Origin of the sequence: Corynebacterium sp. HMSC076G08, assembly GCF_001811515.1 — a bacterium.
Lineage (GTDB): Bacteria > Actinomycetota > Actinomycetes > Mycobacteriales > Mycobacteriaceae > Corynebacterium > Corynebacterium hiratae.
Window position 1 is genome coordinate 56,346 of sequence record NZ_KV805011.1, and the last position, 47,882, is coordinate 104,227.

The 47,882-nt window shown below is 62.2% G+C and carries 47 protein-coding genes and 1 tRNA gene (1 of these 48 only partly in view); 25 read left to right on the forward strand and 23 right to left on the reverse strand.

All coding sequences use genetic code 11. The annotated features are described in order from the left end of the window. Together glp and HMPREF2806_RS02090 are read right to left on the reverse strand one after the other, a co-directional pair. Nucleotides 1–346, reverse strand: partial view of a molybdotransferase-like divisome protein Glp gene (gene glp / locus HMPREF2806_RS02085; protein WP_070510397.1) — the beginning only. The gene continues 947 nt to the left of window position 1, outside the view; only the first 346 of its 1,293 coding nucleotides appear in the window; its start codon is at nt 344–346; the stop codon falls past the left edge of the window. 88 nt (nt 347–434) lie between these two features. Then, nucleotides 435–1,364: a UTP--glucose-1-phosphate uridylyltransferase gene (locus HMPREF2806_RS02090; protein WP_049154210.1), complete on the reverse strand. Its 930-nt coding sequence runs from the start codon at nt 1,362–1,364 to the stop codon at nt 435–437. A gap of 70 nt (nt 1,365–1,434) precedes the next feature. Between HMPREF2806_RS02090 and HMPREF2806_RS02095 the strand changes: the two genes are divergently transcribed. From HMPREF2806_RS02095 to mscL, 3 genes are all read left to right on the forward strand, one after another. Further along, nucleotides 1,435–2,001 (forward strand): 5-formyltetrahydrofolate cyclo-ligase, encoded by a 567-nt coding sequence (locus tag HMPREF2806_RS02095; RefSeq protein WP_049154209.1) that lies wholly within the window; start codon nt 1,435–1,437, stop codon nt 1,999–2,001. A gap of 68 nt (nt 2,002–2,069) precedes the next feature. Next, nucleotides 2,070–2,714, forward strand: coding sequence for an SAF domain-containing protein (locus HMPREF2806_RS02100; RefSeq protein ID WP_070510403.1), 645 nt, complete (start codon nt 2,070–2,072; stop codon nt 2,712–2,714). Between the two features lie 376 nt (nt 2,715–3,090). Next, nucleotides 3,091–3,519, forward strand: a complete 429-nt coding sequence (gene mscL, locus HMPREF2806_RS02105) for a large conductance mechanosensitive channel protein MscL (RefSeq protein WP_046646959.1) — start codon at nt 3,091–3,093, stop codon at nt 3,517–3,519. A gap of 91 nt (nt 3,520–3,610) precedes the next feature. Here the strand turns inward: mscL and HMPREF2806_RS02110 are convergent, their stop codons facing one another. The 7 genes from HMPREF2806_RS02110 to HMPREF2806_RS02140 all read right to left on the reverse strand — a co-directional run bounded on the left by HMPREF2806_RS02110 (nt 3,611) and on the right by HMPREF2806_RS02140 (nt 9,270). Continuing rightward, nucleotides 3,611–3,877: a hypothetical protein gene (locus tag HMPREF2806_RS02110; protein ID WP_046646960.1), complete on the reverse strand. Its 267-nt coding sequence runs from the start codon at nt 3,875–3,877 to the stop codon at nt 3,611–3,613. Further along, the gene (locus tag HMPREF2806_RS02115; RefSeq protein WP_046646961.1) at nt 3,877–4,470 is read right to left on the reverse strand and encodes a MogA/MoaB family molybdenum cofactor biosynthesis protein; all 594 of its coding nucleotides are present in this window, start codon (nt 4,468–4,470) and stop codon (nt 3,877–3,879) included. The genes HMPREF2806_RS02110 and HMPREF2806_RS02115 overlap by 1 nt, the downstream gene beginning before the upstream one ends. Nucleotides 4,471–4,580: 110 nt before the next feature. After that, on the reverse strand, nt 4,581–6,128 hold the full coding sequence (locus HMPREF2806_RS02120; protein ID WP_232745229.1) for a S1C family serine protease: 1,548 nt from the start codon (nt 6,126–6,128) through the stop codon (nt 4,581–4,583). Between the two features lie 111 nt (nt 6,129–6,239). Then, nucleotides 6,240–7,850: a HAMP domain-containing sensor histidine kinase gene (locus HMPREF2806_RS02125; RefSeq protein ID WP_070515927.1), complete on the reverse strand. Its 1,611-nt coding sequence runs from the start codon at nt 7,848–7,850 to the stop codon at nt 6,240–6,242. Further along, nucleotides 7,847–8,545 carry a response regulator transcription factor gene (locus HMPREF2806_RS02130; protein ID WP_049154197.1) on the reverse strand — a complete coding sequence of 233 codons (699 nt, stop codon included), beginning with the start codon at nt 8,543–8,545 and terminating at the stop codon, nt 7,847–7,849. The genes HMPREF2806_RS02125 and HMPREF2806_RS02130 overlap by 4 nt, the downstream gene beginning before the upstream one ends. A gap of 266 nt (nt 8,546–8,811) precedes the next feature. Further along, on the reverse strand, nt 8,812–8,985 hold the full coding sequence (rpmF, locus tag HMPREF2806_RS02135) for a 50S ribosomal protein L32 (RefSeq protein WP_010187615.1): 174 nt from the start codon (nt 8,983–8,985) through the stop codon (nt 8,812–8,814). A gap of 15 nt (nt 8,986–9,000) precedes the next feature. Next, nucleotides 9,001–9,270 carry a type B 50S ribosomal protein L31 gene (locus HMPREF2806_RS02140; RefSeq protein ID WP_005530151.1) on the reverse strand — a complete coding sequence of 90 codons (270 nt, stop codon included), beginning with the start codon at nt 9,268–9,270 and terminating at the stop codon, nt 9,001–9,003. A 499-nt stretch (nt 9,271–9,769) separates the two neighbouring features. On the opposite strand from HMPREF2806_RS02140, the gene rpmB reads away from it, so the two are divergent. The 6 genes from rpmB to HMPREF2806_RS02170 all read left to right on the forward strand — a co-directional run bounded on the left by rpmB (nt 9,770) and on the right by HMPREF2806_RS02170 (nt 12,570). After that, nucleotides 9,770–10,006, forward strand: a complete 237-nt coding sequence (rpmB, locus tag HMPREF2806_RS02145; RefSeq protein ID WP_010187623.1) for a 50S ribosomal protein L28 — start codon at nt 9,770–9,772, stop codon at nt 10,004–10,006. 2 nt (nt 10,007–10,008) lie between these two features. Next, nucleotides 10,009–10,173 (forward strand): 50S ribosomal protein L33, encoded by a 165-nt coding sequence (gene rpmG / locus HMPREF2806_RS02150; RefSeq protein ID WP_010187624.1) that lies wholly within the window; start codon nt 10,009–10,011, stop codon nt 10,171–10,173. Nucleotides 10,174–10,176: 3 nt separating this feature from the next. Next, nucleotides 10,177–10,482: a 30S ribosomal protein S14 gene (rpsN, locus tag HMPREF2806_RS02155; RefSeq protein WP_010187625.1), complete on the forward strand. Its 306-nt coding sequence runs from the start codon at nt 10,177–10,179 to the stop codon at nt 10,480–10,482. Between the two features lie 15 nt (nt 10,483–10,497). Further along, entirely contained in the window at nt 10,498–10,752 is a 255-nt protein-coding gene (gene rpsR / locus HMPREF2806_RS02160) for a 30S ribosomal protein S18 (RefSeq protein WP_010187626.1), read from the forward strand. A gap of 218 nt (nt 10,753–10,970) precedes the next feature. Next, nucleotides 10,971–11,753 (forward strand): hypothetical protein, encoded by a 783-nt coding sequence (locus HMPREF2806_RS02165; RefSeq protein ID WP_070515928.1) that lies wholly within the window; start codon nt 10,971–10,973, stop codon nt 11,751–11,753. A gap of 100 nt (nt 11,754–11,853) precedes the next feature. Beyond that, nucleotides 11,854–12,570 (forward strand): TetR/AcrR family transcriptional regulator, encoded by a 717-nt coding sequence (locus HMPREF2806_RS02170; RefSeq protein WP_049154192.1) that lies wholly within the window; start codon nt 11,854–11,856, stop codon nt 12,568–12,570. Here HMPREF2806_RS02170 and HMPREF2806_RS02175 read toward each other — a convergent pair. Both HMPREF2806_RS02175 and HMPREF2806_RS02180 read right to left on the reverse strand, forming a co-directional pair. Beyond that, a complete protein-coding gene (locus tag HMPREF2806_RS02175; protein WP_070515934.1) occupies nt 12,567–13,247 on the reverse strand; it encodes a hypothetical protein in 681 nt (226 codons plus the stop codon). The two genes, HMPREF2806_RS02170 and HMPREF2806_RS02175, sit on opposite strands and share 4 nt — an antisense overlap. 137 nt (nt 13,248–13,384) lie before the next feature. Next, nucleotides 13,385–14,632, reverse strand: coding sequence for a serine/threonine protein kinase (locus tag HMPREF2806_RS02180; RefSeq protein WP_046646971.1), 1,248 nt, complete (start codon nt 14,630–14,632; stop codon nt 13,385–13,387). A 144-nt stretch (nt 14,633–14,776) separates the two neighbouring features. Between HMPREF2806_RS02180 and HMPREF2806_RS02185 the strand changes: the two genes are divergently transcribed. Further along, nucleotides 14,777–15,424: a hypothetical protein gene (locus tag HMPREF2806_RS02185; protein ID WP_049154189.1), complete on the forward strand. Its 648-nt coding sequence runs from the start codon at nt 14,777–14,779 to the stop codon at nt 15,422–15,424. A 6-nt stretch (nt 15,425–15,430) separates the two neighbouring features. Here the strand turns inward: HMPREF2806_RS02185 and HMPREF2806_RS02190 are convergent, their stop codons facing one another. Continuing rightward, the gene (locus tag HMPREF2806_RS02190) at nt 15,431–16,294 is read right to left on the reverse strand and encodes a hypothetical protein (RefSeq protein ID WP_232745230.1); all 864 of its coding nucleotides are present in this window, start codon (nt 16,292–16,294) and stop codon (nt 15,431–15,433) included. 17 nt (nt 16,295–16,311) lie between these two features. Then, nucleotides 16,312–17,193, reverse strand: a complete 882-nt coding sequence (locus HMPREF2806_RS02195) for a hypothetical protein (RefSeq protein WP_070515937.1) — start codon at nt 17,191–17,193, stop codon at nt 16,312–16,314. 225 nt (nt 17,194–17,418) lie between these two features. Here HMPREF2806_RS02195 and HMPREF2806_RS02200 point away from each other — a divergent pair, with 225 nt between their 5' ends. Next, the gene (locus HMPREF2806_RS02200; RefSeq protein ID WP_070515939.1) at nt 17,419–18,237 is read left to right on the forward strand and encodes a hypothetical protein; all 819 of its coding nucleotides are present in this window, start codon (nt 17,419–17,421) and stop codon (nt 18,235–18,237) included. 222 nt (nt 18,238–18,459) lie between these two features. Here the strand turns inward: HMPREF2806_RS02200 and purH are convergent, their stop codons facing one another. From purH to HMPREF2806_RS02215, 3 genes are read right to left on the reverse strand one after another with little or no spacing between them, the layout of a single operon-like run. Then, entirely contained in the window at nt 18,460–19,992 is a 1,533-nt protein-coding gene (purH, locus tag HMPREF2806_RS02205) for a bifunctional phosphoribosylaminoimidazolecarboxamide formyltransferase/IMP cyclohydrolase (RefSeq protein WP_046646975.1), read from the reverse strand. Between the two features lie 41 nt (nt 19,993–20,033). After that, complete coding sequence (gene purN, locus HMPREF2806_RS02210; protein WP_070515941.1) at nt 20,034–20,639, reverse strand: phosphoribosylglycinamide formyltransferase; 606 nt, start codon at nt 20,637–20,639, stop codon at nt 20,034–20,036. 40 nt (nt 20,640–20,679) lie between these two features. Beyond that, nucleotides 20,680–22,365, reverse strand: coding sequence for a cell division protein PerM (locus HMPREF2806_RS02215; RefSeq protein WP_232745231.1), 1,686 nt, complete (start codon nt 22,363–22,365; stop codon nt 20,680–20,682). A gap of 368 nt (nt 22,366–22,733) precedes the next feature. Here HMPREF2806_RS02215 and HMPREF2806_RS02220 point away from each other — a divergent pair, with 368 nt between their 5' ends. The 5 genes from HMPREF2806_RS02220 (at nt 22,734) to HMPREF2806_RS02240 (ending at nt 28,777) form a co-directional block, all read left to right on the forward strand. After that, nucleotides 22,734–23,486, forward strand: coding sequence for a M23 family metallopeptidase (locus tag HMPREF2806_RS02220; RefSeq protein WP_070515944.1), 753 nt, complete (start codon nt 22,734–22,736; stop codon nt 23,484–23,486). Nucleotides 23,487–23,674: 188 nt separating this feature from the next. After that, nucleotides 23,675–24,217, forward strand: coding sequence for a PadR family transcriptional regulator (locus HMPREF2806_RS02225; protein ID WP_070510433.1), 543 nt, complete (start codon nt 23,675–23,677; stop codon nt 24,215–24,217). Further along, nucleotides 24,214–24,930 (forward strand): ABC transporter ATP-binding protein, encoded by a 717-nt coding sequence (locus tag HMPREF2806_RS02230; protein ID WP_070515946.1) that lies wholly within the window; start codon nt 24,214–24,216, stop codon nt 24,928–24,930. The genes HMPREF2806_RS02225 and HMPREF2806_RS02230 overlap by 4 nt, the downstream gene beginning before the upstream one ends. A 1-nt stretch (nt 24,931) precedes the next feature. Continuing rightward, a complete protein-coding gene (locus tag HMPREF2806_RS02235; protein WP_070515948.1) occupies nt 24,932–27,622 on the forward strand; it encodes an FtsX-like permease family protein in 2,691 nt (896 codons plus the stop codon). Between the two features lie 399 nt (nt 27,623–28,021). Continuing rightward, entirely contained in the window at nt 28,022–28,777 is a 756-nt protein-coding gene (locus tag HMPREF2806_RS02240; RefSeq protein ID WP_046646982.1) for a M23 family metallopeptidase, read from the forward strand. 4 nt (nt 28,778–28,781) lie between these two features. Here HMPREF2806_RS02240 and pcrA read toward each other — a convergent pair whose 3' ends face one another. Next, nucleotides 28,782–31,289 (reverse strand): DNA helicase PcrA, encoded by a 2,508-nt coding sequence (gene pcrA / locus HMPREF2806_RS02245; RefSeq protein WP_070515950.1) that lies wholly within the window; start codon nt 31,287–31,289, stop codon nt 28,782–28,784. A 112-nt stretch (nt 31,290–31,401) separates the two neighbouring features. On the opposite strand from pcrA, the gene HMPREF2806_RS02250 reads away from it, so the two are divergent. The 3 genes from HMPREF2806_RS02250 to pgi all read left to right on the forward strand — a co-directional run bounded on the left by HMPREF2806_RS02250 (nt 31,402) and on the right by pgi (nt 34,470). Next, nucleotides 31,402–31,764 (forward strand): chorismate mutase, encoded by a 363-nt coding sequence (locus HMPREF2806_RS02250; protein ID WP_070510536.1) that lies wholly within the window; start codon nt 31,402–31,404, stop codon nt 31,762–31,764. A 67-nt stretch (nt 31,765–31,831) separates the two neighbouring features. Then, nucleotides 31,832–32,734 (forward strand): trypsin-like serine protease, encoded by a 903-nt coding sequence (locus HMPREF2806_RS02255; protein WP_070515952.1) that lies wholly within the window; start codon nt 31,832–31,834, stop codon nt 32,732–32,734. Between the two features lie 101 nt (nt 32,735–32,835). Further along, entirely contained in the window at nt 32,836–34,470 is a 1,635-nt protein-coding gene (gene pgi / locus HMPREF2806_RS02260) for a glucose-6-phosphate isomerase (RefSeq protein ID WP_049155170.1), read from the forward strand. 159 nt (nt 34,471–34,629) lie between these two features. Here the strand turns inward: pgi and HMPREF2806_RS02265 are convergent, their stop codons facing one another. The 5 genes from HMPREF2806_RS02265 to HMPREF2806_RS02285 all read right to left on the reverse strand — a co-directional run bounded on the left by HMPREF2806_RS02265 (nt 34,630) and on the right by HMPREF2806_RS02285 (nt 43,322). Next, nucleotides 34,630–35,697, reverse strand: coding sequence for an HNH endonuclease signature motif containing protein (locus HMPREF2806_RS02265; protein WP_232745232.1), 1,068 nt, complete (start codon nt 35,695–35,697; stop codon nt 34,630–34,632). A 52-nt stretch (nt 35,698–35,749) separates the two neighbouring features. Continuing rightward, a complete protein-coding gene (locus tag HMPREF2806_RS02270; protein ID WP_070515955.1) occupies nt 35,750–36,163 on the reverse strand; it encodes a YccF domain-containing protein in 414 nt (137 codons plus the stop codon). 10 nt (nt 36,164–36,173) lie between these two features. Next, on the reverse strand, nt 36,174–36,995 hold the full coding sequence (locus tag HMPREF2806_RS02275; protein WP_070515956.1) for a DNA-formamidopyrimidine glycosylase family protein: 822 nt from the start codon (nt 36,993–36,995) through the stop codon (nt 36,174–36,176). Between the two features lie 27 nt (nt 36,996–37,022). Then, on the reverse strand, nt 37,023–38,291 hold the full coding sequence (locus tag HMPREF2806_RS02280; protein ID WP_070515958.1) for an alpha-hydroxy acid oxidase: 1,269 nt from the start codon (nt 38,289–38,291) through the stop codon (nt 37,023–37,025). A gap of 87 nt (nt 38,292–38,378) precedes the next feature. Further along, nucleotides 38,379–43,322 carry an Lhr family ATP-dependent helicase gene (locus HMPREF2806_RS02285; protein ID WP_070515959.1) on the reverse strand — a complete coding sequence of 1,648 codons (4,944 nt, stop codon included), beginning with the start codon at nt 43,320–43,322 and terminating at the stop codon, nt 38,379–38,381. 34 nt (nt 43,323–43,356) lie between these two features. Between HMPREF2806_RS02285 and HMPREF2806_RS02290 the strand changes: the two genes are divergently transcribed. After that, entirely contained in the window at nt 43,357–44,115 is a 759-nt protein-coding gene (locus HMPREF2806_RS02290) for a 3'(2'),5'-bisphosphate nucleotidase CysQ (protein WP_198531305.1), read from the forward strand. Between the two features lie 41 nt (nt 44,116–44,156). Here the strand turns inward: HMPREF2806_RS02290 and HMPREF2806_RS02295 are convergent, their stop codons facing one another. Continuing rightward, on the reverse strand, nt 44,157–44,825 hold the full coding sequence (locus HMPREF2806_RS02295) for a TetR/AcrR family transcriptional regulator (RefSeq protein ID WP_049155183.1): 669 nt from the start codon (nt 44,823–44,825) through the stop codon (nt 44,157–44,159). A gap of 104 nt (nt 44,826–44,929) precedes the next feature. Here HMPREF2806_RS02295 and HMPREF2806_RS02300 point away from each other — a divergent pair, with 104 nt between their 5' ends. The 5 genes from HMPREF2806_RS02300 (at nt 44,930) to HMPREF2806_RS02320 (ending at nt 47,664) form a co-directional block, all read left to right on the forward strand. Beyond that, a complete protein-coding gene (locus HMPREF2806_RS02300; RefSeq protein ID WP_049155185.1) occupies nt 44,930–45,805 on the forward strand; it encodes an NAD-dependent epimerase/dehydratase family protein in 876 nt (291 codons plus the stop codon). A gap of 67 nt (nt 45,806–45,872) precedes the next feature. Then, nucleotides 45,873–46,697 (forward strand): thymidylate synthase, encoded by an 825-nt coding sequence (locus HMPREF2806_RS02305; RefSeq protein WP_049155187.1) that lies wholly within the window; start codon nt 45,873–45,875, stop codon nt 46,695–46,697. Further along, nucleotides 46,697–47,242 carry a dihydrofolate reductase gene (locus HMPREF2806_RS02310; protein WP_049155189.1) on the forward strand — a complete coding sequence of 182 codons (546 nt, stop codon included), beginning with the start codon at nt 46,697–46,699 and terminating at the stop codon, nt 47,240–47,242. The genes HMPREF2806_RS02305 and HMPREF2806_RS02310 overlap by 1 nt, the downstream gene beginning before the upstream one ends. Further along, on the forward strand, nt 47,242–47,520 hold the full coding sequence (locus tag HMPREF2806_RS02315) for a glutaredoxin domain-containing protein (RefSeq protein ID WP_049155191.1): 279 nt from the start codon (nt 47,242–47,244) through the stop codon (nt 47,518–47,520). Before HMPREF2806_RS02310 ends, HMPREF2806_RS02315 begins: the two co-directional genes overlap by 1 nt. A gap of 71 nt (nt 47,521–47,591) precedes the next feature. Continuing rightward, nucleotides 47,592–47,664 (forward strand) — tRNA-Arg (locus HMPREF2806_RS02320). The last annotated feature ends 218 nt before the right edge of the window (nt 47,665–47,882 follow it).

Consider the following 47,882-nt stretch of genomic DNA (forward strand, 5'->3'; position numbering starts at 1 on the left):
ACACGCGCACCGCTTGCTTGGGCTGCAAACGCAAAGGCTGGCGCGACCCTGCAGGAACCTCCCCCACTACAGGCAGGGAACGCTCAATCTCCGTCTCCGTGGCGGGTGCATCCGCATCCTCAACGTCGTGGCGGGAGCGTGCCTTGAGGGCCTTTTCTCCCCCAACGTCCACGGCGCGCACGGCATAGCCATCAATGGCTGCTTGCGGAAACCCCGGGAGCGGCTGGTTTGCCTGCACCTCCTCCGCGCACTTGAGACCTAGGGCATTCGCGATGGCGATGCGTACCGGCTCGGGAGTCATCGCTGCATCAAGAATGAACGCCATCTGGTCATCGACCGAACGCATGTACCGCCTGCCTTTACTCTGGGGTATGTGGGGCCTAAAGGGATGGAAGTTACTGGAGTAGAGCTTAGCGCGCTAGGCGTGCGAAGGCTTAGCCCTTCAGCCCCTTTTCTTCTTCGTAGTCCTCCACAATCTTCTTGATCGCCTTGTAGAGTGCAGGACCGTACTTCTCATCACGCAGACCAAAGTCAACGTTGGCCGGGATGTACCCACCCGGGTTGCCCAGGTCGTGGCGCTTGCCCTGGTGAACTACGACGTGAACGGGGTGGCCTTCCTTGATAAGGAGCTCGATGGCATCGGTCAGCTGCAGCTCCCCGCCCTTTCCTGGCTTGATGCGGCGAAGGGCATCAAAAATCTTCCTGTCGAGCAAGTAGCGCCCAGTGGCCACGAGGTTCGAAGGCGCATCTTCCGGATCCGGCTTCTCCACCATGCCCACGACCTTCTTCACGCCCGGCGCGTTGGTGTCCTCGACGTCGAAGACGCCGTAGTTATAGGTCTCCTCGCGCGATACCTCGAAGGCGCACAGCACGCTGCCGCCCAGGGCGGCGCGAACCCGGGCCATCTCGCCCATGACGGTGGCCGGCAGGACAATGTCATCCGGCAGCATGACGGCGAAGAATTCTTCGTCATCCTCCAACACGGATTCCGCCAAGCCCACCGCGTGGCCCAGGCCCAGCGGTTTTTCCTGCTCCACGGAAATCGGGTGGATCAACTGAGCAGCACGCTTGACCTTGGCCACTTGCTCGTCTTTGCCGCGGGCGTCGAGGGTCTCGACGAGATCGGGGAACTCATCAAAGTGCCGCATCACTTCCTGCTTGTTCGGCGCGGTAATCACCGCAAGGCGCTGGGCGCCCACGGACGCGGCCTCTTCCGCAATGAGTTCAATACCCGGCGTATCAACGACGGGGAGCAGCTCCTTCGGTACGGTCTTGGTGGCGGGCAAGAAGCGGGTGCCCATGCCAGCAGCGGGAACAACGACCGTAGCGATCCCGGTGTGGGAATCCTCGTGTGCAATAGCCATAAGTTCCACTTTACAATGCGCCCTTCCCGCTCCCGTGCTGCGCTACGCCGTCCCGCTATGATTGACAACCATGACGACCTCCCCCAAGGACGCCTTAAGATCCTCACTCCTGAACGCTCGGCGCGAGCGCAGCGCCGAGCAGCGCGCTGATGACAACGCCGCGTGGTGCGCCGGTGTGGGTGAATTACTCACTCCTGCGATGCGTGTTGCCGCCTACCATCCCCTGGGCACAGAGCCGGGTGGCCCCGACTTCGTGGAGACCGTGTCCGCACTCTGCAAGGAGGTCTACCTTCCCATTTCAGGCAAAAACGGTGAGCTCTTGTGGACGCTGTATGGCGGGCCGGAGGCCATGCGCCCAGGGGCATTAGGGATTGCAGAGCCCGTCGGGCAGCGCCATAGCAGCGAAATCCTGGCGCACCTCGACCTCATCTTGGCGCCCGCAATGGCGGTGAGCGAGTCAGGCATGCGCCTCGGAAAAGGCGCCGGCTACTACGACCGCGCACTCACCCCGCTTCCCACTGGGAACCCGCCTGTCGTGGCTCTCGTCCACTCCAGCGAGGTCCGGGACGTCCCCTTCGAGGAACACGACCGTCCCGTCGATGGCATCCTCACCGAGCGCGGGATGCGCTGGCTTTAATCGGCCCCTTCTCAGATTCCATGCCGCCGCCTGGGAACCGCGCGGGTCGGAGCGCAGTCTAAAAAGGTATGGACTTTCTTCACGTTCTGCGCACCCCCGGGCATCGCCGCAGCGTTCTTCTGCGCCGCGTAACGGCCGCAGTCTTGCTCGTGGCCGCGGCGGCCAGCGCGCTCGCTTCTACCCGTGAGCAGCCGCGCGTGGTGGTCATGGCCCGGGACGTCGCCGCCGGGGAGACGCTGGCACTTGGCGATGTCTCCGTGGCCCGCGTCCCCTCCTCCGCTCTCCCCGCCACGGCGTTGGGGAGCAACCCGGAAGATGCGGTGGGGCGAGTTCTGGTGGCGGCGGCCAGCGCCGGCGAAATACTTACCACCACCCGGCTGCTCAGTTCGGACCTCATCGCAGACTTCGGGATGGAAGACGGCCACCTTATCCCACTCACGCTCGCCGAGCCAGACGTTGCCCGCAACCTCCATCACGGCGATACGGTCAATATTGTCGGTGCCCTCGACGGTGGTGACGACGCTTCCCTCCCCGCCCGCGGTTCAACGATTGCCCGTGGCGCACGCGTCGTGTCGGTGGGTGCCGGCGGAGAGGATGCCCGCACGCACACACTCCTCGTTGCGCTACCAGCCGAAGCAGCCGAAGCTGTGGCAGCCGCGTCACTGGCACAACCGCTCACGGTTGTCATTGTGGGCGACCGCGCCCACAGTTAAGCTATGTTGTGAAGATCATCGCGTTTGCACTGGTAGGCCTCCATAAGATGTTGCCACGACACGCAAACTCTGCCTACTATAGGCACATCCACTCAGGCGCTTTTTGCTCTTGCAGTCTCGCGACTGCCGCGCGACCCCGCGGCACCACCTGCAGGATGGCGTACAGAAGTGGCTTTCGCTATTCCAGTATTTCCACATGCTTCGTCTTACGTTGGCGTCCCTGCGCATCTAGGGCCTCTCTTAGAGAGCATTATGGCTCTATGCCTGCTTTTCTCCGACTTTTCTGAACAGCGCGCCTGCGCAGAGTGCGGACTACGCAAAGCAGACGCTTAAGACACAGGAAGCACCTACCCCCGTAGATAGGACAACCACCACCATGCTCAAGGGCTTTAAAGATTTCATCCTGCGCGGCAACGTCATCGAGTTGGCCGTAGCGGTCATCATCGGTGCCGCCTTCACCGCGATCGTCACCTCCATCACCGATCACATCATCCAGCCGCTGATTAACTCCCTCGGCTCCCCAGACTTTGGTGGCCTGGGCTTCGCAATTACCGATAACCCGGAGACCTTCCTGGACTTCGGTGCAGTCATCACCGCCCTTATCAACTTCCTCATCGTTGCCGCTGTCATCTACTTCGTCATCGTTGCTCCGATCAACGCCGTCACCGAGCGCACTAAGCGCCGCCAGGGCGTTGACCCGGAGGAGCCGGCTCCGACCACCGAGCAGCTGCTCGGCGAGATCCGCGACCTGCTCGCTGCTGAAAACGGTGGCACCACCACCAACAAGCCTGGCTCCAGCATCTAAGCCAACAGCCCCACGCCTAAAAATCCCGCAGAACCGGCATTTCGCCGAAGCTCTGCGGGATTCTCTTATGCCTCCGCCCGCTGCTCACGCACTACTGCGTGGTGCCAAAATGCGGCGGCATGTTCTCGCGGTAGAAGGCCTCTCCCGTGGCCTCGTCCTCGCTGTCACCACCGGGGCCGCCTGCGTCCGCATCTAAGCTCACGGTGCGCAGCTCATCGGCCCCTGCGGCGGAAGAAGAGCCAGCGGACCCTGACATTGGCCCGTGAGGAACATCGAAGCTGCGATCGTAATTCTCGGCCGTCGACGGACGCTTCACGCGACGGCGCGCCCGCGGGGTACGCGGTGTGGAATCAGCCATTAGACGCTGGACTTCTGCAGCTGATCGACGAGGTGGTGCACCAAGGGGGTCAGCGTAGCCATTCCATCACGTACCGCCGCGCGGGAAGATGCGACGTTGACGATCACCGTTGAACCAGACACTCCCGAAATGCCGCGGGATGTGCACGCATCCACCGCACCGCATGCTTGGCCGGAGGAGCGCAGGGCCTGGGCCACGCCAGGGACCATTTGGTCCAGCACCGCGCGAGTCGCCTCTGGGGTCTTATCGCGCGGGCCAACGCCCGTGCCGCCAATCGTGAGGACCAAGTCAACGCCCCCGACCACGCCGGTTTCAATCGCCTGCCGGATCTTGGACTTCTTGGAACGAACGATTACTGCGCCGTCGACGGTGAAATCAGCTTCAGCCAACAGTTCGCCCGCCAAGCGCGACGTGTCCTGCGCTGCATCATCTGGGTGGTCGGTGACGATCACGACGAGCGCGCGGCGCGGTGCTTGCACACTTTGTTCTTGTTCGCTCGCGATGAGGAAGGCGTCATCTGGTTCGGTGACATCATCGAGTTCGCGTGAGGCATCGCGCCCCAGCAACTCAGTTGCGTCGGTGTTTTCTGCCACGGAGGTTCTCCTTAAAGGTAGGGGCGGAATCTTCCGGTAGTGGTTTCTTCACAAGGTCTCAGGGTGCGGTGTTCGTGCGGCGCTTACGCACCGCCCAAGTATTTGTTAACTTACTCGCTCGCCAGAGTTACCTCTACCTTTCTCACATCTTCGCTGTCTCGGCTCCGTACCTCCAGGGTCACGGTCGCGCCGAACTCCTGGGAACGGGTTGCCGCGATGAGGGCATCAGAGCTTTCAATAAGCCGATCGTTGACGCGGGTGACCACGTCACCAGACTTGAGCCCTGCCTTATCGGCTGGGCTATCGCGTTCTACATCGACGATCTCCGCACCAAGGGTGTCGCTTTGCGCGCGGACCTTAACGCCCAAGGTTGGGTGCTTGACCTTGCCATTGTTGATGAGCTCATCGGCCATCCGCTTGGCAAAGTTGGAGGGAATAGCGAATCCCAGGCCGATGGAACCGCCCTCGGAATTCGAGCCACCCGATAGCGAGGCAATCATCGAGTTCATTCCAATGATGTTGCCTTCCATGTCCACCAAGGGGCCACCGGAGTTGCCTGGGTTGACGGCGGCGTCGGTCTGGATGGCGTCGATCAGCGAGGACTCCCCGCCCTCCTGCGAAGCACGGACGGGACGGTTCTTCGCCGAGACAATTCCGGAAGTCACCGTAGCGTTGAGCCCCAACGGGGAACCTACGGCAACGACCTCTTGCCCCACCGCGGCTGCGTCCGAATCACCGAACTGTAGGAAGGGAAGATCGTTAACGTCATCGATCTTGATGACAGCAACGTCCGTGGTCGCATCCGAGGCCACAAACGTGGCGCTGTGGCGCGAACCATCATTCATGGTCACTTCCAAGCGCCCACCTTGATCCGCGCCGGCGACGACGTGGTGATTGGTCAGCACGTAGCCGTCCGGGGAAATAATCGAGCCCGAGCCTTCGGCACCGCCGGAGCGAGTAATGGAGTAAATGGATACCACTGCTGGAAGTACCTTCGATGCCACGTCCTCGACGGAGCCGTCGGCAGGCTCTTTACCGGTGCTGTTGGCCACGGGCTGGCGCTCCAAGACCTCATTGACCGTCGAGGTGGAGGATTTGTCTTTGCCCACCGTTCCGACCACCGCGCCGGTAACACCGCCGGCAGCGATGAAGGCTACGAGCATCATGGACAGCGCAGTGCCCAGGCCGACCTTGCGCTTGGCCTTAGGCTCATCGCTCGGTTCCACGACCCGTACGCCTGCCCCCTCTTGGCCCCCGAAGAACTGGTTCTGATTACCAGCATGCGCCGCAGTGTAGCGCTGACCGGCATAAGGCTGTGTTCCCTCCTGCGAGTGCTGCCCTGTCGAAGGCTGCTGTGCTGCCGAACGCTGCTGGCCTTGTTGACCGAATCCATAATTCGAACCGCCATACGGCGCCTGCGCCCCGTAAGGTGCCTGGGAAGGCTGGTTACCAAAAGAAGTAGGCCGGGCTCCCTGCCCCGCCTGGCTTCCGTAGGGCGACTGTCCGCCTTGCCTCGATGTATCCGACCGCGGCTGATTCCAGCCATTCGATTCACTTCCCGCAGAAGGTACCTCGCCTCGCTGCTGTGACTGTCCCCGTCCGTCAGAGTTCTGCGGGCTATCCATGGGGTTATCCATGTTCGACTTCCTCATATTCATGTCAGGTAGTGTGCACCATCGCGCTGGCGCATATCTGATACTAATCTGCCAGTGTGCTACGAGAAGCTGGACGTTTCCTGTGCGCCTTGAGCTGGGGTGATCCCTGACACACTAGCCCTGATTGAACCACCGCTCCGCAAAGATATGGCCGCGGTCGTTGCGCTCCTTCGGTTGGTCCGCCGCGGGGTCGTGTAGCTGCCCCGCTGACTGCTGCTCAGTGGAGAGCTCGGAATGGTAATCGTAGGGCACGTCTTCCAGCCCGTCCACCAAAGCATCGCCTTCGGTGGGGTGCCCTGGCAGGATAACCTCCATGCGCGTTCCGCCGTCCGCGGAATCCTTGATGGTGATCTCTCCGTTGTGCCTCTCCACCACGGATTTCACGATTGCTAGGCCCAATCCGGATCCCGGCATGGCACGGGCTTCAGCAGAACGGTAGAAGCGCTCAAATACCTTGTCCCGTTCCTCCGGAGCGATGCCGGGGCCAGAATCGTCAACGCGCAGGCGCACCTTGTCAGGGGCGATTTGCCGCATGGACACGCGCACGGTCCCCGTCGGCGGGGACCACTTCGCAGCATTGTCCATAAGGTTGAGGGTGGCACGGCCCAGCGCAAAAGGATCGCCGTCGATCATCCACGGGATAAACCGCACGCGGAAGTCCACGTCAGGACGGCGGCGCTTGGCGCGGTTGAGCGAATTCTCCAACACTTCGTGCAGCTCAACGGGCTCCGGCTCCTTCTCAGTGGCGTCCTCGCGCGCTAGGTCAACCAAGTCACCGATCAGGGTGGCCAATTCCGACATCTGCGCCATTACGTCATCTTCGAGGTCGCGCCGGTCTTCCTCACTGATGCCAAACCCGCCACCGGACTTATTGAGCATCATGAGAAGCTCAATGTTCGTCCGCATGGACGTCAGCGGGGTCTTAAGCTCGTGGCCGGCATCAGCCACAAACTGTGATTGCTGCACGCGCGCGTGCTGCAGGGCGGAAAGCATTCGGTTAAAGGACACAGTAAGTTGTGCCATTTCATCGTTGCTCTCCACGGCAATCGGCCGCAGGTCATTGGTCTGCGTCACGTAATCAGCAGCCCGCTTGAGGCGAGCGATCGGCTCCATGCCGGTCTTGGACACCACCATTCCCGCGAAGACGGAAAGCAGCACGCCAAAGGCCACGATAATCAGCAGCGCGGAGCCCACCGCGGACACAATCTCCTCCGTGGGACCAAGGTCCTTGGCCAGGACTACCGTGGCGCCACCTTCCTGGGACTTGGCCAGCACGCGCTCACCACCCAGGGTACGGATGGAGCTTTCCATGGTGTCCCCGTCCGGTTTAAAGTCCCCACCCACCGGCAAGGCGTCACCATAGGAAAAGGTAGCTGCTGGCGGAGAGATAGAGACCCGAGTCGAAGGATTGTAGAGCTTAAAAGAAGCGATCTCCTGATCGATATTCTCCACGAAGCGCGGATCCTGTGCCTGCTCCATCAGCACGTCCGCTTGCTGCATGATTTGCTTGTCGACGCTCGCCGTCATCGACGCCGCAACCAACCAGTAGGTCACCAACGTCATCACTGCCACCGAGACAGCGACAACGACACCAGTAACCAAAGAAAGGCGCCACCGAAGCGGCGCCCGCGAAGCCCAGCCGCGACGACCTGACAGGCCCAACCACGCCGTGGAATCTAGGTCTTCAGAAGGCACCGCGTCGGGCGCGGGCCTCCGCAAAATCACGCGATAGCCTCCCTCATGACATAGCCGACGCCACGCACGGTGTGGATAAGTCGCGGCTCGCCATCTTCTTCGGTCTTCTTACGCAGGTAGCCGATGTACACCTCGAGAGCGTTGCCTGAGGTAGGGAAATCATAGCCCCATACTTCTTCCAGGATGGTGTTGCGGGAGAGCACCTTGCGCGGGTTCTCCATGAGCAAGCGCAACAAGGCGAATTCGGTGCGCGTCAGGGAAATCTGACGGTCGCCACGAGTGACTTCACGCGTATCGGCATCGAGCTTGAGGTCCTCAAAACTCAGCTGGGTTTCAACGGGCTGCTGCTTGCTGATCGACTCCGCAGCAGCACGACGGACCAGGGAACGAACACGAGCCAAAAGCTCTTCAAGAGCGAAAGGCTTGGGCAGGTAATCGTCGGCACCCGCATCGAGCCCTGCAACGCGGTCAGACACGCCATCACGAGCCGTGAGCACGAGGATTGGACGGTCCCAACCCTCACTGCGCAAGGTTCGGCAGACTTCCAAGCCGTCCATGTTCGGCATCATCACATCGAGGATGAGCAGTCCTGGGTTCTCCCTGTGGACCATCTCGACAGCCTCTACGCCATCGGCGGCCAACATTACGTCGTAGCCATTAAACTTCAAGGAGCGGCGAAGCGATTCGCGTACGGCCTGCTCGTCATCCACGACAAGAATCTTCATGTTTCCAATTATGTCCTATCTAAGGCGCATTCACGAAGTGGGCCTAGTTCTTTCGCCCCCTTAAATCACCCCTTAAGATTTTATTCACCCCACTACCCGTGGCATCAGCGAACGCCCAGACAAGAAAGGCACCGCAGCCGAGCACTGCAGCCTCGAGAATGAGTCACTGCAGCGGGCAACTAGGCCAACACAAATGCCCCGAGGGATTCACTCAGAAAGGGTGAATCCCTCGGGGCAGAATTCGCAGCCTTGAGGCTTAGAAAGCCTTAGAACTGCTCCACGTCGACCAGGCCGAGCTTGGCGGCCTTCACCAGACGGCGCGGGATGCGCACGGTCTGGCCGTCGATGGTGACTTCCTGGAGGGCGACGTTGTCAGCCTTCCACTGGGAACGGCGAGAGTGGGTGTTCGCGCGGGACTTCTTAAACTTAGGAGTTGCCATCTTTTCCTATCCTCCTTACGCGTTCTTCTTCTTGCGGCGAGCCATTGCACCGAAGCGCTGGTTGAACTTCTCAACGCGGCCAGCGGTATCCATAACGCGCTGGGCACCGGTCCAGAACGGGTGGGACTCAGCGGTGACGTCAACGACGATGAGCGGGTACTCGTTGCCGTCTTCCCACTCAACGGTGCGATCGGAGGTAGCGGTGGACTTGGTCAGGAAGGAGTGGCCGGTACCGGCATCCTTGAAGACCACCGGGTGGTAATCCGGGTGGATATCTTTCTTCATATGTCGATTCCCTCAGGGTTGAACTACGGGTCGGTTCCTTCCGCAACACATCTCCGGCGTGGAAGGAAGTGTGAAAGGATCGTGCCCGAGTTGGGTCTCTATACTTACAAACTGTGCGGCTCGTGCCGACAACTTGACATATCCTACAGGCCACCAGCATTAAAACCGAAATCGCTCTGGCCGCCACCGCCGCGCTCCGACGGACAGAATCCACAACCACACCCCTCACCTGCCCCTTCGGCAGGAACGCGCCGTAGATCAGGTATAGATCAGAGGTATCCACACCGGCCCGCACGCCGGCGGTGATTAGGTTCTGCAGGCTGTGGCATGTAAGATTTCCCCTTGCTGTTGTCAAAGTAATCGTTTTACGCCCCCATCAACTGGTGTTCAACGGATTAAGCCTCCTGCTCAACCTCACTTTTTCGAGCGCCGCGCCTCACCGCGGAAATAGGCCTCCGTTAGTCGCTTTCGATGTGGGCGGCTAGGAGAAAGAAGACCCATGTCGGCTATTTGCCAGGTAACGGGCCGCAAGCCGGAATTCGGCAAGCAGGTCTCGCACTCGCACCGCCGCACCTCGCGCCGTTGGAACCCCAACGTGCAGCGTCGTCGGTACTACCTGCCCTCTGAGGGCCGTACCATCACCCTGACCGTTTCCACCAAGGGCATGAAGATCATCGACCGCGATGGCATCGAGTCCGTCGTGGCTAAGATTCGCGCACGTGGGGAGAAGATCTAAAGATGGCACGTAATGACATCCGTCCAATCATCAAACTGAAGTCCACTGCGGGCACCGGTTACACCTACGTGACCCGTAAGAACAAGCGCAACAACCCGGATCGCATCACCTTGAAGAAGTTCGATCCGATCGTCCGCAAGCACGTCGAATTCCGCGAGGAGCGATAATTTATGGCTAAGAAGTCAAAAATCGCCAAGAACGAGCAGCGCAAGGAAATCGTCGCCCGCTACGCGGAGCGTCGCGCTGAGCTCAAGGCAATCATCAAGAACCCGAACACCCCGGACGAAGAGCGCCTCGAGGCGCAGTTCGAGCTGAACCGTCAGCCGCGTGACGCCGCCCGCGTTCGCGTCCGTAACCGCGACTCCGCTGATGGACGTCCGCGCGGTTACCTCCGCAAGTTCGGTCTGTCCCGTGTCCGTATGCGCGGCATGGCTCACCGTGGTGAGCTGCCGGGCGTTCGCAAGTCCAGCTGGTAAAGGGGTACCCATACAATGGCTGTCAAGCGTAATAACCACAAGAAGTTCCGTATGGAGCAGACCCGCCGCCCGAAGAAGAACCCGCTCAAGGCCGAGGGCATTGAGAAGGTTGACTACAAGGAGATCAAGACCCTGCGTCTGTTCATCTCCGACCGCGGCAAGATCCGCTCCCGTCGCGTCACCGGTCTGACCCCGCAGCAGCAGCGTCAGGTTGCTACTGCCGTCAAGAACGCACGCGAAATGGCTCTCCTGCCGTTCACGTCCCGCTAAACACTAGCTGGTTTCAACAGCGCACTTTTGCCGCTGTACTCGTGACTCACTAGGACAGGACAAAAGAGCTTTCAGGCCGCCGCCTCCTTCCCCCTCTCGGGGCAGGCAGGCGGCGGTCGTCGTTTTCGCGGTTAGGGCGGTTGCTCTGCCGGCCCACAAATTCCCAGTGCTACATTGAAGAGCTAGAAAGCCCCTGACGGAAAGGCAATTAACACCTGATGCCGCTGCACGAATCCCTCACCGATCTCAGCGAACTGGCCGCCCACTGCCACTCCCCCGCCCACGCGCGTGGGCTATTGGAAGAAGCCCAGGACCTTCTGCGCAATGCCACCGCCCACCGGACCGACGGGGTCGAGCTTGCGGCGTGGTTTTCCCGCGTGGTCACCGATATTGTTCGCTCCCCAGGCCTCGCTAGCCCTGTGCGGCTGACAGGCGCTGCCGCCCGCGGGGATCTTCTCCCCTCACTTCCCATCACCTGGCTGGGCGCCGACGAGCAGCTGGAGCAAGTCATCATCGAGGCCGGATTGCCCTGCGGCGCGGTGGAGGAATGCGCCTCAACCCGCGCTGATGCCGGCCTGCCGCTGGGCACCGGCGGCGAGGAGGAACTCTATGCCGAGGCTGTTTCGCAGCGCCCAGCGCCCCTCAAACTCGTGGATGGGCTGCCGGACCGCTCCGCCGAGGTGTCCATTCGCCGTTCCCTACTCGCCCCCGTTTCTGCCATCGCCCGCTGGGCAGCGCCGGCACCTCGGCCCACCCCTGACCGCCTTGCTATTGGCGTGGAGCGCGAATTGCTCACCTCGGCCGAGGCAGAAGGCCTGAGCCTGGCGTGGGGCACGGGCATCGCGCTGGAATTGGGGCGGTGGTACGACGGCGTCGACAAGCACAGCGTTATTCTCGAAGACCTTCCGCCATTGGACCGCACCGCCTACGGCTCGGCGTGCCGCACAGTCTCCGCTGCCGTCGAATCCATAATGATCCGGCACGGTAATGTGGTTAGCTGAAGTCAAAGCTACGCTTTGACGAACGCCGTTCGCGGCGGGGTGTACGATTACTGACTTGCTGTCAGTTATTACATGAGTTTTATCGAAGGGAGTCCGCCTCATGGCAGGTAGCGTTGGCAGGCCAAGGAAGAATAGCCCACGCCGCCGGGGAAACACCGCGCGCGAGGAAATTCTGGATGCCTCATCCGAGCTCTTCACCACCCAGGGCTTTGCGACAACCTCGACGCACCAAATCGCCGATGCCGTCGGCATCCGGCAGGCATCGCTGTACTATCACTTCCCTTCCAAGACGGATATCTTCCTCACGCTGCTGAATTCCACCATCGAGCCCTCACTCGAGCTGGCGGAGGAGCTCGCGGCCTCGGATGCAGCGCCGGCGCAGCGCCTGTGGTCCCTGGTCGCCGCGGAGTCCCGCCTGCTCTTGACGTCGGCGTGGAACGTCGGCCGCCTGTACCAGCTTCCGGTGGCTAACTCCCCGGAGTTCGGCGAGTACCACGAGCAGCGTGATCGCCTCAAGGAGCACTTCCGCACTGCCGCCGCTGGCATTGTTGGTGATGATGACCCGCGCGTGGAACTGCCCTTCCACATCGCGCTTTCCGTCATTGAGATGCGCCCCAACGATGGCGCCGCGCCTTTCGACGCCTCGCAGCGCGTGCCGGAGCAATCCGCCATGCTTGCCGACGCCGCCCTAGCCGTCCTCGGCACCACCCCTCCCGACAACGCCGAAGCCACTACCTTGGAGCTGCTGAAGAACCGCAACGACTCCATCTCGGCAGCCGCCGCTGCCGCGGCCGACCGCAAGAAGACGACGCGCTAACGACCGTGCCGGATGGCGTAATGCGCCAAGAAGGTCTTATACGGTTTATAGGCCTTTTCGCCGTCCGCCCGAAGACTGTCCACGAGGCGATCCATCTTGTGGTTGGTTTTCTTTTCGGTCCAGTCCAGCGCCTCGGCAATCTCGCGCACCGAGGGGATATCGGCATCAGTTGAGCCCGGCTTCTTGAGGTAGCTGGCTAGCTGGCGCAGTAGCTCCTCCTGCTCATCGTTGGGCACATGGCGGGTGCGGGTGCGCTCTTCATCGAGGTCCTGCTCGCGCTTAGTCCGGCGCGAGTAGTTGCTGTTTTCGACATCGATATAGAGCTCGTAGGGGCATTCCGGGGTTTCAAACGTAATTCGTGACGGGCCCGGCGGCACGGCCGCCACCGAGCGCGGGCCGAGATCGATGCGGGAGAATCCCTTAACCCCGCGCAGCTCGATGCGCAGCGGAATGTGGCTGCCTACGTTGCAGATCATCCAGCCTTGACCGCCGTACCACAGTTGGAAAAGCTGACGGTGCAGGGTGAGATCCCCCTCGCCAATCCGGAAGTCACCAGCGCGGCCGACGACTACTTCCTCGCCTGGTGCCATGACCAGTACGCCGCCGATCAGGTCATCGATGCGCAACCTGGGCCCCCGGGGAGCGTCGTGCGATGGGAGTGGCTGTTGCTGGCTCATGGACACCTCCGTAGGCGGCTGGACAATTCGCGCACATCGCCTTTCGGCTCGGCGATATGCCTCAACAATGCCCTACAGTGTAGCGACTCTCACCACAGTACTGCGGGGACAAGCCGCTTGCCCCAGCTTGTTGGGGACTAGGACACGATGGCCCATGTCACCACGAAAATGAGGATGATGACAACAACGGTGACTGTGATGATCAGAGCGTTCTGATTATCCTTTGTGGCTGGTTTGGCAGCTCTAGGCTCTGCCGCGGCACGCTTGTGAACGGTAGCCCCCGGTACCGCAGGAGTCACCGGCGTGGAGGGAGATACCGTCCCGGGTGAGGCGACAGGGTTAGCGGGAGCTACAAAACCGGTCGGCATAGCCTGCTCGACAGACCCAAAGGAACCGGCAGGTCGCGGCCAGTATTGCGTCGGCTGCCCAGGGGTTTTTGCCTGCCGTGGCTGCGCGGGTTCCGTCGCCTGGTTGGTGGTGGGCTGGGAACGGGAGACGTCGTCAAGCGCGGCAATGAAATCCCGGGCGCGCGCATAGCGTTGCATGGGCACGCTATCCAGCGCCTTGTTCAGGACAGTCTGCACCTGAGTCACCACCCGTGCGGTGTCCTTCGCCAGGAACGTCGTGAAAGCATCACTAGACAAGTCCGGGATGCGCCGCTGCCCTTCCCACTCACTGCGCGGCATCGTGTCCTTAAGGTGATGCAGCGTGAGCATCTCGAATGCAATAAGCGCTAGCGAGTAGTCATCCGCGCGCGCCGACATATCGTCATCGCCATAGGCATGACCATTATTTTCCGGGGCCAGGTACTTTTCAGTGCCCACGATGTGGCCAACCTTCGTCAGACGGGATTGCCCCTCTTCGATGCTGATCCCGAAATCGCTGAGCACGGCAGGCGGCAGGCTGCCCGGGGTCTTGCGCAACAGGATATTTGCGGGCTTGATATCGCGGTGTACCCACCCGGGATGTAGCTCGTGGTGCATGTAGTCCAGCGCCGAAGCAATCGGCGTGAGGTAGTAGACCACCTCAGCCACGCTAAACCCCCGGCCTTCCTGCGCGCGTTCCCGGATGGCGTGCGCCAGGGTTCCGCCGTCGATGAACGCCATCATCATGACGTCGTCACCGCGCGGCGTGGACTCCTTGGAATAGAACTGGACCACTCCCGGGTGACTGCCAATCTTGGTCAGCGCCTTCATTTCGTTGTTGAAGCGGGCGCGGGAGGCTTCATCGCGGACATCATCCAGCAGCACCTTGACGGCAAGCTCACGAGAAAGATCCGGATCGGTGGCATGGAAGACCTGCCCCATGCCGCCTTCACCCAGCAGGTACACGTTGGTGTACCGCTTCTGCTGGGTCAGCCATTGCACGAAGTAGGAATTAGTCACCGCCCCATTGCACCATATGCACAACCAAGCATGAGGGTGCCATGTCCCATCGCCCCCAAATGGAGGGGACTTCACCGTGGTTCAGTCAGGCATGCGGGAGCCAGTTATGCTACCTGTTGTTCTCTATAGTTTTCCAAGGACCCTATGACCACCCCAGGATTTGGCACTAACCCCTACGAGCACACGAGCCCTGTGCACGGCGGGCCTCAGCAGACCCAGCCCGACCAGCGCAACCTCGTTCCGATCATCTGCGCGATCGCCATCCTTATCGCACTCCTGATTTCCGGTGCCGTGATCTGGAATCACGTCCGCTCCACCGGCCAGGAAACCCCCAGTACCGCCGAATCCTCGGAGCAAGCGCAATCCTCCGCGGAAGAAACCGCACCAGAAGACGACGAAGAAGAGGACACGGAAGGCGCGCCGAGCGAGGAAGCACCAGAGACCTCAGCCAGCCCTGGAGCTGCTGACGTCCCAGAGGGCCTAACCGCGGCCGGCTGGTCCGACTACCCGGAGGCGCGTTGCCAGCAGGGCGAGGACATGGTCTTCGCCGCCGCAGGTTCCGATCCGGTTTCGCACATCGTTATCTGCGAAAAGCAGGACTCGCTCTTCTACCGCGGCGTGTGGTCTAACGGTGCCGCTTTCGGACCGGCCCGGGGTGAGGGCAGCTCCTATACCGCCTCCATCCTCGACCCCACCAGCGGCGAGGACACCGGTTCCGTACTCACCATCCGCGGCACGGACTATGACATCGATGGCGAGGCCGGGACCTTCGAGGATTACTGGCCGCGCTAGGGGTCCTTAGACCGCGCCTTGCTGACAGCCTGCATCGGGCCATTCCACCTCGGCGGCGGCGAGCTGCTTGACTAGGCGCGTGAGCATCTGCTGGGCTTCTCCGTAGTCCCCGGATTCGGCCTTGGCATAGATGGCCACCGCCACCGTGTGCCCGCCCAGTGAGACAAGCCCCATCTGGCGGGCTTCATAGGCCCCGTCCTCGGCTGGGCCCCAGCCGCCCTTCATGACTGATCCTTCGAGGGTGCCCAGCCCATACTGCTGTGCGGGATCGGGCTGTCCCATGGCTGCCAGAACGGGATCAGTGCCCTGCTGGCATCCCAGGGCGGCGACAAACTCTGCTTGCTCGGCTACCGGCCACTGCGTTTGGCCAAATGCACTAAAGCCGGGGCGCGGTGGCGTGGCGGGGACAGTAGCCGTGCCAATGATCTCCTGGGTTGCCTGCGCGGCGTGCTCTCCCCCACCCAGTGCTTCCCAGAGGGAATCGGCCGCGGCATTATCGGAAAAGGTAATCGCCCGCGACACGGTCTCCGGATCGGCCACGCCGGCGCGCTCGGCGGCAATGGCAAGCGGCACCTTCGCCGTGGACCAAGCGGACTGCGGGTCTGTGATGCCTGCTGCGGCGACGGTATCTGCGCCGGCCACCGCGATTCCGGTCCCCGGGTTGTCGGCCGCGATGGCTTCGAGGGCTTCGTGGATGTCGGAGGCCTCAATCACGGGTGGCTCCTTTTCGGGGGTGGACTCAGGCAGGGTGGGCTGGGGGCTGCTCGCTGCCGTGGGTTGCTCCGGCGCGGAGACATCGCCGATGGTGCAGGCGCTTAGCGACGCCACCGCAATCCCCGCGATCACCACTCGTGCTGCTGCTTGTTTCATCGTTGACCGCCTGCGCATTAGAGGATGTACACAACCGCATTGTTGCCACCTTTGCAGGTGACAAATTCACCGTTATCGGAGCAATCCATTGTGTAGTTCTGCTTGGTGGTTGGGCTGAAGGCCTCAATCGTGGCGTCGTACTCATGGGTATCCACCCAGTGCTTGACGTACTCGTCGCGCACAGCGTTGGCGAATGGCTCCGACGTCACCTCAGTACCGCGGTAGACGCTGTTGAAATTGCCGCCGGGCTCATTATTCCGCGCGGCGTCGTTCGCCGGAATCGCCCCCGCAGGCAAGTCGGGGTGCTCCGGGCGTTTCTGCGAGGCGGAGCTCGTCGTAGTTTCCTCCGTGGTCTTTTCCGCCTCATCCGCCGCAGAAACCGTCTCTTGGGTGTCGTCGTTGTCCTCGGTGAGCTGCGCCGCGGTGGTCAGGGGCGCATCAGCCTGAGTTCCCGTGCCGCTATTTTTGAAAAAGATAAGGTAGGCCAGCGCGGCGATGACGAGCAGCACCGCCAGGATCAGCACGGCGATGAGCACATACTTTCCGCCGTTGCCGGAACCACGGTGTGCCGGCGCGCTCTCCGAATAAGCAGTGGAATAAGCAAACGGCTGTTGTTCGTACTGGCCGCCGCCCTGCGCTGCTGACTGGGGCGGGAATTGCTGGGTGGGAAACTGCTGCTGGGCGTAGTTGCCTTGCGCTCCGGAGTGGGCGAAGGGGTTGGAGTAGTTGCGCTCACCTTCCTGCGGGAAGGCCCGAGGGTGCACGGGGCGTTCCTGGGTGGGCGGGGCCTCAAAATCCACAGTGTCCGGGTGAGTTTCCTTGCGGGAAGGCTGTGGCTGGCCACCATTTCCTTGCGGGTGCTGGGAGCCGAATCCATGGTTGCGATCTGAATCAGTCACCGAGGCCTCCGTAGATCTAGACATGTCAAGTGCGCCCTGTGGGCACGTTTCTATCTTTACTATCTTTACACAGCCGCACTGGTGACGGTGGCGTTCGTACGCGGTGGGGAGTACTCCCACGGGAGTGTCCCTCACACCACACAGACGGTGTCACAGAGTTTAAATTATTAGAGGTACCTCTTTGCTCCACCTTCCTGCGCACGGAAAGGCTGTTATTCTCCCGCCATGACTTTTCCTACCGGCCCTTCGGGCACGCCGCCGCATAACTCCGGCCCTTCCGGCTTCGGTTCCCCCGGGTTTGGCCGCCCCGGCGGTTCTCCCGTTCCACCCGGCCAGCCACAGGCTCGCCCGAGTGGCTTTGGCAACACACCGCCGTTTGGTGGGCAGCCCACTGGCACCCCGGCGCAGCCTTCCTTCGGTGGTGGCGCGCCCACGCCACCGCCCCAACCCCAGCCGTCCCAGTACTCCGCGCCTGCTCCTCCACAAGGCAAGGGACGATTCAGCGGCGCTATTGCGGCGCTGATCTCCCTATTCATCGTGCTGGCTGTGGTCCTCGGTGTGGGCGCGTGGTTTATCTGGGGCCGCGAATCCTCCGACGATTCGCAGACCGGTGCCTCCTCTGAGCCGACGACGACCGCCTCGCTCGCGGGAGCTCCAATCACCACGTCCGCGCGCATCGACACCGACTTGGAAGCAGGCGGCGTAGTCATTGCCCGCACGTTCTTCCCGGATTCCTATGTCTCGCAGTCCGGCAGCACCAACATCGCCGACGTGCAACTGAGCGAAGGACACAGCCAACTTATCGCTGTCTTTGGGTTCAGTGATGACCGCGAGAATACGAACGTTGCCAGCGCCACTGTTACCGTCAACGGCGCTGACGGTGCTGAACTGGCCTCCTTCGAGGTTCCGGCAGAGGAAGCCCTCGAGATGCCCATCAACATCGCAGATCACCAGGAACTGCGCTTTACTTTTACTTATAAGGACGCCAGCGGCAATCCCGCGGACAACTCTGGCTTCGCGGTGGCTTCCCTCCACGCGCAGTAGCGCGCACCGCCGGGCCATCACGCCGTGGCGCCGAAGCTGCCCTTGTTGCCAAAGTTATAGGCTCTGACCGCGGTGGCGGCGCATAACTTCGTCGTTTAGGGCAGTTATTGTCCTCGAGGGATAGCTCGCGTGCATGCGAAAGCCGCCTCCCCTTCCCACGCAGTGGTGCGCAGGAATGAAGGAGACGGCTGTGTGCTGCCCATGGCAGCGCCTTTGCCAGGCTTAGTGGAAGAAGTGACGGGTTCCGGTGAAGTACATGGTCACGCCAGCCTTCTTGGCGGCCTCAATGACCTCTTCATCGCGGATGGAACCACCCGGCTGCACGACGGCCTTCACGCCGGCTTCGAGGAGAACCTCGAGACCATCGGCAAATGGGAAGAAGGCATCGGAAGCAGCGAAGGAGCCCTCGGTGCGGTTGGCGCCGTCGGCCAGCGTGTTAGCGCGCTCGACTGCCAGCTTTGCAGAGTCCACGCGGTTGACCTGGCCCATGCCCACGCCCACGGTGGCGTTGTCCTTGGCCAGCAAGATGGCGTTGGACTTCACCGCACGAACGGAACGCCAGGCGAACTCCAGCTGCGCCAGGTCGGACTCATTCAGAGCCTCACCAGCAGCCAGGGTCCAGTTGGCCGGGTTATCGCCCTCTGCCTGGTAGGTATCCGGCTCCTGGGTGAGCACGCCGCCGGAGATGAACTTAACTTCGCTCTCCGGTGCTTCATGCTCGGCCTGCAGGATGCGCAGGTTCTTCTTAGCCTTGAGAACCTCGATGGCGCCTTCCTCGTAGGACGGAGCCACAATAACCTCGGTGAAAATCTCCTTGACCTGCTCGGCCATCTCCACGGTGACCTCACGGTTCACAGCGATGACTCCGCCAAAGGCAGACATCGGGTCGCAGGCGTGAGCCGCGCGGTGAGCAGCCGCGATGGACTCCTCAGACACCGCGATGCCGCACGGGTTGGCGTGCTTGATGATGGCCACGCACGGGCGCTCGTGATCCCAGGCGGCGCGCCAGGCGGCGTCGGCATCCTGGTAGTTGTTGTAGCTCATCTCCTTGCCGTTGAACTGCTTCGCGTTGGCCAAACCAGTGGTACCGATGCGGGTCACGGTTGCCTTCTGGTGAGAGTTCTCGCCGTAGCGCAGCGGGGTGGTCTCCTCGCCCTCGCTGAGCTGATCGACGAACCATGCGGACACCGCGGCGTCGTAATCAGCGGTGTGCAGGAAGGCATCGCGGGCCAGACCGCGGCGCTGCTCCAGGGTAAAGCCGCCGTTGGCCACAGCGTCAGCTACCTCGCCGTAGCGAGCCGGATCCACGACCACAGCAACAGACGGGTGGTTCTTGGCAGCCGCGCGCACCATGGACGGTCCACCGATATCGATCTGTTCCACGCAGCCATCAAAGTCAGCGCCGGAAGCCACGGTCTCACGGAAGGGGTACAGATTCACCACGACGAGCTGGAACGGATCCACCTCCAGCTCCTCCAGCTGCTTCAGGTGGTCCTCCTTGCGGGTATCCGCCAAGATCCCCGCGTGCACGCGCGGGTGCAAAGTCTTGACTCGACCCTCGAGGCATTCCGGGAAGCCGGTGAGCTTCTCGACGGGCGTGACCTCAATGCCCAAGTCCGCGATCTTCTTCGCGGTGGAACCGGTGGAAACGATCTCCACGCCGGCCTTATCCAGGGACCGGGCAAGGTCCTCCAAACCGGTCTTGTCGTACACGCTGATGAGTGCGCGCTTGATGTTCTTACGATCTTCGCTCATGGTACGGGGACTTAAGCCTTCCTTGCGGTAATGAGAGGTAGTTAGAGCTGAATACTGAGTTCCTCGCCCTTCACGCGCGTGGCGCGAAGGACGGCAACGATGAGTTCTCTTTCGACCACTTTGATGCGCTCGTGCAAGCTGGCCTCATCATCCCCCGGCAAGACCCGCACGGGCTCTTGGGCAATGATGGCGCCGGTATCGACGCCGGCATCTACGAAGTGGACGGTCGAGCCTGTGACCTTGGCGCCGTAGGCCAGCGCATCGCGCACGCCGTGCGCGCCTTTGAAGGCGGGCAAGAGCGCGGGGTGGGTATTGATGGTGCGACCTTCGAAGCGATCCAGAAAATCCTTCCCCAGGATCTTCATAAACCCTGCAGAAACAACAACGTCTGGTTGCGCAGAATCCACTGCGGCAACCAGACGCTTATTCCATTCGGCGCGGTTAGCACCCATCTCTACGACCTCGGTGGCGATTCCCGCCGCCTGCGCGCGCTCAACGCCTTGACAGGGCGCGTCCGCGACGACCTTCACGACGCCATAGCGCTCATCCTGGCCATCGAGGATGGCCTGGAGCAAGGAACCGGTTCCAGAAACAAGAACCACGACGTTAAGGCGGGCAGAAGCAGCGGGCTGGTGCGGTGTAGTCACGCGCTACAGCCTAGCCGCTGCCGCCCTGAACCGGGGAATTTTACTCCTTAGAGGGGGCCTCGTCTTCTGCCCCAGACACGTCTTCTTCCTCTGGTTCTGCATCCTCGACTGGTTGCTCGTCGTCCCCCTCGGTCTCGTCCGATTCGACGACTTCTGCGTCAATCACCTCAGCATCCGCATCGCTGCCGACCTCAGGCTCGGCTTCAGACTCGGCCGCGGCCTCGGGCTCGGTCTCGGTCTCCGGCTCGCTGTCCTCGTCCACGTCATCCTCGGGTTCAGTCTCGGTCTCGGTCGTAGGCTCTGCGGCAACGGCTGCGTCGGGGGCGTCGTCAAGCAAGGCAGAAACCGGCACAGCGTTCGCCGCGTTGACGGGTGTGTGCACGGCCTCCTCAGTCTCTGTGGGCGCTTCAGGAGCAGCCTCCGGGGCAGCCGCGCGGCGCGCACGCCACGACGTCACTGCCTGTGCCGTTGCGAATGCACATCCCACGACTAGGCACCACAGACAGCTCAGACCCACTGCGGTCCATACCTCGGGACCGGTGTAGCCGTATACGCCCAGCGCGCCGGACACGCCGTACACAGCCACGAGTGCGGCTACCGCGGCGGTGACGGTGGCCACGAGCGCAACCTGGAAGGAGACCAGGGCGCGGCGACGGTAAAACGCCACCACCGCCGCAACGGCGGGAACAATCAGCAAGACCGCAGCCCAGGAACTAATCGACGGCGGAACGGCGGCAGCCAACGGCAGCGGTGGAAGCGGAACCACGTGGCCGCTAAAGAGGCTCACGCTGGTTCCTTCACCGATATGCAGCTCCGAACCGCTCAGGACCGCTCCCGCAGCAACGGCAGCGTTTGGGAGATAGAGAACGCTCAGCAGGAAAAGACCGGCGGTTCCCAGTGCATTAAGGATTGGATACTCGGCGAGCATCTCTGATTGACGCGACCAACCGACTCCCCACAAGACCACCACGAGAATGAAACCAGCAGCAAAAAGGTATCCGAGGTAGCTCAAGCCTATCTGGGCGGCATCGACGAACACGCGGGGGACACCGCTGCGCTTGGCTAGGGCCTTCCACAGGCGCGGTCCCATTCCACCGATGAGGGCGACCGCATGCAATAACAACATGCGGGGAAGCACACGGTACAGCTCCGGAGGGGAAACATCGTAGACCTTGCCAGCGTCCCACAGCATCAGCCATGCGATGACAGTAAGGACTAGGGGGACCAGCAACACGCACGCGCTCAAAACGATGAGGTCATTAATGCTTGCCTTATCCTTAACCGCCGCCCGCACGCGCCGCCCCACCAGCCAGGCTAGGAGAAGCGCAGGCAGAACCGGGATAAATCCCACGTCAATACCGCCCGCGCGAATAGGCGCAAGATTAAAGACCATCCACGTCTCCCCGACGATGGTGGGCAACCACGCCGACGGGGAACTTGTCAGAAGCAGTGCCGCGATAGCGACCACGAGAATGCCCAGCACGACGACGAGGTTCGGAACGCCGACGACGATGAGCATGCGGCGAATACGCCCGCGGAGTGTGGTCGGGGCCTGCGCGCGGCGGGCGCGAGCCTTGTCGGACTCGACCCCTTTGATGCGCTGCGCTGGATCTCGGCGATCTCTGCGGTGCCCGCGCTCAGAGTGCTCAGCACTATCACCGCGCCCACGCACGTGCGCGCGTGGGCGAGCTGACGACCTGGACTGGGGACTCGTGTTCTTATTCATCGGCGTCCACTTTGCCACGGCCCCCTCCCCCACCGGGGGTGGCGCGGCGAGGTAAGCGCTAAATGGTGCGGTGCACCCCCGAAGGAAAACTTCACGAGTGCGCACTACTCATGCCGACAACGGAAAGCCCCGACGACTCCACGGAGATCGATTCACTTTATTCACAGGAATCAGCTGTCGTTTCATTATGTGCGGCTCTTCCCAGATATCCAGAAGAAAAACCGCAATCTGGGTTGCTCTGCATTCGCCGAGACGCTACTGTTACATCTCGTTGGTAACAGGAAGGTCACAATCGGATAACCACCCAGATTGAAACGTAACGTTTGCTCTGGGCGGGCGATAGTGAATTGAGGACGGAAGAAGAGTTCATGCGAAGCAAGACTCAGCGAAGCGTAGGACGCCACCGCAAAATCACCACCGCACAGACCGCGAAGGGACGTCTGGCAGTGATGACTGTTGCGGCAGGCGCCGTGTCCACCGCAGGCGTTGGCGGCGCAGCAGCAGGTACTATCCAATCCGCTGGCGCCGGGGAAACCAAGGCACAGTCCGTCGACTACACCCTGCAGACAGATACCGATCCGCTGAAGAACGCGCAGGCTGCCGTCGAAGACGCAGCCCCGCAGATCCTCGCCATCGCCGAGTCCAAGCCGGTCGCCGACTTGGCTACGCAGCTCGACAAGGCCATCCAGGCCGCCGATGCCCGCGCCGCCGCCGATGAAGCCAACCGCGCGCCGACCATCGCCCGCCCGGCAGAGGGCACTTTCACCTCCGGCTTCGGCCCCCGCTGGGGCTCCTTCCACTCCGGCATTGACATCGCAAATGCCGTGGGCACCCCCATCCTTGCCGTTATGGGCGGCACCGTCATCGACTCCGGCCCGGCATCCGGCTACGGCCAGTGGATCCGCATCAAGCACGATGACGGCTCCATGAGCGTCTACGGCCACATGCAGACCCTCGACGTCGCCGTGGGCGAGCGCGTCCACGCTGGCCAGAAGATCGCCGGCATGGGCTCCCTGGGCTTTTCCACCGGCTCCCACCTGCACTTCGAAATTCACCCCACCGGTGAGGGCGCCGTGGACCCGATTCCGTGGCTCGCAGAGCGCGGCATCAACATCAGCTAAGCCACGCTTTTAAATCCTTCCTCCAGCGCTAAGGCGGTATAGGGCACTGTTGCCCTATACCGCCTTGTGCATTCCCCCACCTTCCACCCCCGCCTGCCCCAACCGTTGACCGGACAGAAGGTTACCCAGTAACTTACTGGGTATGTACCGAAAGATTTCCTCCCTTGCCCTCCACCAAGGAGGTGACCATGTCCGTCAAACATTCCGTGCTTGCGCTGCTGAGTGAAGAGCCCGCTACTGCCAGCCACATCAAAAACCGCTTTGCTGAGACCTTCGACAACCTCTGGCCGCTCAACATGGGCCAAGTCGCCCAAACGTTGAGCCGTTTGGAGCGCGATGGTCTCATCGCCACCGACGGTGAGCTCACCGGCCCCACGGGGCGGCGCGCCACCAGCTATGCCATCACCCCCGCCGGCCGCGAAGAACTCTCACAGTGGTGGATGTCCACCTTGCACAACGACGCCATCGAGCGCGATGAGCTCGTGCTCAAAGTATCGCTTGCAGCGCGACGCTCCGACGTCGACGTCATTGCCGTCCTCGACGCCCAGCGGTTTGCCACCGTCCGCCAACTGCGTGAGCTCAACCGCCAAGCCTCGGAACTGCCTGCAGAGCGCAGCGCCCAGCGCTTGGCTGTTGAGCGCCAAATCTTCGACCTGGAATCTCTCTCACGCTGGCTCGACCGCGTGGAATCCCTAACCAACCCAACCACCACCGAGGAGGCCCCGCGATGACCCCCAACTCCGTGCCCACGACCCAGCACTTGCCGTTTCCTCTCGAGCTCGAAAACATTACCTGCGTCTTCGGCAGCGGTGCCCGCCAGGTAACTGCCTTGGATTCCGTGAACTTGCAACTGCAGCCGGGCGAACTGGTAGCTGTCATGGGCCCCTCCGGTTCCGGCAAGTCCACGTTGCTCAACGTTGCGGGCCTGCTGCAGCCGCCAACATCAGGGCGCGTGCTTCTCGACGGCGCCGACGCCTCCCAGCTCTCCAAAGCTAAAGCGGCCATCGCCCGCCGCCGCCACTTGGGACTGGTGTTTCAGCACTTCAACTTGGTCTCCTCCCTCACCGTGGGAGAGAACGTGTCCCTGCCCCTCGAACTGGACGGACTTTCGCCTGCGCAGTGCCGCGAGGCCGCCGAGGAAGCTCTCAGCGAGGTTGGCCTCGACGGCACCATCGACCGCTTCCCGGAAGAAATCTCCGGCGGCCAGGCCCAGCGCGTGGCCATTGCCCGCGCGCTCATCGGACCGCGCAAGGTGCTGCTTGCGGATGAGCCCACCGGCGCCCTCGACACCTCGACGGGCGAAGAGATCATGAAGGTCCTGCGCGCGCGTATCGACGCCGGCGCCTCCGGCATTTTGGTTACCCACGAGCCGCGTTTCGCGGGCTGGGCCGACCGTGTCGTCATGGTTCGCGACGGGCGCCTAACCGGCGAGGAGGTGCGTTAGTATGTCCGGCATTAATGCCGCCACCCGCCCGACGAGGCGCGACTTGTGGCGCCACCCGTGGCGCACGCTAGCCGCCGTTTTGCTCATCGCGCTGCCAGTGGCACTCGTGATTGGAATGGCGCTCTTTGATAATTCCTCCGGTCGGCTCTCCGCGGCCTTGAGCTCACCCAAGCGGCAGATCAGCGCCGAGCGCTCGGACATTAGCAACGAAGACGTACCACGCTTGGCTGCCGAGGTGCTTCCTGAGGGCCTCAGCGTCAGCCCGGTCACCACTTTTTCTAGCACGTCACTAATCCATAATGGGAAGTCAACCAACTCCTGGGTAGATCAGTTCGACGCGGAGAATCCGCCAGAGCCGGCGCAGGAGGCCGTCGACAAGTTCAACCTTGGCCCCAACCAGGCAGTTCTATCGCGTTCGACCGCGCGCAAGATCGACGCCTCCGTGGGGGACGTTATCACCGTGCGCACCAACGCCCTCAGCAGTGACCACCAAGCCACAGTCGCGGCCATTGCTCCCGAAAACTTTGATTTTGTCACCTCCCCCACCCTCAATGAGGCCCTCAGCGACCCTTCTTTTACAACACGCACCACCTGGGCCATCGTGGGTGATACAACGCTGACCGAGGAGGATGCCGACCGCGCCCGTGAAGCTGGGCTGGAAATCTGGGCAGCGGAGCTGCGAGATACGGACCGCCCCGATTCTGAGCCGGATTCCTTTGGCGGAACCCTGAGCAGTATTCTTTTCGTACTCTTCTTCGTCGGTCTCTACGCCATCGCCGGATTGCTCATCCTTTTCCTTCTCGCGCCCGTCTTCACGCTGGCTACCGGACGCAATACCCGGCTGTACGCGCTGATGTCGAGCCAGGGCGCACTACCACGCCACATCATGTTCGCGGTGATGGCTTATGGCTTGCTGATGGGGCTTATCGGCGCCACCATCGGCGTGGTTGTTGGACTCACGGCTTCGTGGGTGTGGTGGGCAGCCCGCTACCCGGACTTTGCTGCCCACCCGCCCTTCCTAGCTATTGGCCTTGCATGGATCGTGGCGGTGGCAGGCTGTGTCATTGTCTCCATCGTTCCCGCGTGGTTGGCGCAACGTGGTGCCCTATCCACCGCAATCCAGGGCGCTGCTCCCGACCGCCTCTTGCGCTTCCGGCGGTGGATGGCCATCGGCCCTGCATTCCTGCTTCTGCTCGTGCTATTCAGCTTCACCCCCTGGGGAAAGTACATCCCTACGGTGCTGGCTCTCTTCGGAGTCATCGCGGTTGCCGCGTCTGCCCCAGCCTTGGTCTTCCTGTGCTCCCTGTTATCTCGCCGCGGCCCACTCGCGTTGCGGCTGGCTGGACGCGGCCTGACCCGGCGCAGCATGCATGCCTTGCCGACGTCCATCGCTCTCGTTTCAGTTGCCTTCGTAGCCTCCCTGTTTGGCGTGGGCATCATGACGGATAGCGCAAAGACCACCGCCGAAGAAGAGCTCGTCATGCCGCCTACTTCTGCACTGATTGAGGAGACGACGTTTGAGCAACCAACGCAGGTGTCCACACCGGAAGAACGCGCCGCGGTAGAGGCCATCTTGCGGACCACCACCGCCCGTACGTATCCCTTCTCTGCTTTCCCCTCGTGGACGACGTCCTACAGCCTTCCAGAGGATGGCACTTTTTACGAGCTCACCACCGAGTTTGATTACCAGTGCGAGCAGGTCGATCTCAGCAAGCCGGTTGAGAGGGCAGTGTTCGTGGATAATCAGGGGCGGCGCACCGATGAGTCCGAAGAGGCTCGCCAGGAGTGCGCCCACGAGTTGATGACATCGTTCCCCTATAACCCGCTGATCTATCAAAGCAGGATGGTTCAAACGGATTCTTCCCAGCTCGAGCTGTGGCAGTTCGACTCAGAAGAAGATCGACGCGCAGCGGCACAAACGTTGGATGCCGGCGGCATCGTGCTCCCTCACAGCAGCCACGTCGGCGATAAGACGCATGGAACGGTGACCGTAAAATCCTATAACCGCATTGATAGCCAAGAACCGAGCGGGACACAGGACGCGGATCTGCCGGTTGTGGAGGCCCTGCCCACTGCGGCTCGCGATGTGGTCTTGATCAGCCAGCAGGCAGCAGAAAAGCTGAACATGGAGCCCTTCTACGTGGGCCAGGCCCTTGCTTTCGACGAAGCACCGAGTGAGTCCGAGCGCGAGGAGCTGCAAGACCTGACAGCGAGCGCCTCGCAGTCGCAATACTCGCTAAACTTCGCAGTCTCTACTCCCGGGAGCTTCCGCTACTACCTGGGCCTCGGAATGGGGTTCGTCTGCCTCATCGTGCTCGCGCTCATCATTGCCAACGCAGCGAGCAGCATGCGCCAGGAAAGCACCGTGCTGCAATCCATCGGCGCCCACCCTTCGCTGATGTCCAAGGTGGCAGCATGGCAGACGTGGATGCTGGCCACCGTAAGCATGCTCTTTGGTGTGGTTGCCGGACATCTCGGCACGTACTTCTTTGCCGATAGCTCAGGATACGTTTTCTCGACGCCGCTCCATGGCTTGCGCCCGCAGGACTACTTCACCCCGGATTGGTGGCAATTCCTCGCTGTGCTCGTCGTGCCGCTGTTGGCTGCCGCCCTCGCGGCTGCGATCAACCGCAGCGACAAGACGGCCCCACTCACCGCGCGGGATCGCAGCGAATCACGTTCCCTGACTTAACAGCGCTGACCAAGTAGCAGCGCCCACAACCCCAGCGCTCTCGGCTGAAAGATTGGCCGGGAGCGCTGCACTTTTCACCCCCCAAATCTCACCCCCATTCTTTAAACCTCTACTTTACCCCTGTAACAATTTTCACTTCTTTCACATGCGCAACACGCTGGGCTGTTCGATAGTTTTTCGAACAATTCCTGGATTTACCTGCATTTTTAAGCGTTGCGCAGGGTGGTCCCGCGGGATAGTTTGTATCTCGTTGCCACACAGCCTCAGCACTCGGTTGCAACCGCACCGGCGTGTCGCGGGCTGCAAGGCGCACTGCGGCTGATACGGCCGCTCCCCTATTGCTCACAGGCTTCCGCCGCATACCCAGCGGGCCACAGCAGGACTTAAGGACGTGAAGTTATGAAGCGCACGCTCAGCGCACTCGCCGCCGTGGCGGTTAGCACCGCCACCGTGACGACCCCAGCGTTCGCCGCCGAACCGGCAGCAAGCGTGGACGTCTCCGACGGGTCCTCCAAGGACCCGTCCGCTGCCGACGTCGAAGTCAAGGAAGAATCCAAGGCCGACCTCTTCAAAGCCGTCTCGGGGCTGCTCATTTCGACAGCCGGTGCCCTCAACGGGGCATCCGTCCCAGAGGTCAACACCACGCAGGACGGCTTCGAGATCGTCCTCGATCCCTCCAGCATTCCTGGTCTCGCCGAGGCCTTCGCCCCGCAGGGCGATCACTCCGGCCTCACCCCTACTCGCGGCCAGGACGCGGACGGTAACACCGTGGTCTTTCCGACCTCCGGAACTTTCACCTCTGGCTTCGGCCCGCGGTGGGGTTCCTTCCACAACGGCATCGATGTGGCAAACCCCATTGGCACCCCCATCTACGCCGTCATGGACGGCGAGGTCATTTCCTCCGGCGCTGCCCAGGGCTTTGGCAACTGGATCCGCATCCAGCACGACGATGGCACCATCACCGTCTACGGCCACATGCCCAGTGACCAGCTGCTGGTCGACGTCGGCGACCGCGTCGAGGCCGGCGACCAAATCTCCGTCATCGGCAACGAGGGCCACTCCACCGGCCCGCACCTGCACTTCGAGGTTCACCCGGGCGGCGGCGCGGCCGTCGATCCGGTGGACTGGTTCAGCGAGCGCGGCATCCTCATCTAAAGCATCAGAGCTTTTCCATCGGCACTCCGCCGATGAGCATGAGGCGAACCTTGCCCGCTGAACCGAAGTCCACGGTGACCGTCGCCCGCGCGCCGGTCCCGGAGGCCTCGATGACCGTGCCCAGCCCGTATTTCGCGTGGTTGACGCGGTCCCCCACAACTAAATTGAGATAGTTATTCTTCGGCATCGACGTTGCCGAGGCCGGCTTGCGCGAGCGCTGCGAAGGGGAAGACGCAGCGCTCCGCGAGCCATAGCCGCCTCCACGGAAGAACCCGCTATCAGAGCCAAAGGTTCGCCCGTATTGGTAGGAATCATCTCCGCCCCACGCGCCAGACAGCGAGCTGTCTGGTTCTTCACGGCGCCAGTCGATGAGGTCCTCTGGGACCTCGGCGAGGAAGCGACTGGCCGGGTTCGTCACCGGGTTGCCCCAGGACGAACGAAGAATCGCGCGCGTGAGGTAGAGCTGTTCCCTAGCACGCGTGATACCCACGTAGGCCAGGCGGCGTTCTTCGCTCAGCTCCTTCGGGTCCCCCAGCGAGCGCATGTGCGGGAACTGTCCATCCTCCCAGCCGGTGAGGAAGACGACGGGGAATTCAAGGCCCTTCGCAGTGTGCAGCGTCATCAGCGTGACCACCCCGGATTCGTGGTCCGGAATCTGGTCCGCATCCGCCACGAGTGAGACCTTTTCAAGGAACGCCTGAAGCGAGCCCGGCGCGGCTTCACCTTCTGCTAGCTCGGGTGCTTCTTCTGCGTCCGCACCCATGAATGCCATCTCATTAGCGGCCTCAGAGCTGAACTCGCGGGCCACCGAGACCAACTCGTTGAGGTTATCCAGGCGCGCACCATCCTGCGGATCGTTGGAGTTCTCGAGCTCCGCGCGGTAGCCGGTGGCGTCAAGAAGCGCGTTGAGCAACTCCCCCAAATCCGGCTGGCCCGTCACCTCATTGACCATGCCCGGGATCTGCGCTCGTACGCCTTCCATCATCTCGTTGAATTTGGTTACGGCATTCACTGCCCGCGTGCCGAGTCCGGCTACTTTGCCCTCCGCCGCATCACGGAGAGCAGCACCAAAGCTCACGCCAAGGTTCTCCGCGTGCAGGGCGATCTGCGCCTGCGCTTTATCACCAATAGCGCGCTTCGGCACGTTAATGATTCGGCGCAGGCTCACGGTGTCATCCGGATTATCCATGATGCGCAAGTAGGCCACCATGTCCCGGATCTCGCGACGCTCATAGAAGCGCGTGCCACCGACCACCTTGTACGGGATGCCCGAGCGCACGAAAATATCCTCCAGCGCGCGGGAGGCATTGTTGGTGCGGTACATCACCGCAATATCGGAATACGCCGTACCTTTATCCGCCAGGGAATCAATCTCCGAGGCGATATACCGTGCCTCATCGTGCTCATTATCCGCCACGTAGCCGACGATCTGTTCGCCCTGGCCGTGGGCGGTCCACAGGTTCTTCTCGCGGCGGCCCTCATTCTTCGCGATGACCGCGTTCGCCGCGTTCAGAATGGTCTGCGTCGAACGGTAGTTTTGCTCCAGCAAAATCGTGTGCGCCTGCGGGTAATCCCGCTCGAACTCCTGGATATTCCTGATGGTGGCTCCGCGGAAGGCATAAATCGACTGATCCGAATCACCCACCACGCACAGTTCCGGAGCATCCGGCGGCAGCTCGCCCCGGCCCACCAAAGCCGAGACCAATGCATACTGCGCGTGGTTGGTGTCCTGGTATTCGTCGATAAGCACGTGCTTAAAGCGGCGACGATAAAACTCCACCACCTGCGGGTGCTGATTAAAGATGCGCACTACTTCCCCGATGAGGTCATCGAAGTCCACCGCGTTCGCCGCGCGCAGGCGGCGCTGATATTCCTCGTACACGCTCGCCACGGTGAGCTCGAAAGGATTCTTCGTCCTCTCTGCCTCCGCGCGCGCCTGCTCGGGGGCGATGAGCTCGTTCTTGCGGTTGGAAATCTGATTAGCCAGAACACGCGCCGAATACTTCTTCAGATCCAGCTGCATGTCCTTCGCAATCATGGTGAGCAGCCGGCGGGCATCATCGCCGTCATAAATGGTGAAACTCGTGTTCAAGCCAGGCACCAGCTGGGCGTTATTGCGCAAGATGCGCACACAAATGGAGTGGAAGGTCGACACCCACATCCGCTCCGCGACGGGGCCGACAAGCTGGCCGACGCGCTCTTTCATCTCCGCGGCTGCCTTGTTGGTAAAGGTAATGGCGAGGATCTGCCAGGGGGCCACCCCGCGCTCCCGCATGAGGTACGCAATGCGGCGGGTCAACACGGCAGTCTTGCCCGAGCCCGCGCCGGCCACAATAAGCAGCGGCGAGCCCGAATGCGTCACGGCCTCTTCCTGCTGCGGATTTAAGCCCTCGAGCAACGGATCAAAGCCCTGACCAGAAGGGGCGTCGACGTTGCTCTCGGGCGCAGGAAACAGGCCGCCGGCGGAAGAATCAGAAGACGAACGGGGGACGAAAGGGGATTTGTTATTCATAATGCTCTCCAACCTACTAGCACCACCGGACATTGCCCCTCACCGCACGTCTGGTCAACGTGAAAGCTGGTAATTCCCCTTTTCTCCCGGCGTGGTGGCACAATCTGATGTCATGAGCTCTTCACATCCTGGCAACGCAGACTCTGGCTTGAGCCCCGAACACCAAGACCCCAACGTCGTGGACAATGGGCTCGACATTCGCATGCCGTCGGGCACCGATGACCCGCTGAGTGATGCCGAGATTCAGCGCTACCGCGAAGAGATCAACCGCCTCGACCGCGTTATTCTCGACGCCATCAAGCGCCGCACCGACATTTCCCGCACCATTGGTAAGACGCGAATGAGCTCAGGCGGCACCCGTTTGGTGCATACCCGCGAAATCGCGATCCTTAACGAGTTCCGCGACGAGCTCGGGGAGGAAGGCCCCGCCATCGCCTCCGCCCTCCTGCGCTTAGGGCGCGGCAAGCTCGGCTGATCAAACGCCGCACGGACCAGTCCCCAGCACTCGCGCCCTTAAACATGCGGTGGGTTAGGCTCGCGCCATGCGCTTTTCCTCTCGCCTGGCTGCGATTCTCGCCGCGGCCACCGCTGCGTCCGTGTTATCCGCCTGCAGCACCTCTTCTTCCGCTGAGACCACCATTTCCACCACGACGCTCGATCTTCCCGCCGTCAGCGACTCCGACCGCAGGCAGGGTTCCGCAGCATCCGGAACAACGCAAGGCTTCGAGGAGCCCCTCGACGGCGATGCGCTCTGGGATAACACCACCGAAATCCCTCAAGCGGAGCGACCGGAGCCCCGACGTAACCTGATAGCTCCTGACGCTGCCGATTACTTCATGAGCCTGGGGGTGTTGACGCCGGGTGCGCCCATCTACAACGGCACAAACGGTGGCCGGTGCTCCACCGGTCATTTCGCCGGCGATGGGCAGCGCCTCTTTATCCTCACCGCCGGGCACTGCGGGGACACGGGCGACACCTTCTATTACGACGATCGATCCGGCAACGCGGTAGAGATAGGCCAGATGGTGAAGAAGGCCCGCAACACCAACACCGATAGCATCAACTCGGCCGACATTGCACTGATCGAAGTGTCCAACCCAGCCGCCGAAGTATCTACCGCACCGGCCTTCAATGCGCCTTTGGCCGGTTGGATGAGCCTCGAGGATGTCACGCACAAGAAGCCCACGATGTGTTTTGCCGGTTCCGCGGGAGGCGCTGCCTGCGACGATTTCATTGACCGCTTCGAAAACCAAGGACTCTTCACCTTTGGCAGCGAGAGCGTACCCGGAGATAGCGGCGGTCCTGTCTACGCCTCCATCGACGGCAAACTGTACGCGGTAGGTGTCTTGTCCTTTGGCAACTACGATGATTACACCGGCCCCGAAACTGGTTCCATGGAGATCGGAAGCACAATGGAGCAATTCGACCTGAAGCTCTACTCCTAGCTCAATGCAGTACGGTCTTCTTCCTCGGCAGCGAAGGGATTTCTGGACTACGGTGGACACAGTAAGTTTCATGTCTGCTACCTGCCAGAAAGGCTTTTGCAATGGACATCACCGCTCAGCCGCAGTGGGCCGCGCTCACCTCGCTTTTTGAAAGCAAGAAGGACCTCAACCTGCGTGAGCTTTTTGCCAACTCCGCTTCCCGCGCCGCAGACTTTTCTTTCGATGCTGCGGGCCTGCACGTGGACCTGTCGAAGAACCTCATCGATGAGGAAGTCGTCACCGCTTTGGTGGATCTTGCCCGCGCCGCGGACGTCGAGGGCCGCCGCGATGCCATGTTCACCGGCGAGCACCTCAACAACACTGAGGACCGTGCCGTGCTGCACACCGCGCTGCGCCTGCCTGTTGAAAAGGACTTGAGCGTCGACGGCCAAGACGTCGCTGCCGACGTCCACGAGGTGCTGGGCCGCATGCGCGACTTCGCCACTGCACTGCGCTCCGGCACGTGGCTTGGGCACACCGGACACACCATCAAGAAGGTGGTCAACATCGGCATCGGCGGCTCCGACTTGGGCCCGGCCATGGCCGCGAAGGCCCTGCGCTCCTACGAGGTAGCGGGCATTAGCGCGGAGTTCGTCTCCAACGTCGACCCGGCGGATCTCGCCGCGACTCTCGACGGCCTCGACGCCGGCTCCACCCTCTTCATCGTCGCGTCCAAGACCTTCACCACCCAGGAGACCCTGGCCAACGCTCACGCCGCACGCCGCTGGCTGATTGAGCAGTTTGATGGTGATGAGTCGGCCGTCGCCAAGCACTTCGTTGCCGTTTCCACCAACGCGGAGAAGGTCGCGGAGTTCGGCATCGACACCCAGAACATGTTTGGCTTCTGGAACTGGGTGGGTGGCCGCTACTCCGTCGACTCCGCCATTGGCCTGTCCCTGATGTGCACCATCGGCCCGCTGGACTTCATGCGTTTCCTCGAGGGCTTCCACGCCATGGATGAGCACTTCCGCACCGCGCCCCTGGAGCAGAACGTTCCGGCGCTGATGGGTCTGCTCGGTGTGTGGTACTCCAACTTCTTCGGCGCGCAGACCCACGCGGTGCTGCCCTACTCCGAGGACCTCGGCCGCTTCCCCGCCTACCTGCAGCAGCTGACCATGGAGTCGAACGGCAAATCCGTGCGCCGCGACGGCACCGCTGTCACCACCGGCACCGGTGAGATTTACTGGGGCGAGCCGGGCACCAACGGCCAGCACGCTTTCTTCCAGCTCATGCACCAGGGCACCCGCCTCATCCCGGCGGACTTCATCGGCTTTGCCCGCCCGAAGGAGGACTTCCCCACCGCCGACGGCACCGGTTCGATGCATGACCTGCTCATGGGCAACTTCTTCGCGCAGACCAAGGTCTTGGCCTTTGGTAAGACGGCGGAAGAGATTGCCTCTGAGGGCGTAGACGAAGCCCTCGTTCCGCACAAGGTGATGCCGGGCAACCGCCCCACCACCACGATTCTGGCGGAGGAGCTCACCCCGCAGACCCTCGGCGCGCTGATCGCGCTCTACGAGCACATCGTGTTCACCCAGGGCATCATCTGGGATGTCAATTCCTTCGACCAGTGGGGCGTGGAGCTGGGCAAGCAGCAGGCCAATGACCTGGCACCGGCAGTCTCCGGCAAGGAGGAGGCCGCATCCGGCGACGGTTCCACCGATGCTCTGATCGGCTGGTACCGCAACCACCGCTAAGCACTGCTTGGCGACGTCCCCCCGGCCAAACGGCCGGGGGTTCACCCGTTTTTGACGCGCAATCGACATGTGGGATCGCCAACGCCGCGGAGGCCCTGTGGGCGTCCACGTGACGATCTACCTGTCGGGCGGCCCCTGTGGGCTCGCCCGCGCGGCGGTTTACCCGCCGGGCGGTCCAAGTCCGCGTTGCGCGGCTTGATACGCAGCCTGGGCGGTTATCGGTTCTCCCCAGGGAGGGATGTAGTCCACATCGCCGCGAATCCTAAACACGTAGCCAGCACCTGTTGGTTTCTCCGGGTCATCGTCATTAATGCCGTTGTGATAGGCGCACAACATGGTCAGGTTCGGCGGGTTGGTAGCCCCTCCTGCCTTCCACGGCACAAGGTGATGCACCTGAGCATAATCAGCGGGCTTATTGCATCCCTTCCTGGCACAGGTCGGATGTTCGGCACTGGCCATCATGCGCTGCTCAAACCCGGCTAAGCGCTTCATCCGGTGCAGCCATACCGGCCCGATCGTGGGGTGGATGAGGGTGACGTAGCCGATCTCGGCGAACTTGTAGTTCAGAAACTCCGTGCCGGTCATGCGGCCGCCGTTGGTCAGCTCAAGGACGATGTCGTCGCCGTCGCCGCTCACAATCTTGTCGAGTTTGTCCAAGGTGACAACCACGCTGGTGAGCACAGCAGGTTTGGTTCCGCCATGGGATTTGTTGAAGAAGACGTGGTTGGCTGCTTCCAGCAGGTTGTTCTGGTTGATGGATTCCAGCACACCGCGCATCTCAGTGACGGTCAGAGGGTCATCGGTAATGGTCAGCGAGTGCGGACCATCAGCGCGATAGGTCATGCGCACACCAGGTGTGGGCACGCGTTTGGGCTTGAGCTCTTTTAAGCGCTTGGCCGCCACGGCTGGGATGTTCGGTGCTGGTGTGCCGGCGAGCTTGACCCGTAGGTTCCAAGCATGCAGCTGGTTCTTCAGCTTCTTCGTATAGGACTCAATGAGGCTCAGCGTGGCCAGATCATGGCGTTGTTCGGCGGCTCGGCTGCGGGCAGTGCGTTGCTTTCCCGTGAACTTGGTAGCGCCGAAGTAGATGTGGTTCAAGCCAGCCAATTCGGCGGCATCGGCAGGTGAAGCGCCGAGTGCGCGTAAGCGTTTCTCCCCTCCTACCGCCTGCTCCACCAAAGAAATCCCCGAGTTGCGGTAGGAGAAATAGGTCTCTAAATCCCCCATGACCCAGAACACTAAAACACCCTAGGCAACCCCGCAACCGGAGACAGAGATTTTAGAGCTTGATCATCGACTCCCAGCCGAACGGAATGTGGTCAGAGTCCACGATCTTGCGGCCGAACGGGAAGCACGTCACCGGGATCATCTTCAGGTTGGCCAGAGCCACCGGGATGCCCACGATGGTCACTGCCTGCGCCGCTGCAGTGGTGACGTGGCCGATGGCCAGCCACAGGCCAGCGACAAGGAACCAGACAACGTTAGAGAACCGAGACATGCCACCGGTACCTTTGACCGGTTGAATGACGGAGCGCCCAAAGGGCCACAGCGCGAAATTCGCCATACGCATCGAGGCCACACCGGCAGGAATCGTCACGACGGGGATGCAGGCCAGGATGCCGAGGAGCAAGTAGCCCAGTGCGAGGACAAGGCCACCAGTTGCCAACCAGATGATGTTCAAAATGATCTTCATGCATCCCAGCCTAGCGACGCGGCTGGCAGTGCGGGCACCACCAGATGACGCGCTCCAACTCTCCTTCATCGCCGCCGGCGTCCACACCACCCAGCGTGGATTTCTCAATGAGCGTGCCACAGCGCCGGCAGCGCTGACGGTTGCGTCCGAAGACATAGGTGGTCTCCCCTGCCCTTTTCACGCCGGTGGTCACACGTACCGGCGAGTCTCGGTTGGCCCAGATGAGGCGACGGGAGATGGTGAGGATCTGGGGGACGTCGACAAGCGCTACAGGTGTTGCTGGATGAACGCCGGCCAGGAAGCAGACCTCGGCGCGATATTCGTTGCCCAAGCCTGCCACGTTGCGCTGGTCCAGGAGGGCCGCGCCGATGCTGCGCTCGGGGCGCGACTCAATGCGGTGCACAGCCTCCTCAAAGCCGCCTTCCGCCCATTCTGGCGCGAGGATGTCGGGGCCTAGGTGCGCCATGCGCTGCTCAAACTCGCGGGCTGGAAAGACCTCGACCAGCCCTAGCCAATGCCCCACCAGCTCAATATCGCGCGGGGTATTCTCCATCTGCAGCACCACGCGCGCACTGTGACCGGGCTTGCGCCAGCGGTCGCCGGCATAGTGGATGGCCCATGTGCCCTCCATCTTGAGGTGGGTATGCAGGATGAGCTCGCCGCCGAAATCCATGAAGAGGTGCTTGCCATAGGGCCAGACCTCCTCGCACACCAGCCCGTCGAAGCGCACGGTGGCATAGCGCGGCACACGCAGGGAGGAATAGGTTACGCGCCGGCCTTCCATGAACTGCAGCCGGTTAGACAGCTGCAGTACGGAATCACCCTCTGGCACAGCAGAACCTCCTCACCAAACGGGTGCCTACTCTACCGGCGCATCCTTTCCCGCACCGAATGCCAACGCACCCGGCTCCCACGGGGTGACCACGTGCTGACGGCCCAGGTCTTCGATCCTCTTCACACCGAGCAACTGGAGGGTGTTCTTGAACTCCTCTGCTAGCAGCTCAATGACACGGTCGACGCCTTCCTTGCCGCCGGCCATCAACCCGTAGAGGTAAGCGCGGCCGATGAGGACGAAGTCCGCGCCCAAAGCCAGCGCAATGGCGATGTCGACGCCAGACATGATGCCGGAGTCGTAGATTATCTCCACGTCCGGGCTCACCTCTGCGCGCACGGCCTCAAGGGCCTGGAGGGTGTTGACCACGCGGTCGAGCTGGCGTCCACCGTGGGAAGAGACCACGATGCCATCGGCGCCAAGGTCGATGACCTTGCGTGCGTCTTCTGGGTTGACGATTCCCTTGACGAAGAGCTTGCCCGTCCACTGCTTGCGAATCCACGCCAGGTCCTCGAAGTTGAGGCCTGGGTCAAACATGGTGTTGACCAGCTCGCCCAGGGTGCCGGTGGTCGAGGTCAACGACGCGAAGGTGACCGGGTCTGTGGTGAGGAAGTTGAACCACCACTCGGGGCGCCACGCGGCATCGAAGACCGTGCCAGCGGTCAGGCGCGGCGGGATGCGCATGCCGTTGCGAGTATCGCGCAGCCGCTGGCCGGCCACGGGCGTGTCCACGGTGACCACCAGAGTGTCATAGCCATTAGCCGCCGCGCGCTCGATGAGCTCCTGGCAGGCGGAGTGGTCTTTCCACAGGTAGAGCTGGAACCAGCGGCGCCCGCTATTGCCTTGGGACGCTGCGACCTCCTCGACCGAGCGCGTGCCCATCGTGGAGAGCGTGAACGGGATGCCGGCATCGCGCGCGGCTTGGGAACCAGCATCCTCGCCCTCTGCATGCATGAAGCGGGTAAAGCCAGTCGGCGCGATGCCGAAGGGCAGTGCTGCGGGTTCGCCGGCGATCTCGGTGTTTAAGGAGATGTCGTGCGCGCCGTTGAGCACGTTGGGCATGAGGCGAACGTCGCGGAAGAAGTCGCGGGATTCGCGGTAGCTGACCTCATCGCGGGCGGCGCCATCGACGTAGTCGAAGGCCGCCTTCGGGGTGCGGCGCTTGGCAATCTTGCGCAGATCCCACACATCAGCGGCCTCTGCCAGGCGTGCAGCCCGGCGGTCGAGGTTGGGTGCTTCGAACCGCATGAGGTTCTTCAGCTCGGACACGTTGGGCAATTGGCGCTTCAGCCGCATGAAAACAAGACTCCTTTTCTATTGGGCTATCAGCTTTTGAGGTTAGACCCATGAAAAGCCCGTGGGCGAAATGAAGGTGAATATCATTCAGCGGCGTCGACGGCGAGGGCGGAAACCACCTGGGCTGCCCGGTGCAGTCGATGGGCCGTCAGGATCAGTGGAGTCTTCCGGATCATCGAAGGTGAGCTCCTCCATTGCCTCGACAGCACGGCGCCCACCGCGACGTGCGGGACGGTAAGACTCGGCGGAGCGCGTGGCTTCTCCAGATTGGCCGTGCTGTCCTGCACGGCCGGAAGAGGCGGTGTGGGCAGATCCGGTAATCCGCACGCCCTTCGGGGTCAGTGCCGCCCCCAGTGCGCGCAGCTCACCGCCAAGCTTTGATTCGAAGATGGGCCGCCCGTTCGCCTTCTCAATGACCAGCTTGCTCAAGCGCCCGGCGGCCACCAGCTCGTTGAGGCCTGCAAGCACTGCGGCTAGTACCTCGGTGCGCTCGATGCCCTCGGGAAGAGCGTTAAAGAACGTCGTCAGCGTCTTCCCGCCGCGGGTTAAGTGCGCCACCGGCAGGCCATCCATGAGCACCACCAAGGCACCCGCGGCGCGGGTGGGGCGGGCACCAGAGTCACCAGCATCAGTCGGCGGCCAAGACAGCGCTGCGCCATAAGGGTTGGCCGGGTCCGTCGCGGCAAGAACATACGTCTGCGGCTCGCGGGTGCCGGAGGGCCAGCCTGTAACGTCCGGGGAATCATCCACACCGCGCAGGCGGTCGATGACCGCGGGCGTGGAGAACTGCGCGGCGCCCAAGCCCTCAATAACGTAGCCGCGCATGGCCTTGCCGGATTCCTCAAAACCGGAGAGCACCTTATAAGCCAAGGCGAAACCACCCAGGACGTCCTCGGCCACCACTGATCCGCGGGTGAGCACGCCATAGCGGTCCAGCCAGGCCTCGCCGTGGGCAATGGAGCGCGACGTGGCATCCGTGGCCGCGGGAACGGACAGCGACCAGCGCCCCACCACGTCTGGTGCGACCTGCGCACCAGACACATTGTGCGCTTGCGCAAAGGACGTGCGCCCCATGCGCAGGCGCGAGCGCGCTGGCCGACGCCGCGCGCGATGCGCCGCACGCCCGGCGCGCCCACCTGCGGCCAGGTGGGCCCGAATAGGAGCGAAGGAATCGGGGCTGACCAGACCTGCTTCCACCAAGCCCCAGAGCGCCTCCCGGACCTCCTCGGGTGTGCCGCTGAGCTGCGGTTGAATATCGGAGATGAGGTAGCTGCCGCCGCCCTGCAGGGCCTCGAGCAACTGGGTCTGCAGCAGGGACACGCCCGCTTCCTCCGCAGAGACCTGCGGGGCGAGCTGTGCGGCATAATCCACCGGCAGCAGCATGATCCACGGGTCGTTGGAGCCGGCCTTACCCGCGCCGACGATGAGGACTTCGCCACTGGCGGTGAGCTCATCGAGCATCGTCGGCGAATAATCCCCGACGCGCGCAGGAAGGATGAGGCTCTCCCAGGCCGAGGCCGGCAGGCGCACGCCGGCCAGCTGCTCGATGACGGCGAAGACGCCGTCCACCCCACGCAGCACTGGGCGCCGGCCCACCGCGGCTACCTGCTGCCAGTCCGGCAGGAAGCGCCCGAAGGCCGCGGGAGAAACAGGCTGCGTGGCAGCTCGGGCAGCCGCCAGCGAGCGCGAGCGGATGACCTTGAGCACCTCCGCCGCGCAGTACTCCTGTTCCTCCACGCCTTGCCGGTAGTGCCCCGCCAGGATGGAATCCAGCCCATTCAGCGTCGAGTGCGCCACCGCGGCTGACAGGCCAAAAGCTTCCTGCACATCGCGCGCTACAAAGGGCCCGCGCGTGCGCGCCCAGCGGCTGACCAGCTGATCGACGGCATCGGTAATCGTGGCCTGCTGGGCGGGGATGCCGGGCGGGACGGGGATGCCCAGGCCGTCGCGAAGCAGCGGCGCATCGAGCGCTTGGGCCACGTGCTCGCGGCCGTTGATGCGCACCCGCATAATGCGTGCACCGAGAGCATCGAGTGCGCTCAATGGCACCGTGGCGTGCGCACCGAACTCCTCGACCGGGATGGGGCCCAGCACGCGCAGGAGGTCCGCGACCTCCTCGGTGGTGCGCGCCTGGCGTTCCAGGGTGGTGCGCTGTAGCTGGGCATGGACCTCGGCGATGATGGAGCCGTCGAGAAGCTCGCGCAACTCCACCGTGCCCAAAAGCTTCGCCAACAGCGCCGGGTCCAGCGCCAGGGCCGCCGCGCGCTTTTCCGCCAGGGGCGAGTCCCCCTCGTATATGAATGCGCCGGTGTAGTTGAACAGCAGCGAAGATGCGAACGGCGAAGGCTGCTCCGTGGTGACCTCCGCGATGCGAATGCGACGGTGCGCCAGCTCCCGCATGACCTCCGTCAGCGCCGGCAGGTCATAGACATCCTGCACGCACTCCCGAACGGTTTCCAGGATGATGGGGAAAGAGGGGTAGTTGCGGGCGACGTCGAGAAGCTGCTCTGCGCGCTGGCGCTGCTGCCACAAGGGCGCGCGCTTGCCCGGGTTACGCCGCGGCAGAAGCAGCGCTCGCGCCGCGCACTCCCGGAAACGAGAAGCAAAGAGCGCGGAGTTTCCCACCTGGTCGGTGACGATGTCCGCGATCTCATCAGCATCAAACAGGAACAGCGCGGCATCCGGGTCCGCCTCCCCCTGCGGCAAGCGCAGCACGATGCCGTCATCGCCCGCCACGGCCTGCGCATCCATCCCGGTACGCTCCGCCACGCGCTGGCCCACCGCCAACGCCCACGCCGCATTCACCGGCCGGCCGAACGGGGTGTGCAACAGCACGCGCCAGTCCCCCAGCTCATCCGTGAAGCGCTCCAACAGCAGCGTCTTCTCATCCGGGATGAGCCCGGTGGCCTCGTTCTGTTCCTGCAGATAGGCCGCGATGTTGCGCCGCGCGTTCTCATCCGCATCCCGCACCACCGACGGATCGGCGTGTGCCTCCCGCCGGAATGCCCCCAGCGCCTTACCTAACTCATAGGGCCGCCCAGCTTGGTCCCCGTTCCAGAAAGGCAAACGCCCCGTGTGCCCCGGCGCGGGTGTCACCAGCACCTGGTCACGCGTGATCTCCTCCACGCGCCAGCTCGTCGCACCGAGGGTGAAGATATCCCCCACCCGGGTTTCATAGACCATTTCCTCATCGAGCTCACCCACGCGGCGCGGCGCGGAACCGGCCTCACCAGTTCCCACCAGGAACACCCCGAACATGCCGCGGTCCGGAATGGTGCCGCCGTTGGTCACCGCCACACGCTGTGCGCCGGGGCGCGGGGTCAGCACGCCCGTCACACGGTCATAGACCACCCGCGGTTTCAACTCCGCAAAATCCGTCGAGGGATACACACCACTCACCAGGTCCAGCACGGAGTCGAAAACCTCGCGCGCCAGGTCCTTATAGGGCCAGGCGCGGCGCACGGTTTCGTACCAAGCGTCGGCCTCGAGTCCCTCACTCGTGCCCGCGCTTGCCGACGCCACCACCGCCGCCACCGTCTGCTGTGCCAAGACATCCAACGGGTTGCGCGGGGAATGCATTTCCTCGATGAGGCCCTCCTCCATGCGGGCGACGGTGAGTGCTGATTGCACGAGGTCCGCGCGATGTTTGGGGTAGAAGGAGCCGTGCGACACCGCGCCGACCGAGTGCCCGGCGCGGCCCACGCGCTGCAGGCCGGAGGCCACCGAGGGTGGGGATTCCACCTGCACCACCAACTCCACCGCCCCCATGTCGATGCCCAGTTCCAGGGAGCTCGTGGCCACCACGGCCTTGAGCGTGCCTTCCTTGAGCATCGTCTCCGTCAACGCGCGCTCGTCCTTGGACACCGAACCGTGGTGCGCGCGGGCAATAACGGCAGGTGCCTTCCCGGCGACGTCCACCTGCTTCATCAGCTGGGCCGGGTCGCGCCGGGTCGCTGGGCTCAAGGATTCCGGATCGTGCTCCTGGGCATAAAGCTCGTTGAGTCGGCTGGTAAGCCGCTCGGCGGTGCGGCGCGAGTTAACGAAGACGAGGGTGGAGCGCTGCTCCATGATTTCGGCGTAGAGCTCTTCCTCGATGAAGGGCCAGATGGACTTCGCTGTGGGCAGGGCGGAGTCTCCCACCCCGCCTTCTTCCTTGCGGTACGCGTGCACGCGTACCGCGTCTTGGGGGCCTTCGGTGATGCCCAGGGGGTCGTCGACAGTCGCCTCCCCGATGGGCGAGCCCTGCTCCGGGGTGGGCAGGTCCGACATGTCCTCGACCGGCACGTGGACGTCGAGCTGCCATCGCTTCTTCGCCGGTGGCGCGATGATGTCCACGGGACGGTCGCCGCCCAAGAAGTTGGCGACGGCACTCAGCGGGCGCACCGTCGCCGACAGTCCAATGCGCTGAAACTCCCCGGCGATGAGCCCAAGGCGCTCCAAGGTCAGCGCTAGGTGCACGCCGCGCTTGGTGCCGGCCAAGGCGTGGATCTCGTCGATGATGACGGTATCCACGGTCTTCAAAATCCCCGCTGCCTTGGAGGTGAGCATCAAGTAGGCCGATTCCGGCGTGGTGATGAGGATGTCCGGTGGCTTGCGCACCTGGCGGGCGCGCTCAGCCTGCGGGGTATCGCCGGAGCGCACACCAACGGTAATATCCGGTACCTCCAGGCCCAACCGCTCAGCGGTCCGCGCAATGCCGTTGAGCGGGGCGCGCAGATTGTTCTCGACGTCCACGCCCAAGGCCTTGAGCGGTGAGATATACAGCACTCTCACGCCGTCATGAGCGCCCTCGCGGGAAGGTTCATTGCTCAGTGGCAGCGCAGTCTGGCCTTCGCGTTCCACCAAAGAATTCAGCGCCCACAGAAAGGCCGCGAGCGTCTTACCGGAGCCGGTTGGTGCTACAACCAGTGCATTCGCACCGCCGGAAATAGCTTCCCACGCTTGCTCTTGGACTGGGGTGGGAGCGGCGAAAACGTCCTGGAACCAACCGGCCACCTGTGGGCGGAACTTCGCCAGAACGTTTTTAGACATGCCCTACTCTATCGCGCGCGCTAATCTGGTCACTATGACCGTTGAGATTTCTGATTCCCGTCTAACCAACTCCCTCGCCGATGGCTGTGGCGAGATCCTCAAAGGCGTACGCAACGGTGGCCTGCTGCGCGGCTTGGCGCTGGGTGATGCCGGCGATGAAGCCGCTCAGGAATGGATCGCCCGCGTCCTTGAGCAGCACCGCCCGCAGGATGGCGTCCTGTCGGAAGAGGCCGCCGATGATTTGAGCCGTTTGAAGAAGGACCGCGTCTGGATCATCGACCCGCTCGACGGCACCAAGGAGTTCGCCACCGGCCGCCAGGACTGGGCCGTTCACATCGCGCTGGTAGAAAACGGCACCCCTACCCACGCGGCAGTTGGCATGCCGGACATGGGCGTGACCTTTAAGTCCTCCGACGTACGCGCGGTGACCGGCCCGCTGTCGAAGAAGTTCGTGGTTTCCCGCAACCGCCCGCCGAAGGTGGCGGATTACGTCGCGGAGAAGATGGGCTTTGAGACCGTAGGCGCGGGCTCCGCAGGCGCGAAGGCCATCCACGTGCTGCTCGGTGACTATGACGGCTACATCCACGCCGGTGGCCAGTACGAATGGGACCAGGCCGCTCCGGTCGGCGTTGCGTTAGCTGCGGGCCTGCACTGCTCGCGTCTGGACGGCTCCCCCATCAAGTTCAACAATGAGGACACCTTCATTCCGGATCTTTTAATCTGCCGCCCCGAGCTAGCAGACGAGATTCTGGAGCACGCCGCCGCCTACGCGGAGGCCAACGGCGGGTACTAGGTTTCTTGTGTGGTGTTCCCCTCCTACGCAGCGCCGCTAAGTCAAAGTCCCAACTCGTCTGCAAGACGAGCAACCATTCGAGCATGAAACTCGTGGTAGTCATTTAGTGTGTCTTTGCCGAGGTAACCGAAAACCTCGGCATTAATCACGCCAATTATCTGTATCCACGCCTCAAGCGCCTTTTCCATGACGTCAGCGGGAAGTTCCACATCAAGCTCATCAGATGCCGCCGCAAGGTCTTGCGAGAGCTGAGAGGAACGCGGTTCTAACTCTTTAACCGAGGTCTCAGTTAACAAAACGGCTAGTCGCCGACTAACTTTTGTACCCGCACCCGTTGTTTCTGAGGCGGGCGCTTCGTATCCAATGATGGGCGTGCCGTAAATAAGCGCCCACCTTTGAGGAAATTTCAAAGCCCACATCCTCATAGCGGCCACAAGGCTCACGAATTTAGCTCGCGTCCCAGTGGCCGCACCCACTCCTTGGGCAACGGCGCCATCGAGCGCTTCAAACGCATCGATAATCAGCATCGTTAATAGGTGGGCCCTGTCGGGCACATAGCGGTAGATACCCGAAGAAACTATCCCCAAATCACGAGCAATTGCACGCAGATTCAAGGCTTCTGGGCCACCTGCATCAAGCTGCTTTCGTCCGAGCTCAACAATGCGCGACATCGTCTCTTCGCGAGCACGCGCTCTTGGTGTCATCGACATATGAAAACTATATCAACACAAAAGAGAGCACTGCTCTTGACGGTAGCCGAGTGCACCTATAGCCTTAGAGAGCACCAGTCACTAATAAGAGTGGAGGACACTCAATGCACTTTCTCATCACCGGCGCGGGCCCCGTTGGCCGTGCACTATCACGTGAACTCGCAAAAAGAGGGCACACATGCACAATCATGACGCGGCGACAGCCCCAATTCGCCACCAGTGAAAACGTTGATTTCAAGAAGGGCGACGCAACATACAGTGACGCCTACCCAGACCAGATCGACGGCATTGCCCACTGCATCCACGCCCCATATGACGCACAAAAGTGGCGCGACCTACTCATTCCAGCTGAAGAAACCGTGCTGAAGGTAGCCACCCAACTAGGCATCCCCGTCGTCTTCCCCGAATCGATGTATGGGTTCGACCAGACTTACGAGGTGATTTCGCCTGATACTCCCCTCACCCGATCTCGCAATGGAAAACCCGGTGTTCGAGCGACCCTAATCGAGAACCGCTTAGCCTCCCCCTCGCGCACTACCTCGGTAATCGCGGCCGATCTGTACGGACCAGATGCCGGCCCCGGATGCGTCTACCATCAGCTCATCATTGGGAAGAAGCGTCCCCTTGCTCTTTTTAACGCACACGCTAAACACTCGGTCACGTATCTTCCAGACTTTGCACGAGCGTTGGCAGACGCACTTTTAGATGATTCGACACCCCCAATAATTTCCACACCTTGCGCTCCCGCTCTGACTCAAGCTGAGTTTGCTCGACGTGCCGGATGCCAACACTCCCCCATCACTATTCACCCATGGATGCTGAAAGTAGCTGGCGTTGCCAGCACGGGCCTCCGAGGACTGAAAGAGATGAGATACCTGTGGGACCGTCCCTCAATTCTTACCGGCGCCACGTCCTCATGGCAGGCGACCCCAACCGACGAGGCTCTAGAGGTTATTTATCAAGCCCAGCTGTCGAAATAACAAATCTCATCACCAGTACCCCTACCGCTCTACCTAAGATTTCTCCAACGTTCTACACTTGGACATCATGAGTGACACTCCCACCGCTTCTTCAGCCCTCACAACACCATATGAGGACCTCCTGCGCCGCGTCCTGGAAGAAGGCGCTCCCAAAGGCGACCGCACTGGTACCGGTACCCTCTCCCTGTTCGGTGCCCAACTTCGTTATAACTTGGCGGAGTCTTTTCCCCTGCTGACCACCAAGAAGGTCTACTTCCACGGCGTGATTGGTGAGCTGCTGTGGTTCTTGCGCGGCGAATCCAACGTGACGTGGCTGCAGGAGAACAAGGTCCGCATCTGGAACGAGTGGGCCGATGAGGACGGTGAGTTGGGCCCTGTCTACGGCGTGCAATGGCGCTCCTGGCCCACGCCGGATGGCCAGCACATCGACCAAATTCAGGCCGCCCTGGACACGCTCAAGAACAACCCGGATTCCCGCCGCAACCTGGTCTCCGCGTGGAATGTCTCTGAGCTGGACAAGATGGCGCTCATGCCCTGCCACCTGCTGTTCCAGCTCTACGTCGCTGACGGTGCACTCTCCATGCAGGTCTACCAACGCTCCGCGGACATGTTCTTGGGCGTTCCTTTCAACTTGGCCTCCTATGCCGCGCTGACCCACATGTTTGCACAGCAAGCAGGCCTGAAGGTGGGCGAGCTCATCTGGACCGGCGGCGATTGCCACATCTACAACGACCACATCGAACAGGTCAAGGAGCAGCTTTCTCGCGAGCCCCGTGCATACCCGCAGCTCAAGCTCCACAAGGCGCAGGACATGTTCTCCTATGACTTCGATGATTTTGAGGTCATCGGCTACGACCCTCACCCCACCATCAAGGCGCAGGTGTCCGTTTAATGCTGGGCGCAATCTGGGCCCAGTCCCTTGACGGCATCATTGGTGACGGCGTGGTCATGCCCTGGCACGTGCCGGAGGATCTCAAGCACTTCAAGGAAGTGACCATGGGCGCGCCCGTCATCATGGGCCGCAAGACATGGGAATCCCTCAACCCCAAGTTCCGCCCGCTGCCGGGCCGGGAGAACATCGTGCTGTCCAGCCGCGAGCCCGACGAGTGGTCTGCGGGCGCCACCGTGGTGGATAGCATCGACGCCGCACTCGAAACCGCGCCCGGCGACGCCTGGATCATCGGCGGTGGCCAACTTTATAGCTCCGCCCTCGACCGCGTGGATACAATCGAGCTCACCCTCATGGGTGTACAAGTCGGCGATGCCTACGGCGCAGATGCCGTACTCGCGCCGAGCGTTCCGGAAGAATTCAGCCTATCTGCCGATAGTGACTGGCTGACCTCCGAATCAGGCCACCTCACCATTCCCGGCCAGCCCCCGAGCGAGCTGCCCATGAAATACCGATTCCTCACCTACGACAGAAAGGCTGCTGCATAATGGCAACTACCCCCGAAACCACTGAGCACGTCACCATCTTCTTCGCTGACTGGTGCCCGTTCTGTGTAAAGCTGATCAAAAACCTGGACCGCACCGAAACCCCATATGAGCTCGTCGATGTCGAAGGTGAGAACACCGACGACATCAACGCCTGGATTGAATCCGTCAACGACGGCAATCGCATCGTTCCAACCGTCCTCTACTCCGACGGCACTCACGCCACCAACCCTTCCGCCAGCGAGGTTCGCGCCAAGTACGCGGAGCTGGCCGGCGAGTAGACCCAAGGCGACGCATTTACCGCCGCCTAAAGCAGGGCTGCTAATCTTACTTAGGTGCGCAACGCACCCCCGCCCCAGTAGCTCAGGGGATAGAGCACGGCTCTCCTAAAGCCGGTGTCGGAAGTTCGAATCTTCTCTGGGGCACGCTGTGAAGTCTCGAGACATCGTTCCGGTCGGTGTCTCGAGATTTTTAGTTGCCCCGACTGGGGTTGAGTTCGTTGTCTTTCTAGTTGTAGTAGATCTTTTCTTCGGTGAGTGTGTAGGCGGCGATTTGTGCCCCAGTGATGGCTATTTTGACGTCGACGTGGTTGTCGATGCAGACCATGGTGGGGCCTGACCCCCGGAAAGTAGACACGTCGGGG

Excerpts from the sequence above, each read along its gene's own strand:
- HMPREF2806_RS02090 (WP_049154210.1), bottom strand. The coding sequence starts at position 1,364 with ATGGCTATTGCACACGAGGATTCCCACACCGGGATCGCTACGGTCGTT.
- HMPREF2806_RS02095 (WP_049154209.1), top strand. The coding sequence starts at position 1,435 with ATGACGACCTCCCCCAAGGACGCCTTAAGATCCTCACTCCTGAACGCT.
- HMPREF2806_RS02100 (WP_070510403.1), top strand. The coding sequence starts at position 2,070 with ATGGACTTTCTTCACGTTCTGCGCACCCCCGGGCATCGCCGCAGCGTT.
- mscL (WP_046646959.1), top strand. The coding sequence starts at position 3,091 with ATGCTCAAGGGCTTTAAAGATTTCATCCTGCGCGGCAACGTCATCGAG.
- HMPREF2806_RS02110 (WP_046646960.1), bottom strand. The coding sequence starts at position 3,877 with ATGGCTGATTCCACACCGCGTACCCCGCGGGCGCGCCGTCGCGTGAAG.
- HMPREF2806_RS02120 (WP_232745229.1), bottom strand. The coding sequence starts at position 6,128 with ATGAATATGAGGAAGTCGAACATGGATAACCCCATGGATAGCCCGCAG.
- HMPREF2806_RS02130 (WP_049154197.1), bottom strand. The coding sequence starts at position 8,545 with ATGAAGATTCTTGTCGTGGATGACGAGCAGGCCGTACGCGAATCGCTT.
- rpmF (WP_010187615.1), bottom strand. The coding sequence starts at position 8,985 with ATGGCAACTCCTAAGTTTAAGAAGTCCCGCGCGAACACCCACTCTCGC.
- HMPREF2806_RS02140 (WP_005530151.1), bottom strand. The coding sequence starts at position 9,270 with ATGAAGAAAGATATCCACCCGGATTACCACCCGGTGGTCTTCAAGGAT.
- rpmB (WP_010187623.1), top strand. The coding sequence starts at position 9,770 with ATGTCGGCTATTTGCCAGGTAACGGGCCGCAAGCCGGAATTCGGCAAG.
- rpmG (WP_010187624.1), top strand. The coding sequence starts at position 10,009 with ATGGCACGTAATGACATCCGTCCAATCATCAAACTGAAGTCCACTGCG.
- rpsN (WP_010187625.1), top strand. The coding sequence starts at position 10,177 with ATGGCTAAGAAGTCAAAAATCGCCAAGAACGAGCAGCGCAAGGAAATC.
- rpsR (WP_010187626.1), top strand. The coding sequence starts at position 10,498 with ATGGCTGTCAAGCGTAATAACCACAAGAAGTTCCGTATGGAGCAGACC.
- HMPREF2806_RS02165 (WP_070515928.1), top strand. The coding sequence starts at position 10,971 with ATGCCGCTGCACGAATCCCTCACCGATCTCAGCGAACTGGCCGCCCAC.
- HMPREF2806_RS02170 (WP_049154192.1), top strand. The coding sequence starts at position 11,854 with ATGGCAGGTAGCGTTGGCAGGCCAAGGAAGAATAGCCCACGCCGCCGG.
- HMPREF2806_RS02175 (WP_070515934.1), bottom strand. The coding sequence starts at position 13,247 with ATGAGCCAGCAACAGCCACTCCCATCGCACGACGCTCCCCGGGGGCCC.
- HMPREF2806_RS02185 (WP_049154189.1), top strand. The coding sequence starts at position 14,777 with ATGACCACCCCAGGATTTGGCACTAACCCCTACGAGCACACGAGCCCT.
- HMPREF2806_RS02190 (WP_232745230.1), bottom strand. The coding sequence starts at position 16,294 with ATGAAACAAGCAGCAGCACGAGTGGTGATCGCGGGGATTGCGGTGGCG.
- HMPREF2806_RS02200 (WP_070515939.1), top strand. The coding sequence starts at position 17,419 with ATGACTTTTCCTACCGGCCCTTCGGGCACGCCGCCGCATAACTCCGGC.
- purH (WP_046646975.1), bottom strand. The coding sequence starts at position 19,992 with ATGAGCGAAGATCGTAAGAACATCAAGCGCGCACTCATCAGCGTGTAC.
- HMPREF2806_RS02215 (WP_232745231.1), bottom strand. The coding sequence starts at position 22,365 with ATGAATAAGAACACGAGTCCCCAGTCCAGGTCGTCAGCTCGCCCACGC.
- HMPREF2806_RS02220 (WP_070515944.1), top strand. The coding sequence starts at position 22,734 with ATGCGAAGCAAGACTCAGCGAAGCGTAGGACGCCACCGCAAAATCACC.
- HMPREF2806_RS02225 (WP_070510433.1), top strand. The coding sequence starts at position 23,675 with ATGTCCGTCAAACATTCCGTGCTTGCGCTGCTGAGTGAAGAGCCCGCT.
- HMPREF2806_RS02230 (WP_070515946.1), top strand. The coding sequence starts at position 24,214 with ATGACCCCCAACTCCGTGCCCACGACCCAGCACTTGCCGTTTCCTCTC.
- HMPREF2806_RS02235 (WP_070515948.1), top strand. The coding sequence starts at position 24,932 with ATGTCCGGCATTAATGCCGCCACCCGCCCGACGAGGCGCGACTTGTGG.
- HMPREF2806_RS02240 (WP_046646982.1), top strand. The coding sequence starts at position 28,022 with ATGAAGCGCACGCTCAGCGCACTCGCCGCCGTGGCGGTTAGCACCGCC.
- pcrA (WP_070515950.1), bottom strand. The coding sequence starts at position 31,289 with ATGAATAACAAATCCCCTTTCGTCCCCCGTTCGTCTTCTGATTCTTCC.
- HMPREF2806_RS02250 (WP_070510536.1), top strand. The coding sequence starts at position 31,402 with ATGAGCTCTTCACATCCTGGCAACGCAGACTCTGGCTTGAGCCCCGAA.
- HMPREF2806_RS02255 (WP_070515952.1), top strand. The coding sequence starts at position 31,832 with ATGCGCTTTTCCTCTCGCCTGGCTGCGATTCTCGCCGCGGCCACCGCT.
- pgi (WP_049155170.1), top strand. The coding sequence starts at position 32,836 with ATGGACATCACCGCTCAGCCGCAGTGGGCCGCGCTCACCTCGCTTTTT.
- HMPREF2806_RS02265 (WP_232745232.1), bottom strand. The coding sequence starts at position 35,697 with ATGGGGGATTTAGAGACCTATTTCTCCTACCGCAACTCGGGGATTTCT.
- HMPREF2806_RS02270 (WP_070515955.1), bottom strand. The coding sequence starts at position 36,163 with ATGAAGATCATTTTGAACATCATCTGGTTGGCAACTGGTGGCCTTGTC.
- HMPREF2806_RS02280 (WP_070515958.1), bottom strand. The coding sequence starts at position 38,291 with ATGCGGCTGAAGCGCCAATTGCCCAACGTGTCCGAGCTGAAGAACCTC.
- HMPREF2806_RS02285 (WP_070515959.1), bottom strand. The coding sequence starts at position 43,322 with ATGTCTAAAAACGTTCTGGCGAAGTTCCGCCCACAGGTGGCCGGTTGG.
- HMPREF2806_RS02290 (WP_198531305.1), top strand. The coding sequence starts at position 43,357 with ATGACCGTTGAGATTTCTGATTCCCGTCTAACCAACTCCCTCGCCGAT.
- HMPREF2806_RS02295 (WP_049155183.1), bottom strand. The coding sequence starts at position 44,825 with ATGTCGATGACACCAAGAGCGCGTGCTCGCGAAGAGACGATGTCGCGC.
- HMPREF2806_RS02300 (WP_049155185.1), top strand. The coding sequence starts at position 44,930 with ATGCACTTTCTCATCACCGGCGCGGGCCCCGTTGGCCGTGCACTATCA.
- HMPREF2806_RS02305 (WP_049155187.1), top strand. The coding sequence starts at position 45,873 with ATGAGTGACACTCCCACCGCTTCTTCAGCCCTCACAACACCATATGAG.
- HMPREF2806_RS02310 (WP_049155189.1), top strand. The coding sequence starts at position 46,697 with ATGCTGGGCGCAATCTGGGCCCAGTCCCTTGACGGCATCATTGGTGAC.
- HMPREF2806_RS02315 (WP_049155191.1), top strand. The coding sequence starts at position 47,242 with ATGGCAACTACCCCCGAAACCACTGAGCACGTCACCATCTTCTTCGCT.